General features: G+C 67.5%; 51 protein-coding genes (2 of these 51 running past the window's edge). 23 read left to right on the top strand and 28 right to left on the bottom strand.

Annotation, left to right across the window (positions count from 1 at the left end; all coding sequences use genetic code 11):
• The 5 genes from ENSA7_RS36665 to ENSA7_RS36645 all read left to right on the top strand — a co-directional run.
• Positions 1-140: the 3' portion of an MlaE family ABC transporter permease gene (locus ENSA7_RS36665; protein ID WP_106094058.1), read on the top strand. The gene continues 619 nt to the left of window position 1, outside the view; the window shows 140 of its 759 coding nt (coding positions 620-759); the start codon falls outside the window, past its left edge; its stop codon occupies positions 138-140.
• Positions 141-908, top strand: a complete 768-nt coding sequence (locus ENSA7_RS36660; RefSeq protein ID WP_106094057.1) for an MlaE family ABC transporter permease — start codon at positions 141-143, stop codon at positions 906-908.
• The gene (locus tag ENSA7_RS36655) at positions 901-1701 is read left to right on the top strand and encodes an ABC transporter ATP-binding protein (protein ID WP_106094056.1); all 801 of its coding nucleotides are present in this window, start codon (positions 901-903) and stop codon (positions 1699-1701) included. The genes ENSA7_RS36660 and ENSA7_RS36655 overlap by 8 nt, the downstream gene beginning before the upstream one ends.
• Positions 1702-1705: 4 nt before the next feature.
• Positions 1706-2776, top strand: coding sequence for an MlaD family protein (locus ENSA7_RS36650; protein WP_106094055.1), 1071 nt, complete (start codon positions 1706-1708; stop codon positions 2774-2776).
• 180 nt (positions 2777-2956) lie between these two features.
• Positions 2957-3244, top strand: coding sequence for a hypothetical protein (locus tag ENSA7_RS36645; RefSeq protein ID WP_106094054.1), 288 nt, complete (start codon positions 2957-2959; stop codon positions 3242-3244).
• Between the two features lie 4 nt (positions 3245-3248).
• Here the strand turns inward: ENSA7_RS36645 and ENSA7_RS36640 are convergent, their stop codons facing one another.
• Entirely contained in the window at positions 3249-4076 is an 828-nt protein-coding gene (locus tag ENSA7_RS36640; protein WP_106094053.1) for a hypothetical protein, read from the bottom strand.
• Between the two features lie 181 nt (positions 4077-4257).
• On the opposite strand from ENSA7_RS36640, the gene ENSA7_RS36635 reads away from it, so the two are divergent.
• The gene (locus ENSA7_RS36635) at positions 4258-4935 is read left to right on the top strand and encodes a zinc metalloprotease (protein WP_146158563.1); all 678 of its coding nucleotides are present in this window, start codon (positions 4258-4260) and stop codon (positions 4933-4935) included.
• A 38-nt stretch (positions 4936-4973) separates the two neighbouring features.
• On the opposite strand, the gene ENSA7_RS36630 is transcribed toward ENSA7_RS36635, so the two are convergent.
• The 3 genes from ENSA7_RS36630 to ENSA7_RS36620 all read right to left on the bottom strand — a co-directional run bounded on the left by ENSA7_RS36630 (position 4974) and on the right by ENSA7_RS36620 (position 9209).
• The gene (locus ENSA7_RS36630; RefSeq protein WP_106094051.1) at positions 4974-6566 is read right to left on the bottom strand and encodes a vWA domain-containing protein; all 1593 of its coding nucleotides are present in this window, start codon (positions 6564-6566) and stop codon (positions 4974-4976) included.
• A 247-nt stretch (positions 6567-6813) separates the two neighbouring features.
• Entirely contained in the window at positions 6814-8166 is a 1353-nt protein-coding gene (locus ENSA7_RS36625) for a hypothetical protein (RefSeq protein ID WP_106094050.1), read from the bottom strand.
• The gene (locus ENSA7_RS36620) at positions 8163-9209 is read right to left on the bottom strand and encodes a threonine ammonia-lyase (protein ID WP_106094049.1); all 1047 of its coding nucleotides are present in this window, start codon (positions 9207-9209) and stop codon (positions 8163-8165) included. The genes ENSA7_RS36625 and ENSA7_RS36620 overlap by 4 nt, the downstream gene beginning before the upstream one ends.
• Positions 9210-9312: 103 nt before the next feature.
• On the opposite strand from ENSA7_RS36620, the gene ENSA7_RS36615 reads away from it, so the two are divergent.
• Entirely contained in the window at positions 9313-10071 is a 759-nt protein-coding gene (locus ENSA7_RS36615; protein ID WP_181234460.1) for an SDR family NAD(P)-dependent oxidoreductase, read from the top strand.
• Positions 10072-10076: 5 nt separating this feature from the next.
• On the opposite strand, the gene ENSA7_RS36610 is transcribed toward ENSA7_RS36615, so the two are convergent.
• From ENSA7_RS36610 to ENSA7_RS36600, 3 genes are all read right to left on the bottom strand, one after another.
• On the bottom strand, positions 10077-11474 hold the full coding sequence (locus ENSA7_RS36610) for a metallophosphoesterase family protein (RefSeq protein WP_106094048.1): 1398 nt from the start codon (positions 11472-11474) through the stop codon (positions 10077-10079).
• A 201-nt stretch (positions 11475-11675) separates the two neighbouring features.
• Positions 11676-11909, bottom strand: coding sequence for a hypothetical protein (locus ENSA7_RS36605; protein ID WP_146158561.1), 234 nt, complete (start codon positions 11907-11909; stop codon positions 11676-11678).
• A gap of 11 nt (positions 11910-11920) precedes the next feature.
• The gene (locus ENSA7_RS36600; RefSeq protein ID WP_181234459.1) at positions 11921-12796 is read right to left on the bottom strand and encodes an HAD family hydrolase; all 876 of its coding nucleotides are present in this window, start codon (positions 12794-12796) and stop codon (positions 11921-11923) included.
• 243 nt (positions 12797-13039) lie between these two features.
• Between ENSA7_RS36600 and ENSA7_RS36595 the strand changes: the two genes are divergently transcribed.
• Positions 13040-15184 (top strand): glycosyltransferase family protein, encoded by a 2145-nt coding sequence (locus ENSA7_RS36595; RefSeq protein WP_106094045.1) that lies wholly within the window; start codon positions 13040-13042, stop codon positions 15182-15184.
• A complete protein-coding gene (locus tag ENSA7_RS36585) occupies positions 15181-16284 on the top strand; it encodes an NADPH:quinone oxidoreductase family protein (RefSeq protein WP_146158560.1) in 1104 nt (367 codons plus the stop codon). The genes ENSA7_RS36595 and ENSA7_RS36585 overlap by 4 nt, the downstream gene beginning before the upstream one ends.
• Here ENSA7_RS36585 and ENSA7_RS36580 read toward each other — a convergent pair.
• Entirely contained in the window at positions 16274-17470 is a 1197-nt protein-coding gene (locus tag ENSA7_RS36580; protein ID WP_106094043.1) for a hypothetical protein, read from the bottom strand. The genes ENSA7_RS36585 and ENSA7_RS36580 overlap by 11 nt on opposite strands.
• Positions 17471-17690: 220 nt before the next feature.
• Between ENSA7_RS36580 and ENSA7_RS36575 the strand changes: the two genes are divergently transcribed.
• Positions 17691-18275: a Uma2 family endonuclease gene (locus ENSA7_RS36575; RefSeq protein WP_106094042.1), complete on the top strand. Its 585-nt coding sequence runs from the start codon at positions 17691-17693 to the stop codon at positions 18273-18275.
• 44 nt (positions 18276-18319) lie between these two features.
• Here ENSA7_RS36575 and ENSA7_RS36570 read toward each other — a convergent pair whose 3' ends face one another.
• The 9 genes from ENSA7_RS36570 to modB all read right to left on the bottom strand — a co-directional run bounded on the left by ENSA7_RS36570 (position 18320) and on the right by modB (position 28067).
• Positions 18320-19471, bottom strand: a complete 1152-nt coding sequence (locus ENSA7_RS36570; protein WP_106094041.1) for a type I restriction endonuclease — start codon at positions 19469-19471, stop codon at positions 18320-18322.
• Positions 19472-19625: 154 nt separating this feature from the next.
• A complete protein-coding gene (locus ENSA7_RS36565) occupies positions 19626-20477 on the bottom strand; it encodes a hypothetical protein (protein WP_106094040.1) in 852 nt (283 codons plus the stop codon).
• Between the two features lie 71 nt (positions 20478-20548).
• On the bottom strand, positions 20549-21364 hold the full coding sequence (locus ENSA7_RS36560) for an RCC1 domain-containing protein (RefSeq protein WP_106094039.1): 816 nt from the start codon (positions 21362-21364) through the stop codon (positions 20549-20551).
• Positions 21365-21452: 88 nt separating this feature from the next.
• The gene (locus ENSA7_RS36555) at positions 21453-22709 is read right to left on the bottom strand and encodes a S1C family serine protease (RefSeq protein ID WP_146158558.1); all 1257 of its coding nucleotides are present in this window, start codon (positions 22707-22709) and stop codon (positions 21453-21455) included.
• Between the two features lie 107 nt (positions 22710-22816).
• Positions 22817-24187 carry a PQQ-dependent sugar dehydrogenase gene (locus ENSA7_RS36550; protein WP_106094037.1) on the bottom strand — a complete coding sequence of 457 codons (1371 nt, stop codon included), beginning with the start codon at positions 24185-24187 and terminating at the stop codon, positions 22817-22819.
• A gap of 200 nt (positions 24188-24387) precedes the next feature.
• Positions 24388-25068: a hypothetical protein gene (locus ENSA7_RS36545; RefSeq protein ID WP_106094036.1), complete on the bottom strand. Its 681-nt coding sequence runs from the start codon at positions 25066-25068 to the stop codon at positions 24388-24390.
• A gap of 251 nt (positions 25069-25319) precedes the next feature.
• Positions 25320-26450, bottom strand: coding sequence for a DUF418 domain-containing transporter (locus ENSA7_RS36540; protein ID WP_106094035.1), 1131 nt, complete (start codon positions 26448-26450; stop codon positions 25320-25322).
• 37 nt (positions 26451-26487) lie between these two features.
• Complete coding sequence (locus ENSA7_RS36535) at positions 26488-27237, bottom strand: sulfate/molybdate ABC transporter ATP-binding protein (protein ID WP_106094034.1); 750 nt, start codon at positions 27235-27237, stop codon at positions 26488-26490.
• On the bottom strand, positions 27234-28067 hold the full coding sequence (gene modB / locus ENSA7_RS36530; RefSeq protein WP_106094101.1) for a molybdate ABC transporter permease subunit: 834 nt from the start codon (positions 28065-28067) through the stop codon (positions 27234-27236). Before modB ends, ENSA7_RS36535 begins: the two co-directional genes overlap by 4 nt.
• Positions 28068-28327: 260 nt before the next feature.
• Between modB and ENSA7_RS36525 the strand changes: the two genes are divergently transcribed.
• On the top strand, positions 28328-30082 hold the full coding sequence (locus ENSA7_RS36525; protein WP_181234458.1) for a DUF4215 domain-containing protein: 1755 nt from the start codon (positions 28328-28330) through the stop codon (positions 30080-30082).
• A 118-nt stretch (positions 30083-30200) separates the two neighbouring features.
• The gene (locus ENSA7_RS44590) at positions 30201-30740 is read left to right on the top strand and encodes a hypothetical protein (protein WP_181234457.1); all 540 of its coding nucleotides are present in this window, start codon (positions 30201-30203) and stop codon (positions 30738-30740) included.
• A gap of 15 nt (positions 30741-30755) precedes the next feature.
• On the opposite strand, the gene ENSA7_RS36520 is transcribed toward ENSA7_RS44590, so the two are convergent.
• A complete protein-coding gene (locus ENSA7_RS36520; protein ID WP_106094032.1) occupies positions 30756-31991 on the bottom strand; it encodes a DNA polymerase IV in 1236 nt (411 codons plus the stop codon).
• A gap of 64 nt (positions 31992-32055) precedes the next feature.
• Between ENSA7_RS36520 and ENSA7_RS36515 the strand changes: the two genes are divergently transcribed.
• Together ENSA7_RS36515 and ENSA7_RS36510 are read left to right on the top strand one after the other, a co-directional pair.
• A complete protein-coding gene (locus ENSA7_RS36515; RefSeq protein WP_146158557.1) occupies positions 32056-32463 on the top strand; it encodes a hypothetical protein in 408 nt (135 codons plus the stop codon).
• 249 nt (positions 32464-32712) lie between these two features.
• Positions 32713-33000: a hypothetical protein gene (locus ENSA7_RS36510; RefSeq protein ID WP_146158556.1), complete on the top strand. Its 288-nt coding sequence runs from the start codon at positions 32713-32715 to the stop codon at positions 32998-33000.
• Positions 33001-33265: 265 nt separating this feature from the next.
• Here ENSA7_RS36510 and ENSA7_RS36500 read toward each other — a convergent pair whose 3' ends face one another.
• Positions 33266-33802: a hypothetical protein gene (locus tag ENSA7_RS36500; RefSeq protein WP_106094028.1), complete on the bottom strand. Its 537-nt coding sequence runs from the start codon at positions 33800-33802 to the stop codon at positions 33266-33268.
• A 391-nt stretch (positions 33803-34193) separates the two neighbouring features.
• Here ENSA7_RS36500 and ENSA7_RS36495 point away from each other — a divergent pair, with 391 nt between their 5' ends.
• Positions 34194-35507: an ankyrin repeat domain-containing protein gene (locus ENSA7_RS36495; protein WP_146158554.1), complete on the top strand. Its 1314-nt coding sequence runs from the start codon at positions 34194-34196 to the stop codon at positions 35505-35507.
• A gap of 283 nt (positions 35508-35790) precedes the next feature.
• Here ENSA7_RS36495 and ENSA7_RS36490 read toward each other — a convergent pair whose 3' ends face one another.
• Together ENSA7_RS36490 and ENSA7_RS36485 are read right to left on the bottom strand one after the other, a co-directional pair.
• Positions 35791-37053 carry a hypothetical protein gene (locus tag ENSA7_RS36490; protein WP_106094026.1) on the bottom strand — a complete coding sequence of 421 codons (1263 nt, stop codon included), beginning with the start codon at positions 37051-37053 and terminating at the stop codon, positions 35791-35793.
• 4 nt (positions 37054-37057) lie between these two features.
• A complete protein-coding gene (locus ENSA7_RS36485; protein ID WP_181234456.1) occupies positions 37058-38416 on the bottom strand; it encodes a cytochrome P450 in 1359 nt (452 codons plus the stop codon).
• Between the two features lie 64 nt (positions 38417-38480).
• Here ENSA7_RS36485 and ENSA7_RS36480 point away from each other — a divergent pair, with 64 nt between their 5' ends.
• The 4 genes from ENSA7_RS36480 to ENSA7_RS36465 all read left to right on the top strand — a co-directional run bounded on the left by ENSA7_RS36480 (position 38481) and on the right by ENSA7_RS36465 (position 45660).
• Positions 38481-39266, top strand: a complete 786-nt coding sequence (locus ENSA7_RS36480) for an enoyl-CoA hydratase-related protein (RefSeq protein ID WP_106094024.1) — start codon at positions 38481-38483, stop codon at positions 39264-39266.
• Positions 39267-39344: 78 nt separating this feature from the next.
• A complete protein-coding gene (locus ENSA7_RS36475; RefSeq protein WP_181234455.1) occupies positions 39345-41423 on the top strand; it encodes a M13 family metallopeptidase in 2079 nt (692 codons plus the stop codon).
• A 68-nt stretch (positions 41424-41491) separates the two neighbouring features.
• Positions 41492-44683, top strand: coding sequence for a serine/threonine-protein kinase (locus tag ENSA7_RS36470; protein ID WP_106094022.1), 3192 nt, complete (start codon positions 41492-41494; stop codon positions 44681-44683).
• Positions 44684-44748: 65 nt separating this feature from the next.
• The gene (locus tag ENSA7_RS36465; protein WP_106094021.1) at positions 44749-45660 is read left to right on the top strand and encodes a hypothetical protein; all 912 of its coding nucleotides are present in this window, start codon (positions 44749-44751) and stop codon (positions 45658-45660) included.
• 1 nt (position 45661) lies between these two features.
• Here ENSA7_RS36465 and ENSA7_RS36460 read toward each other — a convergent pair whose 3' ends face one another.
• The 6 genes from ENSA7_RS36460 to ENSA7_RS36435 all read right to left on the bottom strand — a co-directional run bounded on the left by ENSA7_RS36460 (position 45662) and on the right by ENSA7_RS36435 (position 53720).
• The gene (locus ENSA7_RS36460; RefSeq protein ID WP_106094020.1) at positions 45662-47302 is read right to left on the bottom strand and encodes a mucoidy inhibitor MuiA family protein; all 1641 of its coding nucleotides are present in this window, start codon (positions 47300-47302) and stop codon (positions 45662-45664) included.
• Between the two features lies 1 nt (position 47303).
• Positions 47304-49496, bottom strand: coding sequence for a DUF4139 domain-containing protein (locus tag ENSA7_RS36455; RefSeq protein ID WP_106094019.1), 2193 nt, complete (start codon positions 49494-49496; stop codon positions 47304-47306).
• Between the two features lie 69 nt (positions 49497-49565).
• On the bottom strand, positions 49566-50678 hold the full coding sequence (locus ENSA7_RS36450; RefSeq protein ID WP_106094018.1) for a vWA domain-containing protein: 1113 nt from the start codon (positions 50676-50678) through the stop codon (positions 49566-49568).
• Between the two features lie 155 nt (positions 50679-50833).
• Positions 50834-51331 (bottom strand): hypothetical protein, encoded by a 498-nt coding sequence (locus tag ENSA7_RS36445; RefSeq protein WP_106094017.1) that lies wholly within the window; start codon positions 51329-51331, stop codon positions 50834-50836.
• Positions 51332-51396: 65 nt separating this feature from the next.
• Complete coding sequence (locus ENSA7_RS36440; RefSeq protein WP_219908123.1) at positions 51397-52506, bottom strand: phosphotransferase family protein; 1110 nt, start codon at positions 52504-52506, stop codon at positions 51397-51399.
• On the bottom strand, positions 52503-53720 hold the full coding sequence (locus tag ENSA7_RS36435; RefSeq protein WP_106094016.1) for an acyl-CoA dehydrogenase family protein: 1218 nt from the start codon (positions 53718-53720) through the stop codon (positions 52503-52505). Before ENSA7_RS36435 ends, ENSA7_RS36440 begins: the two co-directional genes overlap by 4 nt.
• A 628-nt stretch (positions 53721-54348) precedes the next feature.
• Here ENSA7_RS36435 and ENSA7_RS36425 point away from each other — a divergent pair.
• The 4 genes from ENSA7_RS36425 (at position 54349) to ENSA7_RS36410 (ending at position 57518) form a co-directional block, all read left to right on the top strand.
• Entirely contained in the window at positions 54349-55518 is a 1170-nt protein-coding gene (locus ENSA7_RS36425) for an AAA family ATPase (protein ID WP_106094099.1), read from the top strand.
• Positions 55515-56087, top strand: coding sequence for a DUF4276 family protein (locus ENSA7_RS36420; protein WP_106094014.1), 573 nt, complete (start codon positions 55515-55517; stop codon positions 56085-56087). Before ENSA7_RS36425 ends, ENSA7_RS36420 begins: the two co-directional genes overlap by 4 nt.
• 428 nt (positions 56088-56515) lie before the next feature.
• On the top strand, positions 56516-56764 hold the full coding sequence (locus ENSA7_RS36415; protein WP_146158552.1) for a hypothetical protein: 249 nt from the start codon (positions 56516-56518) through the stop codon (positions 56762-56764).
• A 124-nt stretch (positions 56765-56888) separates the two neighbouring features.
• Complete coding sequence (locus ENSA7_RS36410; protein WP_106094012.1) at positions 56889-57518, top strand: hypothetical protein; 630 nt, start codon at positions 56889-56891, stop codon at positions 57516-57518.
• Between the two features lie 8 nt (positions 57519-57526).
• Here ENSA7_RS36410 and ENSA7_RS36405 read toward each other — a convergent pair whose 3' ends face one another.
• Positions 57527-57671, bottom strand: the end of a protein-coding gene (locus ENSA7_RS36405; protein ID WP_106094098.1) for an NAD(P)-dependent alcohol dehydrogenase. The gene runs 803 nt beyond the window's last position; only the last 145 of its 948 coding nucleotides appear in the window; its start codon lies off the right edge, out of view; its stop codon occupies positions 57527-57529.

The following is a 57671-nucleotide window of genomic DNA, read 5'->3' as shown; positions in this document are numbered from 1 at the left end:
CCGGCTACCTGGGCCTCAACGTGGGCAAGGGCGCGGCCGACGTGGGCAAGGCCGCCAACGACACCGTCGTCAGCACGATCGTGCTGATCTTGTTGGTCGACTACGCCGTGAGCATGGCGCTGCTGGGGGCCGGGCTGTAGATGCACGTGATCCCCGAGCTGGTCACCGACCTGGTCCGCAGGGGCGCCGCGTTCGTGCGCTTCGTCGGCCTGGCGCTGCGGATTCAGTTCACCCGCTTGCCCCCGCGCGATGTCCTGGTCACCCAGCTCGTCGACGCCGGCTGGGGCTCGCTCGCGCTGCTGACCATGCTCACGATCTTCGCCGGGCTCAACCTCAGCGTGCAGAGCTACGGCTCGTTCGAGCGGTTCGGTGGTCAGGATCTGCTCGGGATGTTCGCGGGCGTCGGTGGTGTGCGCGAGCTGTACCCGGTCATGGCGGCGGTCGTGTGCGGCGCGAGGATCGGCGCCAACTTGGCGGCGAGCCTGGCCAACATGCGGATCAGCGAGCAGATCGAGGCGCTCGAGGTCATGGCGGTCGACCCGGTCCACTACCTGGTGGCCCCGCGGCTGTGGGCGGTCACGCTCGCGCTGCCGCTGCTGTGTGGGTACGCCGACGTGGTCGGGCTCGCGGCTTCGTACGCGGGCGCGGTCTGGCAGCTCGGCCTCGACCCCGGCAGCTTCGTCACCCAGGTCCAGGAGCAGGTTGGCCTGGCCGACATCGGCACTGGCCTGTTCAAGGGCCTGGTCATGGGCTGGCTGGTCGCCGTGATCTCGTGCTTTCACGGCTACACCGTGGCCAAGCGCGACGGGGCCGAGGGCGTGGGCATCGCAACCAACCTGGCGATCGTGCACGGCGCCGTCATGTGCATCGTCGTCAACTTGATCCTGTCCTGGCTCATTTATGGCTGATCTCACCCCCACGCCCAGCGACGTCCCGGCCGTCGTGCTCGACAACGTCAGCAAGTCGTTTGGCGACCACACCGTGCTCGACGGCGTGAGCCTCACGATCGAGCGCGGATCAATTGCCGTCATGCTCGGGCCCTCGGGCACCGGCAAGTCGGTGCTGCTGCGCTGCCTGGTCGGGCTCTTGCAGCCCGATCAGGGCCGGGTGCTGGTGTTCGGCGAGGACGTGGCCGCGCTCGACGAGAAGCGGGCCGCGGATCGCAAGCGGCTGTTCGCGGTCCGGCGTCGGTTTGGCATGCTGTTCCAGGACGGCGCGCTGTTCGACGACATGACCGTGTTCGACAACGTCGCGTTCCCGATGCGCCTGCACACGGATCTGAGCGAGCAGGCGATCCACGAGAAGGTCTCGGATCGGCTCGCGCGGGTCGGGGTCGCCCACGCCGAGCAAAAATTCCCCAGCGAGCTGTCCGGCGGCATGCGCAAGCGCGTGGCCTTTGCCCGGGCGATCGCGATCGATCCCGACATCGTGCTGTGCGACGAGCCCTCGTCGGGCCTGGATCCGGTCATGTCGGCGACCCTCGACGAGCTGATCCTCGAGCTGCACCGCACGCTCGGCATGACCTTCATCATCATCAGCCACGACACCGCCGAGGCCCGCAAGGTCGCCGACACGATCGGGATGCTGGCCAACGGCAAGCTGGTGACCTTTGGCCCCGCCGAGCGGGTGTTCGCCGAGAACCACCCCGCCCTCGAGCAATTTTTCACCCGCGCGACCGTCGGTCCGATCAAGGTTGTCTGAGCCCGTGAACCGCAAGTACATCTTCCTTGGCGCCTTCGTCATCATCACCGTCGGGCTGCTGCTATGGCTCGCCCAGAACGTCGGCGCGCTCGGGGGCCGCGATGGCAAGCGCTACATGGTCACGCTCGACGAGGCGGCCGGGCTGGTCGAGAACAACGCGGTCAAGCTCGCGGGGGTCAAGGTCGGCGTCGTCGAGCAGATCGAGGCCAAGGGCGACGACGCCCACCTGGTGCTGCTGCTCGACCCGGAGATCGAGGTCCACGAGGACGCGATCGCGGGCGTGCGCGCCAAGAGCCTGCTCGGCGAGAAATACCTCGAGCTGCGGCCCGGCACCCCCGACGCTCCGCTGCTGCAGGACGGCGCCGAGATCGTCAACGTGCGCTCGACCTTCGAGGTCGACCAGGTCCTCAACGCGCTCGAGCCGATCCTCGGCGGCACCGACTCGATCGGCGCCGCGCTCAAGCCACTGATCTCCCGGGTCGACGGCCTCGTCGCCAAGGCGGCCGGCGACGACGGCGGCGCCCCGGTCGTGACCCGCGAAGAGATCACCGCCTCGATCGACGACGCCCGCGCCACGATCACCGGGATCCGCGAGATCACCGAGCAGAACAAAGACGGCGTCCACCAGCTGCTCGACAACACCAACGCGCTGCTCAGCGACCCTCGCATCGATCGGATCATCGGCAACCTCGATCGGATCACCGCGACCACCGCCAGCCGGCTACCTGGCCTGCTCGACAAGGCCGACCGCACGCTCGGCCGGGCTGACAGCGCGCTCGCCAAGGTCGAGGGCGTGGTCGCCGAGTTCACACCCGAGCGCATGGACAAGCTCGGTCAGGTCATCGACGACGTCGCGGTCGCGACCAACAACCTCAAGCAGATGTCCGAGGACATCAAGGACATCGGCAAGGACGTGGGGCCGATGATCTCCAACCTCTCGCGCCTGGCCGAGCGGGCCGCGAGCATCGACGAGCTGACGATCCGCAGGTTCTTGCAGGAAGAGGGCGTGCTCGTGCGCGTCGGCGGCGGGAAGCGCAAGAACGCGAAGGACCGGATCGAAGAGCTGGAGGAGTAGCGAACTTGGCGTCCCCGCGTCGCGTTGATGGACGTATACTTCGATCGCTGTGGGACATCCAACGTTTCTGGCGTTGGTCGACGGCGGGCAGATCGTGGAGTACCGAAACGGGTCGAATTGGTACGCGGTGCACCCTTTGCTGCGAGACATCGTCGCACGCTTCGCCGAGGAGCTCGCTTCGTGACCCGCGAGCAGCAGCTCGCGCGACTCATCGCGGAGCTGAAGGCCGGCAATGATGGGGTGTTCATCATCGTCTCCGAACAGGCGTCGATCCTCGATGGTACGAGCATCCCTTTGGTCCACCTACTCGACACGCCCGAGATCGGCGCCCAACTACGCGCCGCTCCTGGCGAGGACCCCATCGAGGTGCCCCCAGTGAGGAAACGAGTTCGTGGGACGCCGGATCCGCCTCTGCATCAGCTTTCAGAACTCGTGTCGGCCGTCGCCGACCGCGTCACTCGTCCGTAGCTCGTCAGGCGCCCAGCCGGCCGCGAACCTCTGGCTCGGCGGCCGCCAGCGCGGGGGGCAGCGCGCGACCCAAATGACTCCAGCACTGCTTGGTCGCGGCCTTCTGCGTGGGCGCGAGGTGGCGAACGACGGCGCGTCGACGCATGCCCTTGCGCTGGCTGTCGATCGCCAGCGCATAGCATGCCTCCGGCATGGAGAGACCGGCGCGGATCGACTTGAGGTCGACGCCGCAGCCACCGCCGCAGCAGGCGTTCTCGAACATGTAGGAGCCATTCGCGACCCAGATCCCCATGCCCAGCAAGATCCCGGCGAGCTCGGCGTCGGCCTCCCACTGGGTCAGGGTCGCGTTCGTGATCTCGCCGTCATCCGTTCCGGGTCGCAGCCCCGCGAGGTCTAGCGCCACGCGCCCAAGCTCGCGCGCGATCCCAGCCAACAGCAGCTCGCGGACCTTGAACACCGTTGGGGTGAACAGAAGCAGGTAATCGTCGGGCCCCTTGAGGGTATGTAGGAGCTTGCCGCCGCTGTCGCCAAGGCTGGTGTAGTGGTCGGGCAGCTTCGGGGCCTGGCCGCGGGCGTCGAGCTCGAGCACGGTCAGCTCGACCTCGGCCTGGCCCACGACCTCCTGGACGCCGCAGATCATGTCGAACAGCGAGTCGAGGTCGCTGGGGGTGTTGGCGAAGCCCAGCTGCGCGGGGTCTGTCAGCAGCTGCGGGCGGTGGGCGGGGGCGCCGAGCCGGGCGGCGAGGTCGACGATCCCGGTTGCGATCCAGTCTCGGGCGTCGTCTCCAGGGACGAACTCGGGTGAGGTCGCGGCGTTGCCGAAAGACAGCATGGCGCCAAGGTAGCACGTTGCAGGTTCGGCCTCCCATCTACGATCGATCTGCGATCGACAGTTGCGCCCCCCGACGCATCCCCTGCGCGGGCCAGATCGGCGCCAGGATTTCGACGTTGAGGAGCACGATGCGTGAGGGAGCTTGCGCATTATCGGGAAGCTCACACACTCAAATTCAGGGGTGGAAACCAGTCGTATGGCCACGCAGCAGCGCCGAAAGCACGGACCCCACCAGGCTCTCGTCGCGCGATTGCTGGGCCTGCTGGCGTTGGTGCTCATGACCCTCGCGGTCCCCTCGCGGGCGAGCGCGCGCGACCGTGCGATCCGGGTCCCGGTGACGATCCACGTCGCCACCCACGAGGGCCGTTCCGTCGTCAGCGAGCGGCGAATCCTCGCCTCGATTCGGCGGGCCAACCGCGAGCTGGCGGCCTTCGACATCTACCTGGACGTCGAGAAGATTCAGCCCATGGTCGGCGGAACCCGGATCGAGACGCCCGATCATCGATTCGAGCTCGCGCGTCGGGCCCCGCGCGACGGCACCGTGCACGTGTTCTTCGTCGACCGGGTGCGGCTGACCTCGAAGCGCAAGGGCGACCGCCGCGTGAGCGGCATGCACTGGCGCTACCACGGGCTGATCAAGGACATTCGCGCGCGTGAGTACGTGGCTGTGGCCCACAACGCACCCACCACCACCTTGGTCCACGAGTTCGGCCACGCGTTTGGGCTCGCGCACGACACCAACGACGACAACCTGATGTGCTCGTGTCGGCGGGGTCTCGACCCGGCGTTCACCGAGCGGCAGGGTCGACGGCTTCGCGCGGGCGCCCGGCGCTACAAGAAGCGCAACCGCAAGCGCTGAAGCCCAACCCCCAACCGTAGAGCAGGCGATCCCTGGGCCTACCCCTGGGTCAGCGCGGCGATGACCGACGACATCTCGATCAGATCCACGTCGTCGGGCTGGGCCTCGAGCGCGTCCGAGATGTGCGAGATCGCGTCCAGCACCACGCCGTAGCTCTCGCTCGCCGGAAGGCCATCGCGGAAGCTGCGGAGCGCCCGGGCGTAGGCGACCGTCGCCGCCGCCTTCTGGCCGTTGGACGAGCCCTCGCTGAGCATGTTGACGGGCTGCTCCCACACGGCCTGCTTGGCCTGCTTGGCGAGCGGATCGGTCCACTCGATCTCCACGCGGATCACCGCGTCGCTGGCGACCTCGCCACAAGCCTCGAGCTCGTGGTGAAACACCAGCGCGTCGTTGGGCGCGAGGATCCCCAGCTCGGGCTCCTTGGGCTCGAGCTTCGGCTCCGCGACCCGCTGGCGCATGACCAGACCGGGCGGGAGGACCACGGTGACCTCGAGCTCGGTCGCGGCGGCCAGCAAGTTGGCGCTGAACTTCTGCTGCAGGTCGACCCACAGGTGCTCGGCGGTGGGGGCGAACAACATCGCGCCGCGGCCTGCGTGGGCGAGCTCGCTGATCCGCCCGTCGTCGAACGACTTGGCGTCACCGACACCCACGGTGACCAGGTAGCGGCCGTCGACGGCCTGATCACCGACCAGGGTCGTGAGCCAGTCATCGGCGGCGAACTGTCCGTTACTGACCAGCAGCACCCGCGGCTGGCCCTGGCCATCCCAGTCAGGCGTGATGCTGGTGTACGCGAGCTCGAGCGCGGCGCCCATGTCCGCGAGCGCGGCGGCGTCCTGCTGATCGACCAGCCCCGTCAGCGGCATCATCCCGGCGCCCTCGACGATGCCGCTCGTGAGCACGAGCGGCTCGTTGCCCGCGCCGATCAGCGTCACGCGATCGCCTGGCAGCAACGCCGACTCGATCGCCGCCAGCGCCTCTTCGGCGAGGCTGAGCGGATCACCCGACATCGCTGCGCCCAGGTCGACGACGATCGCGAGATCGACCGCGAGCCGCTGGGCGGGATCCATCGCCGGGCCGCGCACCGCGTACTGCAGGCGAAACCGCGTGGGCGCCTCGGTGTTGATCATCGGCGACTGCCACAGCTCACCGCTGACCTGCGGATCCCAGTCGTCGGCGGGGGCGTAGTCGAATTCGAAGTGGTTGAGGAACGGGCGGGCCGACATCGGGATCGCCGGCACCGTGCCGTCGCCCGCGAGCACGCTGTCACTGACCAGCACCGCGGCGGCCTCGACCTTGGCTTGCTCGAGGTCGTAGATGATCGCGTGGGAGGCCTGGGGGTCGCACTGATCAGGCGCGAACTCGGGGTCCTCGGGGCTCGTCTGCGGTTCGTGGGTGCTGCTCTCGTCGCCAGTGTCGGTCCCGCCGGGCTCGCCGGTGTCGGTCCCGGTGCTGGTCTCGTCGTCACCTCCGTCGGTGCCGTTGCCGGATGTGTAGTCGCCGCTGTCGGCGGCGAGCTCGATCGAAGCGTCACCGGCGAACGAGCAACCTGTCGCGGTGAGCGTGACGACCGCGCCGAAGGCGAGGGCGAGAGTGGTCGCCAGCGACCATGAGGTCTGGCTGAGGGGGGGCATGCGTCAAGTCCAAAGTCCACGAGCGTGGACGAGATGCTACTGGGCTAACACGGGTCTGCATCGCCGACAAACAGTTGCTAGGGGGCGATTTGCGGCTGTTTTTACACGACACGGATGTCGCGGATTCGATGCCCAATGTGGCGTGTTTGGGACCGATCCGCGCAGAGCCTGACATTGATGTCAGGAAAATACTTCGCGGCCGTCGGCGACGAGAGAGCCAATAACTGGACGTTGGCGCGGCGCCGGGTCACGCGCCAAACAGCTGCGCGAGCACGCCCGCCACCCACTTGGGGTGGTCGTAGTCCGGCGCGTCGCTCTGGGTCCGTGGCGCGACGACGCGCGCGACGACGTGCTCGCTGGGATCGTGATCCTCGGGTGGTCGCTCGACCAGGTGCACGATCGCGCTGCCCGAGCAGGCTGGTCGGTAGTCGCCGCTCGAGTAGCTCTGGTGGATCAGCTCGCAGGTGATCTCGATCTCTTCGGGCACCACGACCGCGAACCCCGAGGCGTCGACCTCGGCTTCCTTGGCGAGCGCGAGCGCGAGCCCGGCGATCAGATCGCTGGCCTGCTGGAGGGCGTTGGGCTCGGGCTCGAGGCCGGCGAGCTCGACGTCGACCGAGCCGAACCGCCGCATGCCGCGGGTGCTCAGGCGCAGGTGCTCGGCGTCGGCTGGATCGGGGAACGGCACGGTTGCGATCTGATCCGCGATGTTGCCCGCGGCCGCGCGCAGGCGCCGGTCGGTGAAGGCGTCGATGCTCAGCGTCTCGCGGGTGTCGGGATCGTGGATCAGCGCGCCGTAGTGCTCGGCGGCCACCCGGACCAGGGTCTGGTGCAGCCGCAGCCCCCGGATCGCGTGTTGGTTGCGGTAGTCGGCGCGCAGCAGCAGCGCCCAGGATCGGCCGAGCAACGATCGGCGCTGCTCCTCGCTGAGGTCGCGGGTCAACACCGGATCCCGCAGCACGCTCGACGGGATCGTCGCGTCTTCACCGAGCCCGAGCGAGACCAGCTCGATGTGCAGACCGATCAGGTCGAAGGCGCGCTGCCGCTCGGCCTTGGCCGCCGCCGCTTCGACCGCGGCCGGATCGGTGGGCGGATCGATGATCGCGTCCCTGATCTCGTCGGCCGGGTCCGCGCCCGACTGCTTGGGCTGGCCGGCTTCGTTCTCGTCCTCGTCAAAGTCCGGCAGCTGGAGATCCCCGCCGAACGCCAGGTCCGTGGTGTGCGGCGAGGTTGCGATCAGCCTCAGGAGTAGATCGAGCTCGCCGTCACCCCGGCGGTCGGCGAACGCCTGCTCGACCAGGGTCTGCAGTCGCTCGCGGGTGGGCAGCTCGGGCTTGTCCTTGCCGGGCGGGAGCAGCAGCAGGTAGCCCATGCTCGTTCGATCGGCGAACGGGATCACGTGGGCGGCCTCGCCCGTGAACGGATCGCCGCCCTCGGACTCGGACTCGGCCTCGGCCTCGGCCTCGGACTGCGGCCCGGTGTCAGCCGCGGGCGTCGCCGTGCTGGCCCGCGGTTTCGTCTGCTGCTGCTGCGGTGTCTCGCTGCGACAGCCGCCCGCGAGCACCAGGCTCAGCGCGAGTGAGATGTGGGCCGGCTTCACGCCTGCGCCCCCCACTCGTTGATCAGCTCGGCGACCAGCGCTGGATCCACGTTGCCACCGGTCATAATCACTCCGACTCGCAGCGGGCGGCCCTGCACGCCCAGCTGCTCGCGCAGGCGCTTGGTCTCGCGCAGCGCGACGGCGACCCCGGCCGCGCCCGAGGGCTCGACGAGGGTCTTGGCGCGAACGAGCACCTGGACCAGCGCGCGCCCGAGCTCGTCATCGTTGACCCGAAAGCTGCCCTGGACATCGATCTTGGCGATCTCGAAGTTGAGCGCGCCGACCCGGACTGGCTTGAGGCCGTCGGCCAAGGTTGGACCCGGCTCGACGGCGACTCGCTCCTCGGCCTCGAGGCTGCACGCGAGCGCGTCGCAGCCCTCGGGCTCGACCGAGTAGATCGGGGTGTTCACCTCGCGCGAGGCCACGCAGGCCCCAGCGATCACCCCGCCGCCGCCAACCGGGACGACGATCACATCGAGCGTCACGCCCAGCTGTGCAGCGCTGGCCAGCAGCTCGGCGGTGGCCGTGCCCTGGCCGCACACGATGTCAGGATGATCGAAGGGCTGGATGATCGCGGCGCCCGACTGATCGGCGAGCTCATACGCGACCTTGCGCCGATCCTCGGAGGTGTAGCCCGCCATCACGACAGTCGCCCCGAGCTCGCGCACGACGGCGACCTTGACCTTGGGCGCGTCGATCGGCATGGCGATCGTGGCGGGCACGCCAAACTCACGAGCCGCGAGCGCGACGGCCTGCGCGTGGTTGCCCGAGCTGAACGTGATGACCCCACGCGCGCGCGCTTCAGGATCGAGCCGTCCGACTGCGTGCATGGCACCGCGGGCCTTGAACGCCCCGATCCGCTGCATGTTCTCGGCCTTCAAGAACAGCTCGACCGGCGCGTCGGCGAGCGCGTCGAGCCGAGGGCAGCGCAGCGTGGGGGTGTGGATGACGCGACCCGCGATGCGCTCGGCGGCGGCCTGGACGTCGGCGGGGCCGAGCCGCTGGGCCCAGGCGGCGGCGTGTTCGGGGCTGTACTCGCTCATGCGCAGCGGCAGTGTACGGGATGTTTCGAGGACCCATGCAGCCCGCCTCGCAGCCGGCCATGTGCGGTCGCTGGCACGCGCGGTCGGCTACCATGCGCGGGCCATGCCTTCCATGATTCATCGCAGCGCCCTGATCACCGGAGCATCGAGCGGGATCGGAGCCGCGCTCGCCAAGTACTACGCGGCCGCCGGCACCCAGGTGCTGCTCGTCGCTCGTCGTGAGTCGGCGCTGCGCGAGCTCGCCGACATGATCGAAGCGAGCGGAGGCGCCGCGCAGATCGAGGTCCTCGACGTCAGCGATCCCGAGCGGACCCAGGCCCGGATCCGCGAGCTCGACCGCACGCTGAGCTTTGATCTGGTCGTCGCCAACGCGGGGATCGGCGGCAGCAAGTGGGGCGGCAAGCTCGACTGGACCGACTGCAAGCCGATCATCGACGTCAACGTGTGCGGCGCGCTCGCAACCTTGACCGGCGCGCTGCCTGGTATGATCGAGCGCGACGCTGGCCACCTCGTCGGGATCTCGAGCGTCGCGCAGTACCGCGGCCTCCCGAGCAGCGCGGTGTACTGCGCGAGCAAGGCGTTCCTCAGCACCTTCTTGGAGAGCGTGCGGATCGACCTGCACGCGACCGGCGTCAGCGTGACCGACGTGCGGCCGGGGTTCGTCGACACGCCGCTGAGCGCGAGCCTGAAGTCCAAGCCGTTCGAGATCGGCGCCGACGAGGCCGCGCGGATCATCGCCAAGGCGATCCGGCGCAAGCGGGGGGTGATCACCTTTCCCACCCAGATGGCCGCCGTCGGGCACATGCTGGAGCTGCTTCCAGGGGCGATCTACGAGCCAGCCGTCAGGCGCGGGCGCAAGTAGCGGTTTTAGCCCGCTGAGCGTCGGCGGAGAGCCCAATCACCCAATCGGAGCTGTCCTGCTTCGAGGAGCATCGGCGCCGACCACTCTTGAATCATGCGAAAATCGCCACGGCTGCCGTGAGGACTTCGTGCACGAAACACCTGCAAATCCAGCTGGCCGCCCTGAATTTCGAGGATGTTGAAGTAGTTGTCGTTGTTGTTGACGGAGGTCGAGCCTGCGCTGCCCGCTCCGATGATGCCGACACGACCGAGCTGCCACTTGGTCTCGGCGTGCTCTAGCTCCGCGTAGACGTTGGTCGTCTCGATGAACGGTTGATGCCGATGACCGTGCAAGACGAGCTGAACGTTGTGGCGAGCGGCTTGCCGCAACGTTCGCTTGGCGTCTGCCGCCATCCCGAAGCCCCGGTAGAACTCGGACGTTGGTACGACGTCCTCTATTGGTGTCAGGTGATGGTGGTGCACCAACAAGCGAAGCGCCATCGACGCTCGATCTGCCTTCCATTCCAGTGTTTCGGCGATGTCCGTGAGGGCGGCATCGTTGACCCGCCCCATGCCCGCCAGCCAATTCGAGCCCTGCTCGAGAGATGAGCTGTTGAGGCCACCGACCTCGAGCACGAGTCCGTTCGGGCAGATGAACCGACGAGCCATGCCGAGGTGCTCCGCAGCTGCGTGTCGAAAGACACGGTCATAGAAGCTCTCGCGATAGGCCCGCTGGGCGCTGGCCGGCGCCTCTGTGACAGTCTCATCGCGGTTCCACTGCTGGTCGCGCTGCCTGGTCCAGGCCAGGTCGTGGTTGCCCGGGACGACCACCAGATGGCCTGGACCCAGACCGAGCGCACCCATGAGCCCATGGACGAAGCGAAACGCTTCGTAGAACTCGTCGTCCGCGGCCCGGAACGTCAGATCCCCCGAGATCACGACCAAGCCGACGGTCCGGTCCCCGCCCAGGGCTTGCACAATTCGCTGTTGCAGGGTGGAGCCGCCCTCACCCGTGAGCTCCCAGATGTGCTCGTTGCGATTGGTCCTCTCAGTCGCGAAGTGGAGATCGGACAAGTGTAGTATTCGGCTGCTGCGCAGCGGGATCGGTCGCTCGCTCAGCGCTTGCGTCGTCTGCTGGCGCGCCACGAGGATCCGGTCGTGTCGATCGTCGCTACGCGCGGGTCGAACTCGCCAAATGGTCGTGTCCATCGCGCGCAACTCATCGGCGTCGAGCACGAGCTTGTTGACGAATCGCTGACCGTCTTCATGGGTGATGCCGGCGAGCGCGGGAGCCCGCTCAAACGCGTAGCACCCAAAGAACTTGGTTGTTCGTATTGGCTCCGCCTCGATCGACGTCAGTCGCATCCACGCCGATGAAAATGGCGTGTCTCGATAGTAGTCAGGCACGAGCGTGCCCTCACCCAAAGGCAGGTCTGGCGTGCGTTGCCCGCGAGGTCCAATGACCTGGGAGACGGTGGCTAGAGCGCCGATCAGTTTGGAGTCGCGTCGTCAGGTGCGTCTGGGGCCGTTCCTGCCTAGGAGCGAGGCCGAAGCTGTATCCGGCATACTGCAAGCGCCGAGTCGACAACGGCAGGAGCGGCCCCAGATGTGCCTGGCGTCGTGAATTCAAACTGGTCGGTGCTCTAGATGAACCGTGCCCCCTTGCTTGGGTTCCGAGTCGAACAGACCGATAGGAACGGGGCCCTTGGCTACCTCGGACTCGAGCGTCGCCCACAGCTCGCGGCGCTCGTCTTCCGCTGGGCGCTGCCACCAGCCCCACCAGCATGAACCGTGCGCGTCGATGAGCTTGCGATGTTCGCCAAGGGTGTCGGTCGTGAGGAGATTGCGGTAGCGGAACAAGTAGCGAAGGCTCATCCGCCGCAACCCGCGATGCTGGACGTGGCCGCAGGAGCGAAGCCCCGAAATTCAAAGTGCGCTGGCAACTCACCGAAGCTCTCGAGACACGTCTTGGGCTTGACGTCGCCAAAGCGCTCCTGGGTGTGCCGGACCCGATCGACGTCCGCCTGCGTCCAGTGTGAGACGCGGACCAGGGTCGCCCAATCGTGGCGATCATGTCGCGTCCCATACGCCGCCCAAGCCGCGTGCATGCTGATCTGTTGTGCCATCGCAATGTCACGTGAGATGCTGTCACCAACGTACAGAGTTCGCTGAGGTGCGACGCCGTATTCGTTGCAGATCTCCAGCAGGATCCGAGGATCGGGCTTGTGGATCTCGCGTGGGATGGCGACGAGCTCGACGTCATCACTCTCCACCCCGTCGCCAGCATCAGCGGCGTACACGCGGCCGATCGACTCCGTCAAGCCCAAGCGCTTGACCCGGAACAGGGCGTTGACCGTCGACGCCTCCGTGTGAGCCACGATCGGAACACCACTCGCCCGAATCATGGCCAAGGTCTCGGCCACCCCGTCGTACAGACGCAGGTAGCGCTTTCGAGCCGAATTGAACGCATGAAATGCGGGCTCGAGCTGGGCCTTGCGTGCGTCGTAGTCATACCCCGCGAGTCGCTCCATCACCGCCCGGGTCTCGAGCAGAGACCAGGGTCGCTCGGAGTCATGGTGGTGCTCGTGGACCAGCTTGAGATCGTCGAGCAGGCGCTCGCGCTCGACGCCGAGAATCGACACGGCCTCGTCAACCATCGCGCGGAACGCCTTGGCGAAGAACCCCACCCAGTCGTAGAGGGTGTTGTCTAGATCGGTGACCAGCAGCTGGATGACGGGGCGAGACATACGCCTTCGCGTATCGTAGCCCAGTTCTGGAACGGGAACGACAGTCCCCACGAGTTGGCGCGCTGAGATATCCATGTGTGGGTGTAGTCGGCCCGCGCGTGGACCTGTTGCAGCAAATCGGCCATCAATGACCCAAAACGGGGACCTAGACGAGAGAGTCCGCTCACGCCGCCTGCGCAGGCGGGCACGCGCGCGGCCCAATTCCGCAGCCGAGCGCTTTGCCGTTACACTCCGCGCCCGAGCATGCGTGATCGCCTGTCCAAGCTCTCGACGATCAGCCCCATGGTCTGGGCGCTCCTGCTTGGCCTGGCGATCCTCGCGATCTACTCGGCCTCGATCGGCGCCTGCGGCCCGTGGGATCCATGGGAGACCCACTACGGCGAGGTCGCCCGCAACATGGTGGTTCGCAACGACCCCATGGATCTGTGGTGGCGCCCCGGCTACGGGCCGCAGGGCAAGCGCGAGGGGGTGTTCGCCTCGAAGCACGCGCTGCCGTTTTGGTGCATGGCGCTGAGCTTCAAGCTGTTCGGGGTCGGCAACGGGCCGATCGACGAGATGGTGCGCTCGCCGATCCCCGAGATCGCCCTGCGGCTGCCGAGCATGCTGATGGGGCTGGGCACGGTCGCGCTGCTGGGCTGGTGCGTCGCCCGGCTGGTCCACTGGCGGGCCGGGCTGCTGACCGCGGCGGTGCTGGCGACGATGCCCCAGTACGCAATCCTGACCCGGCAGGCGGTGACCGACATGTTCTTCGTCGCCCCGGTGTGCCTGGCGATGGTCGGCTGGGCGATGGCCTGGCTCGAGCCCGAGCGCGAGCTGAAGACCATCGGGCGTCAGGTCGGCAACCGCGGGTTGCTCGAGATCCCGTGGGATCGCGCGTGGATCGGCTTCTTCGCGGTGTTCGTGGTCGGGGCGATCGTCCCGCTCGCGGTCCTGCACCAGCACGTGCTCGACCCCGACACGATCGCGTCCGTCGCCCGCTCGCGCCGCAAGTCGACCGCGACCGTGGACGACCTTCGCACGATCGCCCAGCAGCTGAGCATCTACTGGGTGGTGGTCGCGGCCGTGCTGCTGCGCAGCATGCGTTGGCGCCGACGCAGCCAGTGTTGGATGGGTGTGGTCTACGTCGCAGGCGGGCTGTCACTGATGGGCAAGGGCATGATCGGCCCGGGGATCATCGGCTTGCTGATCCTGGTCGACATGCTGGTCAACGGTCGCCTGCACTTGCTGTGGCAGCGTCGCTGCGAGCTGGCGATCGGGATCTTGCTGTTCGTGGTCACCTGCTTTCCGTGGCACCACGCGATGGCGATCTTCCGCGGCGAGAGCTGGGTCAACGAGCTGATCGTCGTCAACAACCTGGCGCGGTTTGCCAGCGGCGAACAAAAGCAGGCGGTCGGTGGCTTCGCGTTCTATCTGCGCACGCTCGGGCTCGCGGCGCTGCCGTGGTCGGCCGTGGTGCCGCCAGCGCTGTGGGCGGCCGTGCTGGCCTATCGGCGCCGGGCGCAGCAAGCCGAGCCGAGCGCGGTCGCCAAGTCGGGTCCGCCCCCCACGCTCGGCGCCGACTCCCTGCACCGCCTCGCGCTGCTGTGGTTCCTGGTCAGCTTTGGGCTGATCACCTACAGCGTCACGAAGTACTACCACTACCTGGTCCCGTGCCTGCCGCCGCTCGCGATCGTGATCGGGATCTGGCTGCACCGCCTGATGCCAACCCCGGCGCGGGACCGGCAGACAGGCGAGGCTTCGGCCCCCGAGTCCAAACCAGTTGGCGATCGCCTGCCGATCGCCGCCGCCCTGGCGTGTGCCCTGAGCGGCTGCGCGGTGCTCTACATGGTCGCCCGCGCGACCCTCGACGAGCCGGCCTGGATCGCTCACCTGAGTACCTACCTGTACACGGGGATGTGGCGCGAGGGCGCGGCCCCGGCCGATCGCATGGTCTGGTGCCTGGTGCCGTTTGGACTCGGCCTGCTGCTGTGGGTCGCCCACAAGGGCCGGCTTGCCGTCGCGGGCATGCTGCTCTCGGCGCTGCTGACCACGACCTGGGTGATCGACGACTACCTGCCCGCGACCAGCGAAAATTGGTCGCAGCGCAGCGCGTTTCGCTACGCCTTCGACCACGTCGGCAAGAACGATCGACTGCTCAGCTGGTGGTTTTACTATCGCGGCGAGACCTACTTCTCCAAGGCCCGGATCTGGGTCTCGATGGAGCCCGACCGCCAGAAGCTGCGCGAGTTCGTCGACAAGCACCGGGGCAAGGGCACGACCTTCTGGGTGATGACCACGGCGCGCCACGCCGAGCGGGCCAACGCTCACTTCCCACCGGATCTGCGCGATCACATCGAGATCGTGTACCGCAATTTTCACTACGCCCTCTTGAAGGTCGAGGTTCCATGAGCAACCCAGGTCATCGCGTGGTCGTCCGCGAGTATGGTGAGACGCCCCTCGACGCGCTCGCCCAGCACGTGGAGCTGGTCGCACAGGCGGCCCCCGAACAAGACGAGCTCGGGCCGCACGACGTGCTCGTGCGGGTCAAGAGCGCCGCCGTTGGCTGGGTGGATCTGCTGATGACCAGCGGGCAGTACCAGCACATGCCAGCGCCACCTTACTGTCCCGGGCTCGAGTACGCTGGCGAGGTCGCGTGGGTCGGGGCCCAGGTCGAGCGCTTCGCGGTTGGCGACGCGGTGCTCGCCGACGGGCTAAAGACGGGCCCACGATCGCTCGGGGATCACCGCGCCTGGGGTGGCTTCGCAACCTGGGCCGTGGCGCCGGCCGACGCCTTGCTGCCGCTGCCCGCCGGGCTCGACTTCGATCAGGGCTGCAACCTGCTCGGCAACTACGAGACCGCCTACCACTGCCTGATCCACCGCGGCCGGCTCGCGGCGGGCGAGCACGTGCTGATCAACGGCGCGACCGGCTCGACCGGACTCGCCGCCGTCGACCTCGCCAAGCGCGTCGGCGCGATCGTCATCGCCACGGGTCGCTCGCAGGCCAAGCTCGACCAGGTCGCCGCGCGCGGGGCCGACCACGTGATTGCGATCAAGGCCGACGACGGCTCGGTCCGACGGTTCCGGGACGAGGTCAAGGCGCTGACGGGCGGTCGTGGCGTCAACGTCGTCTATGATCCAGTCGGCGGTCAGGTCTCGCTCGAGAGCTTGCGATGCGTCGACTTTGGCGCGCGGTTCTTGATCGTGGGGTGGGCCTCGACGCCGTTCGTGGCGCGCGGCAAGGGCCAGCGCGGCGCCCCCAACGCCAACATCTTGCCGACCAACCTGATCATGATGAAGGGCCTCGACGTGCTCGGCTGCCCGGCGGTGATCTCGGCCCACCGCGACCCGAGCCTTCGTCACACCCGGCTGCGCGAGCTGCTGGCCTGGGTCGAGGCTGGCGAGATCGTGCCGCACGTCGACGCTCGCTATCCGCTCACGCAGGTCCACGAGGCCATGCGCGTCAAGTGGGAGAGCCGCTTCGTCGGCGGCGTCGTCGTCAACCCCTGAGCCGCCGGGGCGCCCGGGCGTAGCGACGACGACGGACCAGCCCCAGCGCCGCCAGGCTCAGCAGGCCAAAGCCGACGCCGCGCCCGGAGTCACCAGGCTCGACGCTGCTGCAAAAGCACGAGTCGGTGGGGTCGTCATTCGAGGACTCCACGAACCCCCGCTCGCCCTGAATCACGATCTCGTCGCGAGCCTCGCCGTACTCGGCACCGAGCGTGCTCTGGGCCCCGGGTTCATACCAATAGCGGAACAAGTCGCCCGAGCCGAACTCGCTCAGCCCACCGAGATCCCAGTCGAAGTCGACGCCCCAGATCGACTCCCCCGCGTCGTCGAACGCCTGGGCGAGCACGGCCAGCAGCTGGTCCGGCTCACCGAGCTCGTCGCGGCCGACGATTGCGACCTCGGCGATCACCTCCGGTTGCACGACCTCGAAGTCGACGCTGTGGACCAGCTCGCCGTTGGCGTAGAACTCCACGTTGGCTAGCTCTTGTCCGGCTTCAGGCGACTCGAACTGCAGCTGCGCCCAGTCGCGGGCCTCGTCGAGGTGGACCTCGCGGGTCTGGAGGTTCATCGCGCCGGGGTGGCTTGAATACACGGCCAGCGATCCCGTGCCGAACAGCGCTTGTTCACCCGCGAACCACTCGACGAGGAAGGTCGCGGTCCCGTTGGCGAGGATCTTCGGGGTCTCATCGACGAGCGTGGGGACCTCGTCTGGGCGATTGATGAACAGCGGCCCCGCGGCGCGCAGCACCGCGCGATCCGGTTGCATGACCACGACCTCGGTCGCGCGGATGAACTTGTCGTTGGCGTTGCGGACCTCGAGGATCGCCGTGCCCGCGCCGGTCGCCTCGACGTGGGCGACGAGGATGTCCGTCTTCGCCTTCTTGTCGTCCTTGTCGTCGATGTCATCGCGGCGGATCTCGATGCTCTCGACCTCGAGCACGCTGGGGTCGAGCGAGACGATCGTCCAATCGTCGAGCGCGTTGTCCTCGCTGATGTCGTAGGCGTAGATCTCGAAGCTCGAGCCGGCCGCGTAGGGGCCGTGCAGGAGATCGTCGTAGCCCTGGTTGGGGGGCAGGAGATCGAACTGGGTGTCGATGTTGTCGGACAGGCGGATCCGCGGACCGCAGGCCGTGAGCGTGGCGACCGCGAGGCAGGCGAGCGTCGCGTGGGAGGGGAGTCGGGGCATGATCGGGACCTCTTGGGGGTGGGTGGATGATCTAAGCGTAGATCCGTGGGGGCGTGGGAAATTGTTTTCGCCTGGGGCTGAGCTTCTTTGGGTTGTCGCTCTTGGCAGGGGGGCCTGCTTGGCTCTGGGAGGCGCGGCGCAAGCCGCGTCGGGCGGCTCTGGCTTCGCTTTGGCGTAGACGCGACACGACGCGTCGGCAGTGCTAAACTGGCCCGCGACGATGACGACGCGAGCCGCCCTTCGACCTCGGTATACTTTCGCCGAGTACCTTGAGATCGAGCGGCACAGCAGCGCAGTCAAGCACGAGTATGTCGGCGGCGAGGTGTTCGCCATGGCCGGGGGCAGCGTCGAGCACTCGGCCCTCGCAACTTCGATCGTGGGCTTGCTGTTCGCTCACTTGCGCGGGCATCCATGCCACCCGCATGGCTCGGATCTGCAGATCAGTATCCGCGCCGCCGACGTTGCGACCTACGCTGACGCGACGGTGATCTGCGATCCAATCGAGCGCGATCCCGAGTCCCCGGCGCACGTGACCAATCCGCTGATCATCGTGGAGGTGCTCAGCCCCTCGACGCAGCGCTACGATCGCGAGCAGAAGCGCCTCTACTATCAACAGATAGACTCGCTGCGTGAGTACGTGCTCGTCGCCCAAGATCTGCGCCGCGTCGAGCTGTGGCAGCGTGATGACTCGTGTCGTGACCGCTGGACGTACACGAACCATGAGGCTGGTAGCTCGGTGCCGTTGACGTCGATCGACTACGCGCTCGACGTCAACGAGCTCTACGACGCCGCCGGCGTCGCGTAGGCGGGTGTGTCAGCGAGGCGGTCGTCGACCACCGACGCATCCGCTCAGCACTCGGTCGGCACCACGATCGTTGGCTTCTCGACCGCGTCGAGCGAGAGCCAGTGGGCTGCGGTCGCACGCAGCTGCTCGCGCACCGTGTAAATGCCATCGGGCCCCTCGACGGGGTGCCGCGTCTCAGCTTTCTCGGCATCGAACGTACCGATGTACTTCCGAGATCGATTGAAGTGCAACCGACAGATGGGCTTGCGGTTGTTGTCGTCGACGAGGACCGCGAAGTACGTCTTGCTGTCGCGGTAGGTCACTCGCTCGGGGACCAAGAGATCGCAGACGATCGCCTTGACGATGCGATAGCCCTCTTTCTCGGCCTCGGTCGTGACGATGCCGTCGTTCGCTTCCTGCTTGGCGTCGTCCTGTTCTTCGGGCGCCGCCTCCGAGCCGACCTCGCGGGTTGGGAGGCTGTCATCGACCGCCGAGCCATCTGCCCGCGCGAGCGCAGAGCGGAGCCGGTCACCAACCTTGTCGCTGATGAACACCGACAGCGTACGTTTGACGAGCTGTGAAAATTGCTCCTTGGCTGATTGCACGAAGCGACCGTTCGGGTTCGCCTGCTGAAAGAAGAACTTGACCAGCTCCTCATCGGGCGTCTCGAGCTGACGTTCGAGCGTTGCCCGGATCTCTCGCATGTACTTGAGATCGCTGGCTGCCACCAACATGTTGTCGAGGTCGAAGCTGGACTTGGACAGCTTGTTGACCTCGTTGATGAGGCTCTCGCGCAGGTCGAGCAGGTTGAGCTCCAAGAACGGCTTCTCGTCCATCTTGTTGTTCTCCTCCAGGTCTGAGAAGAACCGATAGACAATGCCGTTGGTCAGCACGGCGATCCTGGCCTTGGTGACCGTGAAGTAACGGAACAGCTGGCTCGAGTGCTCGATAGCGAGATCGGCCGCCACCTTCTTGGCTTCGATCAACATCACGATGTCGTCGCCCCGCCGGATTACGTAGTCGACCTTTTCGCCCTTCTTGATGCCCACGTCCGCGGTGAACTCGGGCACCACCTCGGTCGGGTCGAACACGTCGTACCCGAGCGCGGCGATGAATGGCATGACCAGCGCGTTCTTGGTGGCCTCCTCTGTCTCGAGCATCCCTCGAGTTTTTTCCGCCTTGGCCGCGAGGCTCTTGATTCTTTGTTCAAAACTCATGGTGAATTTTCTCCTCGCAACACAATGCCCCAGTTGCGACCGGGTGTGGGGACTTTCTGGTGCGTCCATGGGCCAGGTCATGGACTGAGGCGCGGAATAGCGCGTCGAACCGCTGACGACCGCGAACATTGGTCCATGCCGTGCCAGACCCCACTCAGTCGCGCGGAGGGGCCTCGAAGTCGGGCGGGACCTTGACCGCCACGGACTCGATCAAGTGTTGCTCACGCATGTGCTTGGCCAGCCCAGCTGGGATCTTGGGAGCAGCGAGCGCGCAGCGAACGTCCGTCTCGCCCAGATCATGCAGCACCCGCCAGATCGCGCGATACTTCGCCGCTTGAGCATAGAGCCCAATATCGCGGTCGCCGACGTTGGGCTTGACCTCGATCAGCACGCGCCGCCCGTCGCAGTCGCGAACGACGACGTCGATCCGGTCCTTCGTGGGTACCCGCAGCGGCAACTCCAAGGCCGAGCGCGTGTACGGGCTGCCGGGCAGCTTGGCCAGCGCGAGGCTGGGTTCTTCATTGATGTAGTGTTTGATCCGCCAGTGAGCGTCGCTCTCTCGCAGCTCACGGTCGTTCGCAGCAAGTCCCCCACGGGGCGGTCGCTCACTCGCGGCCTCGTCGTAGCGATAGGGGCGGTCGCTGGGCGACGAAGCGGTCCACCAGCGCAGCGCGATCGTGCCATCACCGTGGTCATCGACCAGGTCCGGGAGCGCAGCGGGCAGGAGCGCGAGCGTGAAGTAGTTTGGTCGGGCTTTGCGTGTGGACCCGTGTTTCACAAGGTCCCGCCAGACTCGCAGCAGCTCCCCGCGGTAGATCGGCGTGGTGTTCTTCTTGCCTTGCTCGGACGCCCGCTCGATCCGCGCGCCGACGACGTCGGTGATCAGGTTGTTGACCCCCTCGCTCAGCGTGGGGACCGGCTTCTTGTCGCTGGCGCGCTGCTCCGCGAACGCCCGAACGCGGCTCCACACCTCGTCGTCTGTCGGCAACCCACGCTTGCGAGACATCGCGAGATGTTGGCATGGCTTGCCGAAACTTGAAACTGATTCGAAGCCGGCGCCAATTCGCCCCGCGCGACTCACCAGCAGTGCAAGCTAGTATCGCTAGCGATCCCACAGCTCAGCTCATTCCCCACAGACACGCGAGAGAACGCAACCCCAGCCGGCGGAGACAGGTGCGTGTAGTTCGGATCCCCCGCGTTGTCCCCCCAGCACAACACCTCGCCCGTGGTCGTCACCGCGCACCCGTCGTCGTAGATCGACAGATCAACATAAGATGACCCCGCAGGTGGCCCCCCGGACAACAACCCGGAGAAGTCATAGCCCCAACACTGGATGCTGCCGCCGGTCGAGAGCGCGCAGCCGACATGGTCACTGGTGACGACGCGCGTGAAGCTACCTCCGGGAGGGTTCAGCGCCTCGTCGAACACGAGGGAGTCAATATCCCAGCACTGCAGCTCCAACGAGGATTCGAGCACTCCACATGCGAGGTCCTCGCTCGCGCCAACCGAGACAAACGGCCCGGGAACGTTGGTCGCATCCGGCCAGCATCGCGCGGCACCGGACAAGGCCTGAAGCCCACAACCAGCGTCCGAGCTACCGCTCACGGCGCTGTAGAACTCGCTCAGCTCAAACCCATCGCTGCCGCGAATGTCACACCGCAAGGTGCCGGCGCCCGTGACCCCGCAGGGCTCACCCCAGCCATTCTGGCTGACGCTGACAAATGGCCCTTCGTCGACCAGGCGCAGATCTCCCTCGTCGGCGCCACACCAGATCGCGCCGTCTGCATCGAGCGCGCACAAGTTGAAGGCAACCGAGAGATCCGTCCAGCCAGTCGCGGGTCGTGGCGTGGAGGAGGGCCCGTCGGAGTCGGTGGTGAAGGGCGGGTCGACCAACAGCAGACACCCCGAACTCGACGAGAGCCAACAAACCAGCAGCCCGCAGGTGGCCAGGTAATGAATCGTTGATGAGCTGCACCGCATATTAGAAGCTCCCCTGTAGCATCGCACCAGTTGGGTTCGGCATGATCTCCAGCCTCGCAGCGGCGCCCGACTTTTTGACCCGCTTGGGGAGGGCGATTCCTACGATCAGCGCCCCGGCGCCGACCCCCGCGAGCGCCCACCCGATTGTGTTGACGGCCACCAGCGCGCTCCAGCTCGACTGCGTGGTTTCGCCAGAGATCTTCGTGATGTAGTAGACCCCGCCCGTCGCGGCGACCGAGACGACGCCCACGCTCATGCCCAGGATCCCCGCGGTGATCAAGCCGCGCTTCACCCGTAGTCGCTTGCGCTGCTGCGGGTCCGCTGGCGATGCGTGGTCGACGTGCGTGGGCGCTCCACCGGGTGTGGCCTTCGGCGCGAGGCTTCGACGGCCGGTGTGGGTGTTCCAGTCCGGCGATGAGGCGTCGCCGAGCTCGACGTCGAGCGCGGACAGAGCAACGTCGCAGGGGACCGCGAACGAGAGCCCCTCGAGCGAGACGTCGGAGAGCTTCCAGCTGGTGATGCCGACGATCTGCCCAGCTTGGTCCACGGCCGGACCGCCAGAGTTGCCGGGGTTCACGGCCGCGTCGAACTGAACGAACTGCAGACCACCGAGGCTTCGGTAGCCGCTGATGATCCCCTTTGCGACCGAGAACGAGAGCTCTTCCCCGGCGGGGCTCCCCAGCACGAACACGTCCGAGCCCAGCGGCACCTGACCCACGGCGGGGGCCAGGCACGGCGTCGCGCCCGGTTGGGTTTCCATCTTGAGCAGCGCGACGTCTTGCGCCTCGTCGACGCGCACGACGGTCGCGGACAGCGTGGCCCCGGCGCGCGTCACCAGGCCCACGGTCTGATGGTTCTCGACCACGTGCGCGGCCGTCAGCGCGAAGCCATCTGGCGAGATCAACACCGCGCTGCCGACCCCATCGGGGACCCGCACGATGAGCGTGGCGTTGAGCGCGAGCTCGGTCTGTGCGGGCAGGACCGGGGCCGCAAACGGACAGCGCTGAACGCTGAGCTTGCCGCCCCAGCTGGCGCCGTTGGTTGCACTCGCCGGGGCTGGGGCCGGCGGTTGAGGAGCTGGCGGTCGAGCAGCCGGCGACGCGGGTACATCCGACTCGGCTGGTGCGACGTCCGAGCCAACCGGTTCCTGCGTCTCCGGTGTTGGTTCAGGCGGCGCCTGAGCGTGCCCCGCTGCGGGGACCATGGCCAATGCGACCACGATCGCCGTCAACCCTCTGTAGCGCGCTGGGTGGAACAAGGCCGGAGCCTCTCCCACCGGGTCGGCCTTGTCCACCCCAAAAGTGCCCAATCGAGCGCGCTCGAGCGACGACTGGGGCGATCTCGGACATGCGCTGCGAGCAGCCCTCAGCTGCCCGAGGTGAGTCGGTAGACCTTGCCCGAGTCTCCGCTCGGGCCAAGGTTGTCCGCGGTCAGCACGTATAGCTCGCCCGCTTGGTCCCGCCCAAACGCGCGCACAAACTCGCCGATGCGTCCATTGCTGCGATCACGGACTGCGACCTCCTTCAGCGTCCAGGCGCCGTCCGTGCCGGTGGGCGGCGATCCGAGCAAGAGCGTGCCGTCGCCTGCACCCCAACCCTTCGAGAAGTCCCCGAACACGTAGCGGCCGCGAAGCTGATCGAGCGCGGCGCCGCGGTAGACGTACCCACCGATCACCGAGATGCCCAGCCCCTCGTCCTGATTCGCGTGCCGGTACTCGAGGATCGGATCGATGAGCGGCTCGCCCCGGCTGTCGGTGTCTGGGCACGAGTCGAGCGACTCGTTGGGGTTCTTCGTGCTGAAGCAGTGCGCGCCCTCCTTGACGTTCCAACCATAGTTTCCGCCAGCGTCGACGATGTCGACTTCCTCCCACAGGTTCTGCCCAACGTCACCCACGAACAACTGACGTTTGCCGCCGCTGTCGAACGAGACGCCGAACGGGTTGCGCAGTCCGTACGCCCAGATCTCGTCCGCGACGTCCTCGTCGTCTACGAATGGATTATCGGGTGGAATTGCGTACGGCTCCCCGCCATCCACGTCGATACGCAAGATCGAGCCCAGCAGGTTCTGCTCGATATCCTGGCCGTTGCCGCCCTCGTTGACATCGTACCAGTCTTCGGCATGGCCGAGCCCGGTGTCGTCGGCGTCGCCGCCGTCGCCGAGTGGAATGTACAGGTATCCGTCTGGACCAAAGGTGATCTGGCCGCCGTTGTGGTTGCTCTGAGGCTGGTCGACCTGCAACAACAGGCTCTCGGAGTCTGGATCGGCGCGGTTGGGGTCATCTTGAAGCACCTGGAACATCGCCAGGTGACTGGTGTGATCGAAGCCATTTTGACCCTCGGACCGAAGCGGGGCGCTGTAATACACGAAGAATTCGCCGTTTTGGGCGTAGTCGGGGTGAAAGGCCAGGCCGAGCAGGCCGCGCTCGTCGTAGCCTTGGTTGAGACCGACGAGCTCGTCGCTGATGTCCAGAAATGGCTCGGGACGCAGCTCGCCGTCTGCGTCGATGATGCGGATCGTGCCAGTCTGCTCGACCACGAACAGGCGCCCGGTCTGGTCGGGGACGGGCACCAAGCCCAGGGGGGCTGTGAGCCCGTCGGCGACGATCTCCAGGCTGACCGACGCGACAGACGCCTCGCTCTGGGGCTCGCTGCAACCGACGCCGCACCCTCCAGTCACTAGACATACAGCAGCGAGGATGAACTTGTTGGACTGAACGAAATAGATGGAATCGCGCATGATGGAGAACACCGATTGGACATCGAGTTCATCACAATCGCTGCAACCGATATGCCATATAGACGAGTGGCGCAGGGTGTCGGGTGCCTGGCTCGCAGCGCGCCGAGTTCATCGCCAGCCGCCACATACGCCGACAGCAAATTACCGAGATGTCGAGCACCCGCCAGCGGCTACTGTTGCCTCACCGAGTCCGCTCTGGCCTACTCATAATCGAGGTACAGCACGGGTGGGAACGGCCCGGCGTGCGAATAGAAGTAAGCCCCATCGCCAGAGAGCGGGTACGCGCACAGGTAGATCGGCACATTCGGAGCCACGAGGTCGTTGGGGAGCTTCCAGTAGACCGGCTTGAAGATCTTGCCAGGTCCAGGGTTGGGTGCGAGCGGCGAGACGCCGACCCGAAGCGGCAGCGAGGCGGCGAAGCTCGCCTCTGTGAACGGCTCGACCGCCCAGATCTCGCCCGCCGCGTCCGAGCTGGAGTAGCTCGCGTCGATCGTGTGCATCTCGAGCAGCACCTGGGTGACGGTCTTGTCGGTGATCGTGTCGTCAATGTGGAAGATCATGCAGGCGATCAGGTAGTCGCCGGAGTTGCTCGACTGGTCGATGACGATCGCCTCGAACATGCCTTCGCCGGCCGCCATGGCGCACTCGGTGGGGCTGGCGGTGGTGCCCCGACAGGCGGAGAACGTGGCGGGCGAGGCCAGGGCGTCCCATCCGGGGCTGAGGGGATCGGCGCCGCCGGTCTCGCCATTGGAGCCCGAGTCGGACTCGCCGGCCCCGCCGCTGTCTTCGTCGTCACCGGCCTCCGGGCGGGTCGACGCGCCGCCTGTGTCGGCCCCGGGTTTGTCTGTATCGAAGTCCTCGTCGAAGGCTGGGTTGTCCATGACACACCCAATACAGCCACTGAAGAGCAAGCACGCCGCAAGCATGCCTCTCGCTCGCACATGACCGAACATCGCCTGGTCAACCATGCACCCAACCTAGCATCAAACCGACACGGTGGAAGCCGAGAGCCGATGACCGATACCCAACAATAGTGAGACATTTGGTTCTGCGGTCGGCTCGCCGCGAGTTGCTCGGTTCAATTACGCAATCGTTGCTCAGGCCGAGCTTGGGCGACGCATATTCTGCATTGTCACGGCGCGAGCTTGCGCAGCAACCATTCGGCGCCGAACCGATAGCCGACCCGCTGCCACTGCCACGACGCCAGGGCAGCGAGCGCCACGAACCCAAACAGCACGAGCATCGCGGGCGCGACATCCAGCGCCTGCCACACGCCGATCGGCCGGGTGGCCTCACGAAACAGCCACACGTGCAAGATCAGCAGCGTCAGCGAAGCCCGACCAAGCGTGACCAGCGGGTTGTTCTCGCGCAGGGGCCAGCGCCGCTCCCAGGCCATCACGGCCCAGATCCCCAGCAGCACGGCGGCCAACAGCAGCGCGACCAAGGTGGGCGAGGCCGGAAAGAACGGGATCCTGAGGGTGGTGGTGCGCCACAACGCGCCGCCAGCCGGCGCAAACGCGAGCTCGCCGACCAGCAGCCCGAGCGCACCAACGACGCCGACGCCGCCAGCGAGGGAGGCGATCCGGCCGAGCTGCTCCTGCGCGACCCAGCGGCCGCAGACCAGCCCGGCCAGGAAGAACGAGAACCACGGGAAGATCGGGAATTGGCCCTCGGCGACGGCGATCCGCAGCCCCGTCCACTCGGTCGGCGAGCTGGGATGACGCCCGCGCATGTACTCGTTGGTCAGCGAGATCGGGACGTCGAGGGTCGCCTGGACCCAGCCGGTTAGCAGCAGCACCGCCAGCCCGAGCCCCAGGAGCGCGGCGCTGGGCAGCCGTCGCAGCGCGGGCGTCAACAGCATGCCGAAGCCCATCAAGTGCAGCACGAACCAGGTGTGCACGGAGAACCAACTCGGGGTCAGGAAGCTGAGCAGGTAGCCAAAGCCGATGACGGCGAGTCCGCGCTTGGCGAGGGTGAGGTCGAGGGCGGCTCCAGTGGCCGCGCGCTTGTGCACGAGCAGGCTAGAGCCGATGCCCGCGAGCGTGACAAAGGCCGGCGCCGCGCCACCGCCGAGCGCGTTGAAGATCAGCAGGCCGAGGTGATCCCCGGTCATGGTCTGGCCAGGGTCGAGCCCGCGCCACAGCCACACACCCAGGTGCTGCTCGATCATCAAGAACACCGCGATCCCACGCAGCGCGTCGAGTCCGAGCAGGCGCTTGCGTGTTCCGGTGGGGCTGGCCGTGGTGGCTGGCGTTGCGCTCATCTGAGGTGCTGGGCGACGTTCTGGGTCATGGCCTGGGTCATGTACCGGGGTCGGGGGTACTACCGGTGCGCCGGGCAGACAACATAGCTCGCAGATGCGCAGTGGCTGGCGCTCGAATGACCTGCTCGGGGCTGCCCTCCTGGGCCAACTTGCCGGCGTCGAGCACCAACAAGTGATCGGCGAGGGCGACCGCGTCGTCGAGCTCGTGCGTGACCAGCAAGCTGACGCCCGCGAACGCGCCAAGGGTCTCGCGCAGGACCTCGCGGACCTCGAGCCGGGTCTGAGCGTCGAGCGCGACGAGGGGCTCGTCGAGCAGCAGCGCCTGGGGCTCGCAGATCAGGGCGCGGGCCAGGGCGACCCGCTGGGCCTGGCCACCCGACAGCTCTCGAGGTCGGCGCTGGGCGAGCTCGTCGATCCCGAATCGCTCGAGCCAGGTGTGGGCGCGGGCTCGGGCGCTGCGCTTGTCGAGCCCACGCGCGCGCAGCCCATAGGCCACGTTGTCGAGCGCGCTGAGGTGCTCGAACAGCGCGAGGCCCTGAAACAGCACGCCGACCCGGCGGGCCTGGGGCGGCAGACGGATACCCGTGGCCACCCGCTCGAGCAGGTGGCCGTCGAGCACGATCTCTCCGCGCTGCAGCGGGATCAGCCCGGCGATCGCGGCGAGCACCGTCGACTTGCCCGCGCCGTTTTGCCCGACCACCGCCAGCACCTCGCCTTCCGGAGCCGAGAACGCGAGGTCGAGGGTGAACTCCCCGAGCGTGAGGTGGAGGTCGGCGCGCAGGGTCATCGCCGCAGCTCCCCGCGCAGGGCGATGAGGATCGTCAGCGAGACCGCGAGCAGGATCAACGACAGCAACAGCGCGCCGTCGTGATCGCTCTGCAGGGTCTCGTAGACGGCCAGCGGCATGGTCTGAGTCCGGCCCTGAAAGTTGCCCGCGAACGTGATCGTGGCCCCGAACTCACCGAGCGCGCGGGCCCAACACAGCGACAGCCCGGCCAGCAGCGAGGGGCGGATCGTGGGCAGGGTGACGGTCCACAGGATCCGCAGGCGCGAGGCCCCGAGCGTGGCGGCGGCGGCCTCGAGCCGGGGATCCACGTTCTCGAGCGCGGCCTCGCAGCTGAGGATCAAGAACGGGGCCGCCACGAAGGTCGCCGCGAGCACGGCCCCCGTGGTCGAGAACGCCAGGTCGACGCCGAGCCACTCGATCGCGGGACCAAACAGACCGCGTCGCCCGAACGTGGCCAGCAAGGCCACCCCCGCGACGACCGGCGGCAGCACCATGGGCAGGGTCAGCAGCGCGCGGACCAACCCGCGACCCGGGAACCGATAGCGCGCCAGCACCCACGCGCACGGCAGACCCAGGATCAGCGAGAGCGTGACAGCCGCGAGCGAGACCACCAGCGACAGCCGCAGCGCCTCGAGCAGCGCGGGCGTGGTGAACAGGGCCCCGAGCTTGGTGAGCGGGGCTCGCACAACCAGCCCGAGCAACGGGAGCACAAACAGCGCCAGGCCGACGAACGCCAGCGCGAACAATGGGTAGTGGCCCCAGCCCTGGCCGCGGGATTTTGGGTCGAGCTTGGGCGCCGTCGCCGGTTTGGGTGTGCGCGTCGTCGTCATGGGTCCGGTGTTGGGCGCACGATACTTCACCGGGCGTGGGGCGGCTCGGTGCCCTGCTCGATGCCGAGCGCGTCGCGGCTGTCGTCCCGCTCTCCCGCCGCGGTCGTTCGGACACTGAGCATCGGTTGTGCCCAGCGGTGCCCAGCGAGCGGGCTCCAACCGGCTCGCGGCTATGGACACCCGGACCCAACCTCGGCTCAAATGCCGAAATGCAAAACCATTACCGTGTCTCCCTGCTGACCGCTTCGTTGCTGTGTTCGATGACGGCCTCGTGCGCCGATGATGTGATCGAGGCCGGAGACATCGGGGCGGGGAGCAGCTCCGACTCGACGCTCGGCGACGGCGATGGTGACGGCGATGGTGAGGGCGACGGCGATGGTGAGGGTGACGGCGATGGTGAGGGTGACGGAGATGGCGACGGCGATCCCGGCGATGGCGACGCAGACGGCGACGGCGACGGCGATCCAACCTCCTGCGGCGACGGCATCACGGATCCCGGCGAGGAGTGCGACGACGCCAACGCGGACGACAGCGACGATTGCACGAGTGAGTGCACGATCGCGGCCTGCGGCGACGGCTTCGTCCAAGCGGGCGTCGAGACCTGCGACGACGGCAACATCGACGACGGCGACGGCTGCAGCGCCGAGTGCCTGCTCGAGGGCTGCGGCGACGGGATCATGCAGCCGGGCGAGGCCTGCGACGACGGCAACATCGACGAGTTCGACGGCTGCGGTCCCAGCTGCCAGATCGAGGCCTGCGGCGACGCGATCGTGCAGCCCCCCGAAACCTGCGACGACGGCAACATCGAGGACTTCGACGGCTGCACCGCCACCTGCGAGCTCGAGGGCTGCGGCGACGGGGTCATGCAGCCGGGCGAGACCTGCGACGACGGCAACACCGACGCGTTCGACGGCTGCGGCCCGAGCTGTCAGGTCGAGGTCTGCGGCGACGGGATCACCCAACCCGGTGAAGACTGCGACGACGGCAACCAGGACAACACCGACGACTGCACCGACCAGTGCGTCGGCGCGGTGTGTGGCGACCTGCTCGTGCAGGAGGGGGTCGAGGAGTGCGACGACGGCAACCTCGACAACACCGACGACTGCGTGAGCTGCATGGACGCGACCTGCGGTGACGGCTTCGTGCAGGAGGGCGTCGAGGCGTGCGACGACGGTGACAACGTCGACGGCAACGAGTGCACCAACATGTGCACCGACGCCGTGTGTGGTGACGGCGTCGTGCACGAGGGCTTCGAGGAGTGCGACGACGCCAACGACGACGACACCGACGCGTGCGTGGCCATGTGCACCAACGCGACCTGCGGCGATGGCTTCGTGCAGCAGGGCGTCGAGGCCTGCGATGACGCCAACGCCAACAACAACGACATGTGCACCAACGCCTGCGAGCTGGCGGCCTGCGGCGATGGCTTCGTGCAGGGCGGCGAGGAGTGCGACGACGGCAACCTCAACTCGTTCGACGGCTGCTCACCCATGTGCAACTGGGAAGCTCGCCTGGTGTTCGTGACCAGCACCCTGCACACCGGCAACCTCGGCGGTCTCGTCGGCGCCGACGCGATCTGCCAGGCGCGCGCGCAAGCGGCGTTGCTGCCCGGCACCTACAAGGCCTGGATCTCGACCGTCCAGGGCTCCCCCTCGACGCGCTTCGTCCAGTCGACCGTGCCGTACTTCCTCCGCAACGGGACCAAGGTCGCCGACAACTGGGCTGACCTGGTCGACGGCACCCTCGACGGGGCGATCAGCATCACCGAGCTCGGCGGCGCGTCCCCGGCCACGGCGGACATGACCTGCGGCACCAACCGGGTGGCCAGGACCGGGACCGGAGCGGACGGCACCGCCGCGGGTGGGCTCGGCCGCTGCAACAACTTCACCTCGTCGGCGGTCAGCGGCCTCGGCACCCCAGGCGTGACCACGGCCGCGAATTCGACCTGGACCAACTGCGCCGCCCCGGGGCCGGCCTGCAACATCTTGATGCCGATCTACTGCTTTCAGCAGTGATCGGTCGGGCGGGGGTTGGCGTGGGCCCCGTCGGCCCACGCCACCAGCGCTCGCCGCTCGGTCGCCCGGCCTTGACTCTACCGGGACTCAGGCTAGCTTCCCGGCCCGGAGAACCCCTGTGTCCAACTCCAAGCCTGGTGATCAGCAAAACTTCGACGACGGCGAGCTCGAGCACGAGTGGGCCGGAGGCACCATTGATCTGGCCGTCGAGCGTCAGACGACGGCGCTGCGGGATGACCCCCGGCAGCGAAAATTTCTGATCGGTGGGGTGGCTGGGTGCGCGCTGCTCATGGTCGTGTTGGTCGGGGCCGGGTTCGCCGTCCGCGGCGGCTCGGAAGTCGTCGAAGACGCGACGCCCGATCCTGTCGAGGCGCCGTCCGCCGAGGTCGCGGTCGAAGCCCCGGTCGAGCCCGCCGCCAAGCCGACGCTCGTCGCGGCCAAGCAGCCACGGCGCAAGCACGCGGGCGCGTCCACACCCGGGCCGACCAAGCCGGCCGCGGCCAAGGCCTCGCAGTCCTCGTCGACTAGCTCGGCGACGGCGACGGAGCCCGCCGCGGAGTCGGCCGCTGGCGTCGATGAGCTCCCCGATGTCGAGCAGTGGGACGCCGCCGACGACGAGGCGCTCCGCGATCAGATCGCAAACCCGGCTCCCGAGTGAGCTGCCCGAGTGATCTCAGGGCGGCTTGCGGCGCCCGCTGACGCCGGCCGGAGACAACGCCTTACCGCCGAACCGCCGGCGGACCTCGCTGAGCACGTCTTGCACGGCTTCGGCCTTGCGCGCGCCGTCGTCGACCGGCTCCGCCCCGCCCAAGCCCCCGTCCAACCCCACGAGCTCGAGCTGCCGGGCGGGCGCGGCTTCGTGGGCGTCGACCAGCTCGCTGACGCCGAGCCCGGTCAGGCGAAACCGACGCCCACGCAGCAGCCCTTCGGCGTCGAGCTTGTCGAGCAGGCCCCGCGCCGCCTCGAAGATCGCCTTGGTCTGGGCCGAGGGCCGCTCGAGCGTGCACTGCCGGGTCCACGTGGTGAAGGCCGTGTCGCGCAGCTTGATCTGAACCTTGCGACCGCGCAGTTGCTTGGCGGCGAGTCGATCGCCGACCCGGGTGGCCTGACGCAGCAGCCACTCTTCGATCTCCGCGCGGGTCGTGAGGTCGATTTCAAACGTGTTCTCGTGGCTGATCTGCTTGCGCTCGCGGCCGGGGGTGACCTCCCGATCGTCGAGCCCCAGGCTCAGGCGGTGGAGGTGCAAGCCATGCTCGCCGAGCTCCTGCTCGAGCGTCGCCGCGCCGAGCTGGGCGATCTCGCCGACCGTGCGGACGCCGAGGCGCTGCAGCGCCTGGGCGGTCTTCGGACCCACACCCCAGAGCTGCCGGATCGCGAGCGGAGCCAAGAACGCGCGCTCGTGTCCGGGCGGGACCTCGGTCAGCCCATCGGGTTTGTCGCGCTCGCTGGCGATCTTGGCGATGAACTTGCTCGTTGCGAGGCCCACCGAGCAGGTCAGGTTCAGCTCGCGGCGCACGGCCTCGCGGATCGCCACCGCGATCGCCCGCGGTGGCCCGTGCAGTCGCTCGGTGCCGGCCAGATCCAGGAACGCCTCGTCGATCGACAGCCCCTCGACGACCGGCGTGAAGCGCGAGAAGATCTCGAACACCTCGCGCGACACCTCCACGTATCGCTCGTGACGAGGGGCGACGACGGCGGCGTGGGGGCACTTGCGCAGCGCGATCGCCATGGGTTGGGCGGAGTGGCAGCCGAACCGTCGGGCTTCGTAGGACGCCGCCGCCACCACCCCGCGCTTGCCCGCGAACCCAACGAGCACCGGCCGGCCTCGAAGCGTGGGATCATCGCGGATCTCGACCGACGCGAAGAACGCGTCCATGTCGATGTGCGCGATGCGACGCGGCGGGGACATGACGGGATGCTAGCCGAAGTTTTACACTCGCGGCGTGTACGAGTTTGACGATAGCCGGTGGCCATTGGTGGTCATACGCATCCGCGAGCACGCACGCGGTGGCGTGACCGAGCGCATGCGCGACGATCTCAACGCGCTCTTGGATCGTCACGAGCCGTTCGCGCTGATCTACGACATCGTCGACGTCGAGATCCCCCCGCGCGCCGAGATCATGGAGATCATCCGATGGACCCGAGAGATGCGTGAGCGGTTTGTTCGGGAGTTCGAGGATGTGACCCCGCGGATCCCGACCTTCACCGCGTATCACATGCCGTCGATGCTCGGGAACCTGCTGCGCTTCATCCTGCAGATGTTGCCGTCGGTCCGTAGTCAGTATGTCGTGTGTGCGACGTACAGCGAGGCGATGAAGCTGTGCGAGGACGCGATTGTGCGGCTGGGGATCGAGTCGACGGGCTCGCGTCAGGTTGGGTAGGGGGTACCCGGACCTCGCGAGTTGGTGGCCGTTGCTCTCGCCGCCCGAGGACTACGCCGAGGAAGCGGCCGTCGCGGCCGACCGGCTCGATCCCGAGCAGCTCGAAGTGCCCGATGTGGCGCAAGCGATCACGCAGCGCGAGCAGCCGGCGCTGGCGATTGAGGGGCGGCGAGCGGATCGGCGCTCGAGTCCTGACCATCGAGGCGGACGCCGGCCGACTACCTGCGCATGTTTGGCCAGTGTTTCCGCATGGGTCGGGCCGAACTCGAGGCCGCGATCGACGAGACCCTGACCACCTTCGATCTACATACCCGGCCACTTCTCGAGGTGATCCCCGGTATCATCAAACACGGCTACGTGCTGATACGCAGACCGAAGAACAAGATCACGGGCATCGTCACCAAGAAGGACCTCGGTCGCCAGCTGCTGGACCTCGCCTCGCCCTTTGTCCTGCTCGGCGAGATCGAGCACGGCCTCCGCGCGCTGATCGAAAACGGCGACATGGGTGGGTCGTGGCGAGCCTGTTCGGCGCGCTAACCCGACAGCAGGGCGCAGACGCGGGCCCCGACGGCATCGATGGCCGGGATGGCCAGTGCGAGTAGCAGCATCCCCCAAGCGAGGAGCATCCGGTCCGCGGCGTGCTTCATATCCGGCGAGGCTTTTCGAAGTGATGCCCACTCGTAGAGTGTTAGGGCCGGGCCAATGATCCCCCAAAGGAGACCCCCGATCCAACCGCCCCCCGAAAAACCATGGATGGCGACCGCGAGCCCGCCGGCGACGATCCAGCCGACCAATATGCTGGTCACCAAAGCGGGCATTTCATATCCTCGAATTCCTCAATAATCATGGGGAGGCAGCTGCACGCGCTTGCGATGGCGCCCCCGATGACCCACGGATTTGCCGTCGCCGCCGCGATCACTGTCCCGGTTGCCGCGAATGCACAAGCGCCCCAGCCAACCGGGACGTCTGGCGGGTTCGGCACCACGAGTTCGTTTCCGATGAGCGCGGCACGCTCTGCGGCGATGTCGGGGTCCAGGGTCGAATCAATGACCGGAATGCCATCGACGACCGCGACGTGCAAGTAGCCATCGTCGTAGTCCGAGTCTACGTGGACCACGCCTGCCGAGTCGGCCCAAACGCTGAGCACACCGATCGGAGACCCCATTGAGTCGAGAGCGACGATTTCGGTTGAATCGCCATGCTCTTCCATGTGCACGCGCTCGAGGCGAGACCCAAAGTCTGGGGGCGATTCGAGCTCACCATCATAGCGCGGTGGCACCGATGCCCCATCGAGGGGCGAAGCCAGCGCCATGAAGAGGAGGATTGCTTGCGGGAGCATCGTACGAGCGGTTTAGTTGGCGCGAGTGCCCGCGCAAGGCTCTGTGATGCGCAGGATTTTCAGCGCGCCGAGCTTCTTGATGTTCTCTTCGTCGGTCCCGGCCTTCATCGCCTCTTCGTGCTATTTGTCGTTCGCGGGCGCTCCGACAGCGCCGGGTGATCCGACAGCGCGGCGCCCCAGCGAAGACGACGTCCGCTCACACAGCGGCCAGCATCGCCGCCATGCAAGCACACGTGCGCTCCGTCTTCGCCAGCGCGCTCGGCTCTGACGTCCCTCGCAGGTAGCCCCCGGCGGCCGGCCAAGGCCACCCCGACGCGATCTGGACCCTGCACACCCACGGCTCACTCGCCGAGCTCACGGGCTGAGCGCCGCTCGATGTACGATGCCGACGATGCCAACCTGGTGGGAGCGCACGAAGGCTAAACTCCTGGGCCATTCGCCCGGGTCCAACGACGATGCTGCCGGGGGCTCGGCCGTCCAGCAACGCGCCAAGTGGTTGGCCGCCGACCAGACCCGGTTCGGGGTCCCGGTCCTCGATCTGTTCTCGATCACTGGCCAATTGTTGTCGACGAGTGAGAATCCCGAAGCCGCCGCGCGGTCGATATCCTGGTCCCAAAGCGTCGGCGCGGAGCTCGATGGCTCGAGCCTGGCCGAGCTCGAGCCGCTCGCCTGCGCCCTGCGGTATCCGGCCGACCCCTTGCTCGGCGACGGGCTGTTGTTCACGCCGCGGGAGATGGAGCACAAGTGGGTGCTCGCCCTGCGCGACGGCCAGGTTCTGGCTGCCCGTAGCTGGACCGGGGAGGTCCAGGCGGTCGCCGAGGCCCGGCGCGAGGGCGACGAATTGGTGCTCGATGTCGTGCGGATCAGCAAAGCCGCTGGGTTTGACGTGTTCGGCGATCCAGTCGAGACCTTCGATTGGCTGATCCGCAGTCACGCTCTGGACCAAGTCCTGCCATTGCCCGCCGACGCCGATGGGGCTGCGCTGCTCGAGGCCGCGCCGTTGACGGTGTTCGGGCCGTTCGGCCACATGGCCAAATGCGCGGCGCTGTCCTGGGATCCGCCCAGTTCGATTCGACCGCTGCGCAGCGACGGGGCCCTGGTGTTGGCCGTGCGCGACGCCGATCTCGAGCGGGTCCGCGAGCTCGCTGCGGCCGGCGTGGCGATCGATGCCCCCAGCCCGACCCGCGGCCTGCGACCCCTCGCCGTCGCCGTGATCAAGCACGAGCCCGCGCTCGTCGAGCTGCTCTTGGAGCTCGGCGCCGACCCCACTTTGGGCGACGACCGAGCCCAGGTTCCGATCGTTTGGGCGATCGTCAGCGGTGGCGAGCTCGCACTGCTCGACACCCTGTACTCGGCCGGCGCCCGAACCGACGTCGTCAACCTCGACCTGTTCAACCTTCTGCACGCCGCGGCCGAGACCAACCGAGCCGAGCTCGTCGAGTGGCTGATCGCCCACGACGTCGACCTCGAGGGCCGGACCCGACACGGACATACGCCCCTGCACATCGCCTGCGGCCTTGGCCACGTCGAGGTCGCCGACGCGCTGCTGCGCGCTGGCGCGGATCCTCGGGCCGAGGCTGACGGACTCGACGCGCTGGCGATCGCCAAGCAAGAGCACAAACCGCAGAGCGTCGAGCTCCTCGAGCTCCATCATGCCTCGCCGCTAGCAACGCCACAGGCTGCTCGGGCCCTCAGGCGTAAGTGATCGCCCGACCGCAATCGGGACACCGAGCGTGTGAGTCACCGAAGCGCAACCACTGCCCCGGCGCGGCGCATGGACAGGCAGCCGGTCCAGGCCGCACCGTAGAAAACCGGACGCATGCATGCAACACCTGGCCAAACCAAGTGGTTGGCCGCCGACCAGACCCCGTTCGGGGTCCCGGTCCTCGATCTGTTCTCGATCACTGGCCAGATGTTGGGGCACGCGCCGTGCTCGAGGCGACCTCGCCGTCGTGACGTACTCGACGCGTTCATCAATGCGGCGTTTTTCACCGGGACACCCCGCACAGTTCCGCCACGTTCTGGCCGCCCACCGGAACGATGCTCGCAGTGTACAGATAGCTCCCAGCCGTGACGACCGAGACCACCTCTCCCGCAGCTCGGGCCAGGTCCCAGCCGGGCTCCCCACTCCCAAAATCTGGAAAGTACCTAATCCTCTGCACCAAGGTGCTGCCGTCGACCTCCGAGCCAACTAGATATGCCCCGCCCGCGGCGAGCGCCACATCATGGACTGTTGAACTCTCCGCGTGGCTGGGGGCAGGCGCACGCTGGAGGGTATCGCCAGCGATCGTCCACGCATAGCCGATGCTCGCCAGGCCGACCACCCCGTTGCCACCAGCCACAGCTAGCGAGTCCGAAGTGGCGACGGAAGCCAACGCCCAAGACAGATCCTCGTCCGCAATCACCTGGTCCATGACATCTGCCTTGTCCGGGCTGTAGGTTCGTACGAACCCATGGGTGATCGGAGCCCCCTCTGATTCCAGGTCTGTCTGTGCCCGTCCAACTACGATGATCGACCCGTCAACCCGCTGCGCGACGTCCATTGCGACATCCTCAATCCCGACGACCGAGAAGCGGTCCTCCCAGACGATCTGCCCGGAGCCATCGAGCTGAGCGACCCATGCGCGAATTCCCATGGAGCCCGCGATGATCGGCCCGTCCCCACCATAAAACACGGACGAAGCAATCGCGCCATCGGGGTCTGAGTAGGTCTGGCTGGACACCGCACCCGACGCAGAACGCGTCCCCACCCAAGCGGATGCAGGCACTCCGAGCTCCTGAGTTCTTCCCACGAGGATGGCCCCACCATCAGGCGCCGCAGCGACACCCCGGATCGTCAGGTTCGCGTCATCTACGAGCACCGGGCCGTCCGACGCGGGCGAGCCGTCCAGTTCCACCTCCATCACCCAAGCGGTGAATGACGGATCTCCGGCCACGGCCCCCCAGCCAGCCGCAAGTACACGCCCTTGCTGAACGGCTAGATCAATTGATGCAACGTCCGCTCCTCCCTCGAGGCCGTACTCGACACACCACCGAACGACTCCAGAGCTCAAACAGTCGACGTTGCAGCCGTCACCGTCAATCTGATCTGCATCGTCACACTCTTCCGGGCCCTCGACGACTCCATTCCCGCAGACGCCCTCTGAGTCATCATCCGAATCGCTTCCGATCTCGGCAGCGGTATGTGGCCCCTCGTTCGCACTACACCCTGCCAACGCCACCAGGCCAGCGAAAACATGAACGTACCGCATCAGATCACGAACTCCTCGAGCAGCGCAAAAGCTGCACCCCCGCGTTGAGCGTGAGCGAAGGATCAAAGCTCAATTTCCACCGCCGCCCCGGCTCCGCCAACACCAGATCATGATGCCGCACGATCCCCGCAGTCGCAAGCAGCAGCATCGCCTCACCCATCCCGGCACCCAAACACACATGCGGCCCCCCGCCGTAGGGCATGAACACATGCTTCTGTCGAGTCTCAGATCGCGGCGCCACGTGACGCGTGACATCGAGACGCTCAGGCTCGGGAAAATAACGCGAGTCAAAGTGCGTAGCGCTGGTAAACACGGCGATCTCGGTCCCGGCGGCGACCCGATACCCAGCAAACTCGAACTCACGCGCAGCCCCGCGGTACATCGCAAACGCGGCCGGATACAAGCGCAGGCACTCGAGCACCAACCCGTGCAAGGTCGGCTGCTGACCGAGCGTCGCGCTGTCGGGCACGCCGTCCGCGTAAACTGCCTCGACCTCAGCGCGCACCGCCGCAAACAATCGCGCGTCTCGATACAGCTCGTAGAGCACGAACCCCAGCGTCGCCCCGACCGTGTCGACGCCCGCGACAAACGGCAACAGCGCAGCAAACCGAACATCGCCCGCAGTAAACAGCTCCGGGTAGCGCTCACGCCCCTGCCGAATCCGCTCGAACCAACCCCCAAGCACCTCGGTGGTCGCGGACGGCCCCGCTCGCTCACTCAGATCGATATCCCGTCGAACCAACTCATCAATAAACCCCTCGGCCCGGCTCAGGCTGCGCCGATACGCGGGGGCAGCCAGCGCGAGCCTGGGCCACTTTCCAAGCAGCAGCGTGTTGGTCTCCCAGCGAAACACCTCCATGAGCGCGCGGGCGGTGTGCTCGGGGATCGGCGCGGCGCCACCGGTCAGGCAATGGTGGACCAGCCGGGCGATCAGCAACCGGGTCTGATCCTGCACGCTCACGCGGGCGCTGAGCTGGCGGTCGGACGCGCCAAAGCTGTCGCGGATCAGCGCGTCGCAGCCATCCCGCTGGCTGTCGACGATCTTGCGCGAGAGCACGTCGGCGTAGTGCTTGCGCTGGGTCCGGTGCGGCTCGCCGTCGCTGGCCAAGATCGCGTGGGGGCACCCGCGGCGCTCGGTGAGTCGGCCCCAGAAGCTGCGCGACTCGAGCAGCTCGCGACCTTCACGCCCGACGAAGCGGTTGGCCCCGCGTCCAGCCAGCACCACGAACCGCCGGGTCGCGGCGCGGACCTCGAAGATCTCACCCTGCTCGGTGTGGGCGGACCGCAGGTAGGCCAAGGGGTCGCGCAGCAGGCCCAGCGCGCTGCCGAGGATCGGCCAGCCTGACGCGCGCGGGGGCTCCATCGCCGTGATGATCACCATATCCAGCGCTCGCCGCAACGCGCGATCGCCTGCTATCACGTAGCCCATGTCCGACGCGCAACAGCCCCCACAGCACGTCCGCTACGAGCACGCTGGCGCGCTCGCAACGATCACCCTCGATCGCCCGGAGGCGCGCAACGCCTACAGCGACGAGATGTGCACGCAGCTGGTCGAGGCGCTCGACCGGGCCGACCTCGACGCGGAGATCCGCTGCGTGATCCTGACCGGCGCGGGCAAGTCGTTTCATGCGGGCGGCGACATCAAGGCGATGCGCGAGCGCTCGGGCATGTTCGCGGGCGATCCGGCCGAGCTGCGCGCTCGCTACGTCCACGGGATCCAAGCGGTGCCGCGCCGGATCGCGGAGTTCGGCAAGCCACTGATCGCGGCGATCAACGGCGCGGCGATCGGTGCCGGGTTGGATCTGGCGTGCATGTGCGACATCCGAATCGCGCGGGCGGGCGCGCAGCTGGGCTCGACCTTCGTCAAGGTTGGCCTGGTGCCTGGTGACGGCGGCGCGTACTTCCTGACCCGCGTGCTCGGGTTCGCGCGGGCGCTCGAGCTGATGCTGACCGGCCGGGTGATCACGGCCGAGCAAGCGCTCGAGATCGGCCTGGTCCACGAGGTCGCGCCCGCCGAGCGGCTGCTCGAGGTCGCGACCGAGCGGGCTCAGGCGATCGCCCAGCACCCGCCCATGGCGGTTCAGCTGACCAAGCGCGCGGCGTATCGCAGCTATCACGCGGACATGGCGACGGCGCTCGAGCTGGCGGCGAGCTATCAGGGCATCGTCCAGAACCTCGAGGACCACCAGCGGGCGCTCACGCCGAAGCCGTGAAAAAGGTCACAGCTCGCGAGGGTGGGCAATAAAACCCGCACGTCTATTCGCTGGGTCGAATCGGGCATGCTGCCCGGAATGTCGAGGCGAAAAATTGTCGTGTGCGCTGCGCTGTGTGTTCCGCTGCTCGCGTCCGGGTGCAAGAAAGATCGCGACGTGGCCGAGCCGAAGCCGGAGGTGGTGCCGCCGGTCGTCGAGCAGGAGCTTCGGTTCTCGCTGAGCGGCACCAACGAGATCGGCAGCGAGGTCGTCGCGCAGATGGACCTCACCACGGATCCCTGCGACGACTTCTACCAGTTCGCGTGTGGTCAATGGATTGCGAACAATCCCCTGCCGGAAGATCAGCCGCGCTGGGGTCGGGGCTTTGGTGAGCTCGGCGATCGCAACAACGAGGTCCTGCGCGAGATCCTCGAGAACGACACCGAGCGCCCGGGCACGCTGTACGCGGCGTGCATGGACGAGGCCGCGATCGACGGGGCCGGGATCACCCCGCTCGCGCCCTACCTGAGCAAGATCGACAAGCTCGACCCCGCGAACACCAAGGCGTTGTTCAAGCTCATGGGTGAGCTCGACGCGGGTGTCGGGCTCGGGGCGTTCTTCGACTTTGGGCTCTCGATCGACTTTCAAGAGCCGGATCTCCACATCAGCGACCTCGGCCAGGGTGGCACCGGGCTGCCCGAGCCCTCGTTCTATCTGGACCCGGACAAGTCCGCGTACTTCTTGCCGCCGTACGAGGCCCACATCGCGCGGATGCTGGGCTTCTTCGACTATGCCCCCGCAGACGCTGTGGCCGCAGCCAAGCGGATCATCGCGCTCGAGACCGAGATCGCCAAGCTGCAAAAGACCCCGGAGGAGATGCGGGACCCGGAGTCGGTCTACTTCCGCTGGGATCGCAAGGGCGTCGAGGCCAAGTCCAAGCTGCCGTGGGCGATCTACTTCAAGGCGATCGGGGTGCCGAAGCTGCAGCTGATCAACGTGAGTAACCCGGAGTTCGTCGAGGGGCTGCCGGCGGTCATCGCCGCCGCGGATCCCCAGGCGGTCAAGGACTATCTGCGCTTCAACTTGATCAGCAGCACCGCGGACTTGTTGTCGGCCGAGATCGTCGCCGCGAATTTTCAGTTCACCGCCGCGCTGACCGGGCAACAAAAGATCCAGCCCCGCTGGGAGCGCTGCGTGGGGGTCGTCAACCAGGCGGTCGGTGATCTGCTCAGCCAAAAATTCGTGGAGCGCCAGTTCCCCGGGGACAGCAAGGACATTGCGATCGACATGATCCAGCGGGTCGAGGCCGCGTTCGAGGCCGGGCTGCCCTCGCTCCCGTGGATGGACGACGCCACCCGTGCGGCGGCGGTCGGCAAGATGAAGAAGATCGAGAACAAGATCGGCTACCCAGAGAAGTGGAAGAGCTACGACAAGCTCAGCTTCGCGGGCAACTACTTCTCCGACTCGATCGCCGCGCGGACCTGGTCCAACCGATATCAGCTCGGCAAGATCGGCCAGGCCGTCGACGAGAAGGAGTGGTACTGGCCGGCGTCGATCGTCAACGCCAGCTACAACCCGCTGCAGAACTTCATGAACTTCCCGGCCGGGATCCTGCAGCCGCCCTTCTTCCACCGCGAGTTCCCCAAGGCCATGAACTTTGGGGCCATGGGCATGGTCATGGGCCACGAGCTGACCCACGGGTTCGACGACAGCGGCCGCAAGTTCGACGCGGACGGGGTCATGCGCGAGTGGTGGGCGCCCGAGGTCGCAACCAACTTCGACGCGCAGACCCAGTGCGTGGTGGAGACCTACTCGGCGCTCGAGGTTCAGCCCGGGGTGCACGTCCAGGGCAAGCTCACGCTCGGTGAGAACATCGCGGACTTTGGCGGCATCAAGGAGTCCTACGCGGCCTATCGGGCGTGGGTGGTCGAGCAGGGGGCCGAGCCCCAGGTAGTCGACGGGCTCACGAATGAGCAGCTGTTCTTCGTGGCCACGGCCCAGAGCTGGTGCACCGTCAGCTCGCCGGAGATCGACAAATTGTTGGTGTCCCTCGATCCACACTCACCGCCCAAGTTCCGCGTCAACGTGCCGATGTCGCATCTGCCGGGGTTCTGGGAGGCGTTCTCGTGTGGTGATGGCACGCCTATGCACGCCGAGCCCGTCTGTTCGGTCTGGTGATCCCCGGGTGGACCGCGGGTCGTTAGCGGCCCGCGGCTGGAGCGGTTCGCGCTATCCTGCAGCCCGGTATGGGTCAGACGCGGGAGACGGGCGAGGAGCTCGGGGCGGGCGAGCCGGCTGAGGGTCAGGCCGCTCGCTCGGTCGTGGCCGAGCCCGACGCGCCGCGTCCGCCCGAGGACACGACGCAGGTCGACATGCGCAGCCCCTCGGAGGCGCTACTCGCTGCGGGTGTCGACGCGGTCGCGCCGGGGACCCGCGTCGGTCGCTACATGATCGTCGAGGTGGTCGGCTCGGGTGGGGTCGGCATGGTCTACGCCGCCTACGATCCCAGCTTGGACCGAAAGGTCGCGCTCAAGCAGCTGCGTCGCAGCAAGCTGATCGGGCAGACCGAAGCGGTCAACCAGCGGCGCGGTCGCCTGCGCCGCGAAGCCCAGGCGCTGGCCCGGCTCTCCCACCCCAACGTGGTCCCCGTCTACGAGGTCGCGACCTTCGACGAGCAGATCTACGTCGTCATGGAGTTCGTCGAGGGCCTGACCCTGAGCAAGTGGTTGAAGCACCAGCCGCGCCCCTGGTCCGAGGTCGTGGGCATGTATGTGCAGGCCGGGCGTGGGCTCGCGGCTGCGCACGCGGCCGACATCGTCCACCGCGACTTCAAGCCCGAGAACGTGCGCGTCGGCACCGATGGTCGGGTGCGTGTGCTGGACTTTGGCCTGGCCTCGCCGCTGCGCGGGGCCGAGGACGCCGAGCGGGTCCGCGCGCGCCTGCAAGAGATCAGCGAGCAGTCGGATCGACCGCTCGACGAGGACAGCTGGAACGACTCGGGTGACACGTCGGGCGAGTTCGGCTCGGACCCGGGCTTGGTCACCCGCGAGGGCCAGGTCATGGGCACGCCGGCCTACATGGCGCCCGAGCAGGCCTCGGGCGGGCACGTCGACGCGCGCAGCGATCAGTTCAGCTTCTGCGTGGCGCTGTACGAGGCGATCTACGGCACCCGCCCGTTCCGCGGCCGGTTCGACAACCCGCGGCGGTTTCGGGATCTCAGCCGCGCGCGCGCGCTGCCGGGCAACCGGCCCGACGACATGCCGGCCGAGATCGAGCGAGTCCTGATCCGCGGCTTGAGCCTGGTCCCGGATCGGCGCTTCGAGAGCATGGACGCGCTGCTGGCCGAGCTCACCGAAGTGGCCACGGGCCCGCGGCGGCTGTGGTGGGTGCCGATGTTGATCATGCTGCTGGCGATCGTCTCGGTCGTCGCGTTCTACGAGCGCCGGGCCAAGCCCAAGGCGGTGTGTGACGACGGCCTGGGCATGCTCGAGGGTGTGTGGGACGCGGCGGCCCGCGAGCGGCTCGACGCGGCGGTCGTGCGCTCGACCCAACCCTACGCGAGCGCGACCTGGGACAGCGTCGCGTCGCGGTTCGACGACTGGGTGCAGCAGTGGTCGCGGGCCCGTCAGCGCGCCTGCGAGGCCACGCACCTGCAGGGCGACCAGAGCCTCGCGCTGCTCGAGCGGCGGATCGCGTGCCTGGATCTGCAGCTGGTCCGGGTCGAGAGCATGGTCGCGGTGCTGCGGCGGCTCGAGGACCGACCCGACGAGCTGCTCGAGCGGCTCACCCCCCTGGAGTTGCCGAGCGTCGAGAGCTGCGCGGCCGCCAACGTGCTCGAGCGCCTGCCGCTCGAGCCCAAGCAGGCCGACGTGGCCGATCAAGCGACGAGCATTCGCCAGGCGCTCGCCGGGGTCGAAGGTCTGACCGACGCCGGCGAGTACGCCCAGGCGATCGAGCAAGGCGAGCAGGTGCTGGCGCTGGCGCGGGCGCTGGACTTCGACCCGGTCACGGCCGAGGCCCTGCTGGCGCTGGGTCTCGCGGTGGATCGCCAGCGCGCGCAGGAGCATCGGGGTGAGCAGCTGCTGCGCGAGGCGGCCTGGACCGGGCAGCGCTCGGGTCACGACAGCGTGGTGATCCGCGCCGCGGCGGCGCTGGCCGAGACCCTGGGGGCGGATCAGGCCAAGCTCGAGCACGCCAACACCTGGGCCAGCCTGGCGCGGGCGACCTTCGTGAAGCACGGCGAAGATCCCGGGATCGAGGCCGAGGTCCGCGGACATCTGGGCAAGCTGGCGATGGCCGCGGGCGACTACGACGTCGCGCTGGTCGAATATCGGCGCGGGCTCGAGCTCGCGCGCCAACGCGACGGTGAGCGGAGCCCCGCCCACATCACGGCGCTGTACTCGATCGGCAACGCGCAGCACGAGCTGGGCCGCTACACCGAGGCGGCCGAGTCGCTGGGTCGGGCCCGCGAGCTGGCGGCCGCGTCGCTCGGCGCCAAGCACCCGATCGTCCCCGCGATCCTCGACGCGCTCGGCAACGTGGAGTCTTCGCAGAGCCACTTCGATCGGGCGCTCGAGCTGCACCACGGCGCGCTGCAGATCAACGAGGAGATCTACGGCTCCGACCATCGTCGCGTGGCCAAGAACCTCAACAACCTGGCGATCATCTACGACGAGACCGGCCGCTATCAAGAGTCGCTCGAGACCCTCGAGCGGGCCCGGGAGATCCTCGTGGCGCAGCTCGGGGCTGATCATCCAGACGTGGCCTTCGTCGACGTGAACATTGGCTCGGCGCTGCAGAACCTGGGTCGCAACGAGCAGGCGCTCGCAGGCTACGAGGTCGCGCTGGCCGTGCTCGAGACCAGCCTGGGCGCCAACCACATGGCGGTGGGCGTGACCCTGCAGAACCTGGCCTCGGTTCGCTCGGCGCTGGGCGACGACGTGGGCGCGCTGACCGACTTCGACCGGGCCCAGGCCGTGCTCGAGCGGGCGTTCAGCGAAGATCACCCAACGATCGCCGCGGTCGAGGTTGGCCGGGCTCGCTCACTGCGTGCGCTGAATCGCTACGACGAGGCGCTCGCGGCTGATCAGCGCGCGCTGGGCATGCGCGAGCAGATCTTTGGGATCGATCACACGGAGCTGCTCGAGCCGCTCGCGGGGCTGTGCGAGACCCAGCTGGCGCTCGGGGATCCCCAGCGGGCGCGGGAGCTCGGCGAGCGGGCGCTGCAGGTCGCGGGTGAGGCGAACACCCCCCACGAGCTCGCGCAGGCGTGGATGGCCATGGCCAAGGTGTTGATTGCGGGCGAGCCGCGGGACCGAGCGCGGGCCGAGCAGCTCGCTCGCCACGCGCTGGTGGAGCTGGGCAAGACCAAGGCTGGCCGCAAGGGGCAAGCGCGCGTGCGGCAATGGTTGGTGACCAACGGGTTCGTGGTGCTATGACGCGGCTGCTCATAGGTCACGGGGGCTGGCTGGTCGTCGTTCGCGCTGCGGTGCATGATGCCGCCATGAAGCGCTTGGCGGTCATTGTGATGTGCGTGGGGTTGGCGGGGTGCACCAAGCTCAATTCCGCGTTCGACGAGCGAGTTAGCGAGACCGGGACCGGCGACGACCTGATCGGCGACGGCGACGATCCCTATCCCAGCACGGGCGACGGCGACGACGACGATCCAAGCACGGGCGATGGCGACGGGGATCCAAGCACGGGCGACGGCGACGGGGATCCAAGCACGGGCGATGGGGACGGGGATCCAAGCACGGGCGACGGCGACGGCGACGGCATGATGTGCGAGGACGACACGCCGGATCTATGCGGAGACACCTGCACCAACCTCGACAAAGACCAGCTCAACTGCGGGTTTTGTGAGATGGCATGCGACGACGATCAAGACTGCAACGCGGGCAGCTGCATGCGCCCACGGATCATGTTCGTCACCCTCGACGCGTTCACCGGCGGGCTCGGAGGCCTGCCTGGCGCCGACGATCTCTGCCAGGAGACCGGCGAGGGCTTCTATCCCGAGAAGCTGTTCTGGGCGTGGAACTCGACCCAGATCGAGTCCCCCAACAACACCTTCGAGCAAGATGGCTACTTCGTGCGGACCAATGGCAGCAAGATCGCGAACTCCTGGGATCAGCTGATCAGCGGCCAGCTGCTCGTCCCGATCGATCACGATGAGGCTGGCGATCCGATCCCACTCAGCGGGCCCTGCGACATCGAGTCACAGGTGTGGACGGGAACCGACGCATACGGCGACGCCGTCGAGCCCCAGTGCAGCAACTGGAACACCAGCTCGTATCTCTACAATGGGGCCTACGGCCTGCTCCACGCGACCGATCCGAGCTGGTCCTTCGTCGAGCAAAACTGCGGCGAGCCGCCGCGCTGCAACCAGCCGCGTCGGCTGTACTGCCTCGAGCGCTGATTCACATGCCCACGACGTCGTCGTGGACCACCAGCACCCACGTCAGCTCCAGCGACTCGTGCCCAAACCCGCGTAGCTTGGCCTGCCAGGTCACGAACCCGTCGGCGTCAGCGGTGGCCCCGTGGCTGGCCTCCGTCAGCTCGACCTCGACCTTCTCGACCTCGGACACGGCGATCCGCTCCTTGACCTCGACCGTCTTGGCGACCGGCGAGAGGTTGCTGAGCTTCACGGTGACCCGCCTGGGCTTGCGCGTCCACGAGCTCATCATTCGCCGCTCGCGCTCGAGGTTCTCGAGCGTTCGGTGCACGCGCAAGCTCGAGTCGGGGCCCCAGCCCAGCTCGAAGCGCTCGCCGGGAGCGATGAACAGCAGCGAGGTGCGACCGACCAGGCCGCTGTTGCGGACCAAGTCGACGGGCCCAGCGAGCAGCGGGTGAGCGGCGGCGTTGTGCTGGCGGCTGCGCAGGATCACCGACCCGTCCAGCTCGGGCGCGCAGACTAGCGCGGTCTCGGCCGGCGACTCGAAGCTGAAGATCGGCACCCGGTAGGGCCGACCATCTGCGGGGATCGTGGCCCTGGTCCGACCGCGCAGCTCGATCGCCTCGCCGCCGTCGTCGATGCCGGGCAGGTCCTCTTCGGCGACCGACTTGGCGGGCGCGCTCTCGGTCTCGGCGCCGAGGCCTGCGGTGTTGACCGTCTGTTCGCGGGCCTCGACCTCGACGGTGCTGCTCTTCTTGCGAAACCGCAGCATGTCGGTGGTGAGCGTGGGTGGCTGGACGCCGAGCGACGGTCGCTCGGTCGAGAAGATCAGCTGGACGTCACGCCAGTCCTCGCCGGTCGACTGCCAGACCGCGCCTTCACACTGAAACTCGACCCGCGGACTGGCTTGGTCCCCGTCGGGCTCGATCAGGCGGGCGGTGTGCCACGGTCGCCACAGCGCGCCGGGGACCAGGTAGTCGATGCTGAGCTCGAGCTTGCGGGGCAGCGGCTCGGGGTTGATGAGCTCGAGCGTGAGCTCAGCGGTGACCTCGCTGTTGGGGTTGCTGCTCGCGGCCTCCAGCGTCTGCAGATCTTGGAGCTCGCGCGTGAGCAGCTGATTGGCGTGCTTGATCCGGCTGGCTTCGAGCGCGAGCTCGCGCAGCTTGGCGTCGAGCAGATCGAGCTGCTCGCCCCACTGCGCCGCCGCCTGCCCGCCCCAGCTGACGTCCTCGTTGATCTCTTGCAGCGTCAGCGCGAGCAGCTGCTCGATCGACGCGTGCTCGGCCGAGAGCTGCTCGACCCGCGCCGCAGCGGTGGCCAGCGCGAGCTGTTTGTCGCGCTTGGTGGCCCGGAGCTGGGCGAGGTCGGCGGGTCGGTCTTGCTCACGGGTGACCCGCCAGCGCCGGATCGACACGCTCCGGACCCGCAGATCTTCAGACAGCTCGGCCACCTCTGGACCCGCGCCACGCGGCAGCGCGAGCGTGGCCGCGAGGGTCTTGTCGACCAGGACCGGCGCGACCTCGCTGACCACCAGCTGCGAGCGACCCGGCGGGAGCTCCACGACCCCACGGCGCACGACCAGCGCCCGATCCTCGAGCAGCGTGACCTCGGCGACCGGGACGTCGGCGGTGATCCGGCGCAGCGTCTGGGCTTGATCCGCGTCCATCTCAGCTCTCCCTCCGGTTGCCGCCGATCAGCTCGTGATTGATCGGGATCGTCACGATCCAGGTCGCGGACAGCTCGCGCTTGCCGCTGGCGGGGACCTCGACCTTCCACATGCGCCCGCCCTCGAGTGAGGGCACGGCGTCCTTGGGGTCGTAGTCCTCCCACTCGGGGCTGACCTGCTCGACCTCGATCGAGATGTCGTCGGCGAGCGCCTTCGCGGCGATCGGGAGCCGCTCGCGGATCTCGACGGTGGCCGCGCTGCTGGTGTGGTTTTGGACCTCGAGCTCGAGCGTGTGCCTGAGCTCGAGCTGTCGCTTGAACATGCCCGGGGTGTCCTCGGAGAAGCTGACGTTGCGGGCGATCTTGATCGCTTGCTCGACGCCAAGTCCAACCTCGATCCGGCCGTCGATCGGCGTGAGCTCGACGCTGGAGGTCAGCGCGAATTTTCCGGCGACGTACACGTCGGCGGGACCCGCGAGCAGCGGCGCGGCCAGGGGGTTGCGGAGCGCGACGATGCGGAACACATCAGCGCTCTCACGCGGGACGCTGACGTAGCGCGGGGTCGCCTCGGCCTCGCGCAGGTCGATCGGCAGCGAGGTGAACACCCCCGTGCTGGCCAGATCGACCGGCGCCTCGGCGACGTAGGCGTAGTCGAACCCACCCTCGCTGGAGGGCCAGCGGTGGCCTTCGGGGGCGCGCTCGGTCTCCAGCAGTCGCGCCCACGCGACCGCCTCGTCGATCTGCTCGATCGCCACGTCGACGCGGACGTACTCGACGCACAGCTGCTGGTACTGGGTCCGCCTGTCGATGCGCCGCAGTGAGCCGCGGCGATAGCTGGACGCAGACGACAGGCGCAGGCGGCCGTAGTCGAGCAGGTCGCGACCGGCGACGAGCTCGGGCTCGGGGACGAACCCGCCGCCGCCGGGCGCCATCGGCCCACCACCGCCACCGCCGCGTCCCTCTTCCGGGGCGAACGCTGACGCGATGCCACCGATCGCCCCACCGACGAGGGCGCCGAAGCCCGCCGAGCGCTTGGGGGCTCCGAGCGAGGCCGGCATCGGATACTGCATCGGCGCCGACGGGGGCGCACCGCTCAGTGACGGAGGCATCGAGCGTGTCGGCGCGTCCATGCTCATCGGGGCCGCAGATTTCCTCTGCTTGGCATCCGGCTGCGGCATGCCTGCGTCCGCCATCTCTTCGGCCTCGGCCTCGTCGTCGTCCAAGTCGTAGACGAAGGTCTCGCTCTTGGCCGCCTCGACCACGGGCTCGTCCTCGACGGGAGGCTCGCCCAAGCCGCGGTCATAGTCGGCATAGAGCTGATCCGCGCCGACCGGCGGCGGGCGCCAGCCCTTCTTGGCTGGCGGTGGCTGGCGTCGACCGATCCGCCGCGACTTGAGCTCGGGCAGCTCCGTCCACTGCTGCGGGCTCGCGGTCGACAGCGTGAGCGCGACGTCGTGCCAGTCTTCGCCCGTCGACTGCCCGACCATCGCCCGCAGCTCCAGGGTCGCGGCCCGCATCGCGCGGTCCAGCCTCACGGTGTACGCGGGCGCCCAGCGAGCGCCAGGCACGAAGTAGTGCAGCTTCACCCGGACCCGCGAGACCAGCTCCGGGCCGGAGCCGTGATCGAGCTCGAGGATCGCCGCCTTGCGCAGCTCGTGGGTCCGCGCGTTCTTGTGTGAAGACGCCAGCCGCTCGCGCTCGCGCAGGGTCTCGAGCTGCTCCTTGGCCACCCGCACCCGCTCGTTGGCGGCGTCGATCGCTCGGCCCAGCTGCTCGCCCCGCTCGCGCCGAAACGCGAGCAGCTGCAGGCGCGCCGCCGTGGGCGAGGGCGCGGGGGCCTTGCCCTCTTCGGGCCGCCCGCGGGCGAGCCCCTGCAGCGTCGCGAGTCGACCCTTGGCCCGGGTCAGCTGGGTCCGCGCTTCTATCGCGAGATCCAGCTCGAGCTGGGCGAGGTCGAGCTCGCCGTTGCTCGGCGGCGGCAGCTCGGGGTCGTCGCTGGGGACCGACAGCGTCACGCGCAGATCCCCCGCGATCGGAGCCTGCCCCTCGCCCTCGGTCTCGACCTCGACCCGGATCGAGCTGTCGTCCAGCGCCAGCGGCAGCCCGACCAGCTGGATCCGAGCCGGGAACGCCGAGCCATCGCGGACCAGCTCGGCGGCCCGCGTGACCATGGCGCCGCGGCGATAGATCGTCACGGCGCGAACCCGAGAACTCAGATTAAGCGGTGCGCTCACGTTGTCATGACCCCAGCAGGCGGCAGGTTACTACGCGCAGATACACTCCATCTGCACGGACGAGGTCCCGTCTTGCAGGGTGTCGCAGGCGGATCCGAGCAGCTCGACCTCGGTTGGATCATTGAGCGACCACCCGTTGGGATCGTCGAGCCCGACCGGGTTGCCGTTGATCACCACCGTGCAGTTCTCCGCGTCCTCGGCCGTCAGCGGGGTGTCGAGGTCGAGCTGGCACGAGCGCACGCTCGCGAGGATTTGATCGAACGCGGTCACCAGCGCGGCCTGATCCAGCGCCTGGTAGAACTCCGCGTCCGGGTCGCCCGGCTGCACGCCCTGGCCGGCGTTGGCCATGTCCTGCAGGTGCGCGTTGCTGACCTGGTCGCCGACGCTGATGATGTAGGTCTGGATCCCGGCCGCGAACGCCCCCTGCGCGGCGGCGACCGACTCTGGCTGGCCCTCGTTGGGGTTGGGCACGGCGCAGGTGTCGGGCTCGCCGTCGGTCGCGAGCACGATGAATTTTTTACCGGGCACGTCGAGCACGTCGAGGGTCTGCCACACCGCGTCGAGGCTCTCACCGGTCGGGGTGTCGCCGAGCGGCGCGTTCGAGCCCAGCGTCGTGTCGATCGCCCCGAAGTTGTTCAGCGCCGGGCTGACCTCGGTCAGCATCGGGCACGGCGCGTTCATGTCGTTGGTGTCCGAGGTGTAGAGCGCCAGCCCGAACCGGATGTTGCCCTCGAACTGCGGGACGATCCCGCCGTTTGGATCGGTGAGCACGTTGGTGACCACGTTCCAGCGCGTGTCCCCGCCAAAGTCGGAGTCCATGCTCAGCGACTGATCCACGAGCAGCACCAGCGTCGGTGTCTGGGGGATCAAGATCACGTCGAGCACCGAGCAGGCCTCCGTGTCGCCCGCGTCCATGGTCCCAGCCTCGGCGGTGTCACCGTCGCCGTCGCCGTCGCCGGCCGTGCTGTCACCGGTAGCGACCTCGGTCTCGGCCTCGGGGCAGAAGGTCTGCCCGAGTCCGTCATCGAGGCAGGGCACCGCACACCCTGGCAGCGCGGTCGCCCACGCGAGCAACGGGAGCGCGAGCACGGGCAGCAGCAGCCACGGCCCCGCGGAGCGAACGTCAGTCGAGTCCGAGTCCATGCGAGCATGGTACCGCTGTGCCGTCTTGGAGGTGCGACGAACCGACGGCGTCGTCGAACTGCGGTCATCCCGGCGAACAAGCTGTAACAGGCCAGACGTTAAGTGCCCACGCCCCGGCCCCGTGGGTGTACGTTTGTGTGGAGACCCGCCACGCCTCAGCCGGCGTGGTTGAACACGAACAGGTAGGTGGGCCCCTCGTCGTCGTAGCGGTACAGGCTCAGCTCATCGACGTTGCCGCTGTGTTCACGCTGCTCGAGGCCCAGCGGTGTGACCGCGGAGGGCAGCCCCAGGCCGAACAGGTGCTCGCGCAGCCACCCAAGCTCGCGTTGGGCCCGCGCTGGCGTGGGTGTGCCCGTCCAGCTGGCCAGCGACGGGTCACCCGCGGCGCGAAACCGGATCACGATCATCGAGCTCATGAAGATCGGCAGGGCGCAGCCTTCGATCTCGCTCAGCTCGCTCACGTCAAACCCACCGTGATGACTCAAGAAGCTGTGGGCGCGCCCCTGTGTCACGGGGTTCCAGCGCTCGGTTGGTGTCGGGCTCTCGGGCGCCCACGCGCAGTGCTTCGGCCTCGATGCCCCGGGCTCGCCCTGACACGCGCCGAGCATGCAGAGCATCGAGACCAAGGCCACAATCACGAAGACGTCGCGCACACCCCCTGCATACCAAGCAGATGAGGCGAATCCGTGCAGCGGCGGTGGCAAAATTCGTCAGAGACTCAGTCGCGCTCGATCGCCTCGGCCGCAGCCTCGGCCAGCATCGACACGAAGTAGCCGAGCGCAGCAAACCGCGGATCGTGGGTCGAGCCCTGCTGATACCGGGCGAAGATCTGCTGAACGATCACCGCGATCTTGAACAGCCCAAACACCCGATAGTACACCCCGCTCGACAGCTCGATCCCGCTGCGCGCCTGGTAGCGGTCGAGCAGCTCGGCGCGGGTCAGGCTGCCCGGGAGGTTGGTCGGACCAAACGCCAGACCCTGCATCCGCGCGTCGTCGCCGGCCTCGACCCAGTAGCCGAGGGTCGTGCCCACGTCCATGCGCGGGCTGCCGATCGTCGCCATCTCCCAGTCGAGCACGGCGTTGATCCGCACGCCCTCTCCGGTCTCGACCCCGCGGGCGTCGAGCAGCACGTTGTCGTATTTGTAGTCGTTGTGGATCAGGGCCGGGTCGGCGTCGGCGTCGACGGGCAGCGAGCTGGCCAGCCACGCCGCGACCGCGTCGAGCTTGGCCACGTCGTCGGTCTTGGATCGCTCCCACCGCCGGGTCCAGCCTTCGATCTGCCGGCGCGCGTAGCCCTGTGGCTTGCCGAGCTCGCCCAGGCCCACGCCGGACCAGTCGATCGCGTGGAGATCCGCGAGCCCGTCGATCAGCGCGCACGCCAGCGCCCGACTGGTGCTCGCGTCGAGCTTCATGCCGGGCGGCGGCCGACGCCGAATGATGATCCCGCGGCGCCGCTCCATCACGTAAAACGGCGCCCCGAGCACGGCTTCGTCATCGCAGTAGGCCAGGGGCGCGGGCGCGAGCGGGTAGACCGGCGCGAGCTTGGACAGCACCGTGAACTCGCGGTGCATGTCGTGGCCACTCTTGACCTTGTTGCCAAACGGCGGGCGACGCAGCACCACCTCGCGCTCGCCGAGCCGCAGCATGTACGTCAGGTTCGAGTAGCCGCTCGGGAACTGCAGCACCTGGATCGTGCCGCCGTCCAGCAGCGTCGTGTTGGACCGCAGCCAGGCCGCGAGCGCCTCGAGATCCAACTCCTCGCCCTCGCGGACCTGCCGGGGGCGATCGAGCAAGCCATCGGGTAAGGTTCGCTCGGAGTCGTTCACTTTGTGCCTCGGCTGCGCAGGTTCAGGCCGTAGCGCTCGAGCAGCTCGCGGGCCACGACCGTCTTGTGGACCTCGTCGGCGCCATCATAGATCTGCGCGCCGCGCTCGTGCCGATAAAAGAAACTCAGCACCGTGTCGTCGGTGATCCCCAGCGCGCCGTGGGTCTGGATCGAGCGCTCGAGCACGTTGCGCAGCACCTTGGCCACGTGGAACTTGATCCCCGAGACCTCCACGCGCGCGGCCTTCTGCCCGACCGCGTCGATCCGCCAGGCCGCGTGCAGCACCGCGAGTCGGGCCGAGTCGATCTCGACCCGGCTCTCCGCGATCCAGTTTTGGATCGTCTGCTTCTCGCCCAGAAATTTACCCGGCGCGAGCTCGCGGGTCGCCGCGCGCTGGCACATCATGTCAAAGGCCCGCTCACAGATCCCGAGCCAGCGCATGCAGTGATGGATGCGCCCCGGCCCCAGCCGCGCCTGCGCGATCAAGAACCCGGCCCCCGGGAACCCGAGCATGTTCGCCGCGGGCACCCGGCAGCCCTCGAACCGGACCTCCGCGTGGCTGGCCCAGCCGCCGCCGACGTCGCCCATCACCGAGATGTTGCGGACCAGCGTGTACCCGGGCGTGTCGGTGGGCACGATGATCATGCTCGCGCGCTTGTGTGGCGGCCCCTCCGGCTCGGTCACCGCCATCACGATCGCAAACGCGGCCCCGTCGGCGCCCGAGGTGAACCACTTGTGACCATCGAGCACCAGCTCGTCGCCCTCGCGCCGCGCGGCCGTGCCCAGCCACACCGGGTTGCTGCCGGCCTTGTCGGGCTCCGTCATTGCGAAGCAAGAGCGCGTGTCGCCTGCGATCAGCGGATCCAAGAAGCGCTCCCGCTGCTCACGGGTGCCGTACTCCGCGAGGATCTCCATGTTGCCAGCGTCGGGCGCCTGGCAGTTCAGCGCCCAGTTGCCCAGCGGGCTGCGACCCAGCACCTCGCTGACCAGCCCGTGCTCGAGCAGGCTCAGGCCCATCCCGCCGTGGCGCTTGGACAGCTGCGGCAGCCACAGCCCGCGGGCCTTGGCCTTGGCTCGGACCTCGCGCATCGCTGCCTCTACGGGGGGCATCTCGTGATCGCGGAACAGCGCCTCGACCGGGAGCACGTGGGCGTCGAGAAACTCGCGGATCTCGTTTAGCGTCGCTTGAATTGGTTCGGGGACGGCGAAATCCATCGCGCGTACTATCGCAGATTGCCTGGGGTGTCGGTAGTCTGCGCGGAGAGCCACCGGAAGCCTGATATACGCTCGCACGATCTCGCGGATGTCCGCGTCGTCGGTCGTGTCCACGAGCACATCGCCGAGCCCACGCGGACGCTCAACCTCGTGCTGAATACGGCCATCGGCAGTGAGTCGTCCAGATCGGCGAGGAGCGCGATGTCGTCGTGCCGGGCGCGCGGCGAGCGAACGATGTCCGAGCGGGACCTGCTCGAGATCGTGGCGCGGGCTCGGGCGATGGGCATGCGGCTCGAGCTCAACACCGTCGTGAGGTCGGAGTCGAGCGAGCGTGGAACGAGATCTCGTTCCACGCCGAGCGGTTCGTGGGACGCGGCGGCGACTACGAGTTCGACGTGCCCGCTCGAGCGCTCCGACGACGCTAGCGTGTGGGCAGACTTCCGCGCTGACGACATCGCAGGCGCTCGCCGGAGCGATGAGCATGCCGACGGAGGTGAGCTGCGCTGTCGACGCTTTCACGGCTCCGGGTCGGATGTCTGTTTATCCGCACCACACCTCGACTTCGAGCCACTTCGAGGCCACCTTTGCAAACACCGAAACATCAGCGAAGATCCGGCAGGAGGGCAACATGAGGATCGAACGACTGAGCGTCCGCAATTTTCGCGTCTTTCGCAGCGTCGACATCCATGAGATTCCTTCGTTGGCTTTCTTTGTCGGCGCCAACGGCACCGGAAAATCGACCTTGTTGGATGTGTTTGGTTTCTTGCGCGACGCGCTGCAAGACAATGTTCACGTCGCGATGACCCGACGGGGCGGCTTCAACGAGGTCGTGAGCCGAGGTGAGCCTGGACCGCTCCGGTTTGAGATCGCTTTCCGCGACGATAACGGGCCGCTCGTCACTTACACTCTGGAGGTTGGGGTCCGCAACGGTCGCGGAGTCGTCGAGCGCGAGGTGCTCGCATATCAGCACGGCCAGCACGGTCAGCCATGGCACTTATTGGACTTTCGGCTTGGTGAAGGTACAGCTGTGACCAACGAGGTCGAGTATGGTACGGATGCCGAAATACGCCGAGAAGAGCAGCGTCTGGACTCGCCCGAGATCCTCGCAATCAAGGGGCTGGGCCAATTTCAGCGCTTTGCTGGCGTGAGCAGCGTGCGGCGGCTGATCGAACGCTGGCACCTGTCCGACTTCCAGATTCAGGCCGCGCGGCCCAGTCAGGAAGGTGGCTACGCTGAACATCTCTCGGCAGCGGGGGACAATCTCCCACTCGTGACCCAGTTCTTGTATGAAAACCACCGCGACCAATTCGACCGCATCCTGGAGCGCATGAAAAAATGTGTTCCCGGGGTCTCGGAAGTCGAAGCGACCGAGACAATTGACGGTCGACTGGTCCTGCGGTTTCAAGATGGCTCATTCAAGGATCCGTTCATCGCCCGCTACGTCTCCGACGGCACGATCAAGATGTTCGCCTATCTCGTGCTTCTCAACGATCCTTCTCCGCACCCTCTGTTGTGCATCGAGGAGCCTGAGAACCAAATTTATCCCACTCTGCTCGCGGAACTGGCGGAGGAGTTTCGAGACTACGGCCGGCGGGGAGGGCAAGTCATGGTGAGCACCCACTCGCCCGATCTGCTCAACGCGGCCCAGATTCACGAAGTCTATTGGCTGGAAAAGCACGGTGGCTTCACGACAGTGCGCAGGGCCTGCGATGACGAGCAGTTGCGCGCGTTCGTCGACGGCGGCGACCAGCTGGGCGCGTTATGGAAGCAAGGGCTGTTTGGAGGCGCCCATCCATGATGCTGGTCTTCATGCTCGAGGAATTGTCGATGAAGGTCTTCCTCGAAGGTCTGTTACCCCGCGTGCTCCCCGAGCAGGTCACATACAAACTCATCCCTCATGAGGGGAAGTCCGATCTCGAGAAATCACTGAGGATCAAGCTCAGGGCGTGGCGCACTCCCGACACTCGATTCATCGTGGTCCAGGATCAGGACAGCGGCGACTGCCACAGGGTCAAGGCGCGGCTGCGCGAGATCTGCGATGACGCGGGGCGTCCCGATGCGTTGGTGCGGATCGCCTGCCGCGAACTCGAGGCGTGGTTTGTCGCTGATCTCGACGCAGTGGGGCGTGCCTACGATCTCCGCGCTCTCGTGGAGTTGCAGAACAAGAGCAAGTACCGCAGCCCCGATCTGTTGGGTTCACCAAGCCGGGAACTCGCCGCGCTGGTGCCCGGCTACGGGAAGGTCAGCGGCGGCCGCAAGCTCGGCCCAGTCGTCAACCTCGACAACACGCGCTCCCCAAGCTTCAAGAACTTCGTCGCTGGTGTGCGACGGCTGGCTGCGCCTGAGCATCGACAGTCTCGACCATGAGCGTAGGCAAACGCTCTGCCGGGCGTGGCTCGCAGACGCTGTCCGAGCGGGACTACCGGACGCGATGCAGGATGAATGGCAGCATGCGATCCCGCGCGAGCCGGGGCGGGACCGCGGATCAGCGTGACTTCCAGGCAGCTGCGCGCACGCTGGACGGGGACGAGTAGGATGTCTCCGCCAGACCTCGTCGTGCGCGCAGATCGAAGTCCACACGCTCGACGATCAGGGCGTCGACGCTCCCTATTTTCTTCGCCAGAGCTGGACCCGCGGCGAGGCTTGCCTCGACAGCTGCACGAGCGGACCCAACGGCGAGTACATCGGCGATCCGATCGTCAGGTACTGTGCGCCGCCTCCTTGCTGACGGACGCTCGAGCGCGAGCACCCAACGCAACTACGACAGCATCCGCGTACCGATCAAACGGTGCAACATGGGCATCGATGACTGCATGAACGGCGACGTGATCTACTATCGCAGCGTCGCCGGCATCTATTCGTACGGCGTGAACGATAGCGCGATCACGCCGGTCCTACTCGCCAACCCCGGGTCCGACGGCTCCGAAGTCAACATCCACTACAAGGGCATCATCATCGCCGAGGACGTGATGTACGTGAACGGACTCGAGAGCGGCTCGGGCTCGACCGGGTCCGACGGGCCGATCTACCGGGTCCAGCTCTAAGCGCGGCCTCTCGGGCGAGCGCGGCACGTTGCACGGCCTCCACGACATCGGCCCTGTGATTCCGGCCACCGCGAGCAAGTGGGGGCTCCGTCGTGTGTGGCTCGTGTGCTAGGTTCCGCGGCTCGTGACTCGCCCCCGCCCACTGTTCCTCGCGTTCCTCGCCGTTGCGCTCGCGCCCAGCACTGGTTGCTTCGACGATCCCGCCCCGGTCGGCGCCGGTCAGGTCTGCGACGCAGATCCCTGCTTCGGCTGTACGGTGCCCGCAGCCAGCAACTACAACCCGCTCGCGGACGTGGACGACGGCACCTGCGAGTGCACGGCCAAGGGCAACCCGGTCGTCGATCAGTCCCAGCTCGAGTCTGACGCGGGTGGCGGTGGGCTCGACGAGTGGCAGTCGTTCACGGTCGGCATCGGCGGTGGGCTCGCGCGGCTCACGATCGAGCTTGGCTCGCCGCTCGATCCCCAGCCGTCGCCGGCCACGCTCGAGATCTACGCGGGCGAGGGCGTCGGCGGCATGCGTCTCGCCACGACCGAGGTCACGCTGGAGCCTGGGCTCTTGAAGCTGCAGGCGTTCGAGTTCGCCGAGCCGGTCCCGCTGGCCGCAGGTGAGGTCTACACGTTCCGCCTCACCGTCCCCGAGCAGACCATCGGCCATATCAGCTACGGACCGGGCGACGCGTACCCGGGCGGCATGCACAACGGCGATCCGCAGCGTGATCTCGTGTTTCGCACGGACATGGTCCAGTGCGAGTAGTTGGGTAATCATGCGATCGCGATCGCAGACTTCCCCCGGGCGTGTCCCTCGCCCTGGCGACGCAGCGCCTGCGGCACCTCGCTCAGCGTGTAGCGCTGGTCGATGACCGGCGTGATCGCGCCAGCCTCGACCATCTGCGCGAGCACCTGCAGA

The sequence above is a fragment of the Enhygromyxa salina genome, from assembly GCF_002994635.1.
GTDB lineage: Bacteria > Myxococcota_A > Polyangia > Nannocystales > Nannocystaceae > Plesiocystis > Plesiocystis salina_B.
The sequence above is the reverse complement of the archived record's forward strand: the minus strand, read 5'-3'. Positions and strand labels throughout refer to the sequence as shown.

Excerpts from the sequence above, each read along its gene's own strand:
- ENSA7_RS36660 (WP_106094057.1), top strand. The coding sequence starts at position 141 with ATGCACGTGATCCCCGAGCTGGTCACCGACCTGGTCCGCAGGGGCGCC.
- ENSA7_RS36655 (WP_106094056.1), top strand. The coding sequence starts at position 901 with ATGGCTGATCTCACCCCCACGCCCAGCGACGTCCCGGCCGTCGTGCTC.
- ENSA7_RS36640 (WP_106094053.1), bottom strand. The coding sequence starts at position 4,076 with ATGCTGTCTTTCGGCAACGCCGCGACCTCACCCGAGTTCGTCCCTGGA.
- ENSA7_RS36630 (WP_106094051.1), bottom strand. The coding sequence starts at position 6,566 with ATGCCCCCCCTCAGCCAGACCTCATGGTCGCTGGCGACCACTCTCGCC.
- ENSA7_RS36620 (WP_106094049.1), bottom strand. The coding sequence starts at position 9,209 with ATGAGCGAGTACAGCCCCGAACACGCCGCCGCCTGGGCCCAGCGGCTC.
- ENSA7_RS36615 (WP_181234460.1), top strand. The coding sequence starts at position 9,313 with ATGCCTTCCATGATTCATCGCAGCGCCCTGATCACCGGAGCATCGAGC.
- ENSA7_RS36600 (WP_181234459.1), bottom strand. The coding sequence starts at position 12,796 with ATGTCTCGCCCCGTCATCCAGCTGCTGGTCACCGATCTAGACAACACC.
- ENSA7_RS36595 (WP_106094045.1), top strand. The coding sequence starts at position 13,040 with ATGCGTGATCGCCTGTCCAAGCTCTCGACGATCAGCCCCATGGTCTGG.
- ENSA7_RS36585 (WP_146158560.1), top strand. The coding sequence starts at position 15,181 with ATGAGCAACCCAGGTCATCGCGTGGTCGTCCGCGAGTATGGTGAGACG.
- ENSA7_RS36580 (WP_106094043.1), bottom strand. The coding sequence starts at position 17,470 with ATGCCCCGACTCCCCTCCCACGCGACGCTCGCCTGCCTCGCGGTCGCC.
- ENSA7_RS36575 (WP_106094042.1), top strand. The coding sequence starts at position 17,691 with ATGACGACGCGAGCCGCCCTTCGACCTCGGTATACTTTCGCCGAGTAC.
- ENSA7_RS36570 (WP_106094041.1), bottom strand. The coding sequence starts at position 19,471 with ATGAGTTTTGAACAAAGAATCAAGAGCCTCGCGGCCAAGGCGGAAAAA.
- ENSA7_RS36565 (WP_106094040.1), bottom strand. The coding sequence starts at position 20,477 with ATGTCTCGCAAGCGTGGGTTGCCGACAGACGACGAGGTGTGGAGCCGC.
- ENSA7_RS36550 (WP_106094037.1), bottom strand. The coding sequence starts at position 24,187 with ATGCGCGATTCCATCTATTTCGTTCAGTCCAACAAGTTCATCCTCGCT.
- ENSA7_RS36545 (WP_106094036.1), bottom strand. The coding sequence starts at position 25,068 with ATGGACAACCCAGCCTTCGACGAGGACTTCGATACAGACAAACCCGGG.
- ENSA7_RS36540 (WP_106094035.1), bottom strand. The coding sequence starts at position 26,450 with ATGAGCGCAACGCCAGCCACCACGGCCAGCCCCACCGGAACACGCAAG.
- ENSA7_RS36535 (WP_106094034.1), bottom strand. The coding sequence starts at position 27,237 with ATGACCCTGCGCGCCGACCTCCACCTCACGCTCGGGGAGTTCACCCTC.
- modB (WP_106094101.1), bottom strand. The coding sequence starts at position 28,067 with ATGACGACGACGCGCACACCCAAACCGGCGACGGCGCCCAAGCTCGAC.
- ENSA7_RS36525 (WP_181234458.1), top strand. The coding sequence starts at position 28,328 with ATGACGGCCTCGTGCGCCGATGATGTGATCGAGGCCGGAGACATCGGG.
- ENSA7_RS36520 (WP_106094032.1), bottom strand. The coding sequence starts at position 31,991 with ATGTCCCCGCCGCGTCGCATCGCGCACATCGACATGGACGCGTTCTTC.
- ENSA7_RS36510 (WP_146158556.1), top strand. The coding sequence starts at position 32,713 with ATGGGTCGGGCCGAACTCGAGGCCGCGATCGACGAGACCCTGACCACC.
- ENSA7_RS36500 (WP_106094028.1), bottom strand. The coding sequence starts at position 33,802 with ATGCTCCCGCAAGCAATCCTCCTCTTCATGGCGCTGGCTTCGCCCCTC.
- ENSA7_RS36495 (WP_146158554.1), top strand. The coding sequence starts at position 34,194 with ATGCCAACCTGGTGGGAGCGCACGAAGGCTAAACTCCTGGGCCATTCG.
- ENSA7_RS36490 (WP_106094026.1), bottom strand. The coding sequence starts at position 37,053 with ATGCGGTACGTTCATGTTTTCGCTGGCCTGGTGGCGTTGGCAGGGTGT.
- ENSA7_RS36485 (WP_181234456.1), bottom strand. The coding sequence starts at position 38,416 with ATGGAGCCCCCGCGCGCGTCAGGCTGGCCGATCCTCGGCAGCGCGCTG.
- ENSA7_RS36480 (WP_106094024.1), top strand. The coding sequence starts at position 38,481 with ATGTCCGACGCGCAACAGCCCCCACAGCACGTCCGCTACGAGCACGCT.
- ENSA7_RS36475 (WP_181234455.1), top strand. The coding sequence starts at position 39,345 with ATGTCGAGGCGAAAAATTGTCGTGTGCGCTGCGCTGTGTGTTCCGCTG.
- ENSA7_RS36470 (WP_106094022.1), top strand. The coding sequence starts at position 41,492 with ATGGGTCAGACGCGGGAGACGGGCGAGGAGCTCGGGGCGGGCGAGCCG.
- ENSA7_RS36465 (WP_106094021.1), top strand. The coding sequence starts at position 44,749 with ATGAAGCGCTTGGCGGTCATTGTGATGTGCGTGGGGTTGGCGGGGTGC.
- ENSA7_RS36460 (WP_106094020.1), bottom strand. The coding sequence starts at position 47,302 with ATGGACGCGGATCAAGCCCAGACGCTGCGCCGGATCACCGCCGACGTC.
- ENSA7_RS36450 (WP_106094018.1), bottom strand. The coding sequence starts at position 50,678 with ATGGACTCGGACTCGACTGACGTTCGCTCCGCGGGGCCGTGGCTGCTG.
- ENSA7_RS36435 (WP_106094016.1), bottom strand. The coding sequence starts at position 53,720 with ATGGATTTCGCCGTCCCCGAACCAATTCAAGCGACGCTAAACGAGATC.
- ENSA7_RS36425 (WP_106094099.1), top strand. The coding sequence starts at position 54,349 with ATGAGGATCGAACGACTGAGCGTCCGCAATTTTCGCGTCTTTCGCAGC.
- ENSA7_RS36420 (WP_106094014.1), top strand. The coding sequence starts at position 55,515 with ATGATGCTGGTCTTCATGCTCGAGGAATTGTCGATGAAGGTCTTCCTC.
- ENSA7_RS36415 (WP_146158552.1), top strand. The coding sequence starts at position 56,516 with ATGGGCATCGATGACTGCATGAACGGCGACGTGATCTACTATCGCAGC.